The organism is Streptomyces sp. NPDC058534, from assembly GCF_042717365.1.
Lineage (GTDB): Bacteria > Actinomycetota > Actinomycetes > Streptomycetales > Streptomycetaceae > Streptomyces.
In genome coordinates this window covers 52,875-106,876 of sequence record NZ_JBHXNW010000023.1, presented here as the reverse complement: position 1 = coordinate 106,876, position 54,002 = coordinate 52,875, and the positions used below count along the sequence as shown (strand labels likewise).

The 54,002-nt window shown below is 72.2% G+C and carries 51 protein-coding genes and 3 pseudogenes; 34 read left to right on the top strand and 20 right to left on the bottom strand.

Annotated features, from left to right (window positions below; translation table 11 throughout):
• Positions 1–456: 456 nt before the first annotated feature.
• From ACFWR9_RS16970 to ACFWR9_RS16960, 3 genes are all read right to left on the bottom strand, one after another.
• Positions 457–1,920 (bottom strand): catalase, encoded by a 1,464-nt coding sequence (locus tag ACFWR9_RS16970; protein WP_383842167.1) that lies wholly within the window; start codon positions 1,918–1,920, stop codon positions 457–459.
• A gap of 187 nt (positions 1,921–2,107) precedes the next feature.
• Positions 2,108–2,998 carry a 2-hydroxy-3-oxopropionate reductase gene (locus ACFWR9_RS16965; RefSeq protein WP_383842164.1) on the bottom strand — a complete coding sequence of 297 codons (891 nt, stop codon included), beginning with the start codon at positions 2,996–2,998 and terminating at the stop codon, positions 2,108–2,110.
• A gap of 48 nt (positions 2,999–3,046) precedes the next feature.
• Positions 3,047–3,904, bottom strand: coding sequence for a TIM barrel protein (locus tag ACFWR9_RS16960; protein WP_383842161.1), 858 nt, complete (start codon positions 3,902–3,904; stop codon positions 3,047–3,049).
• A 140-nt stretch (positions 3,905–4,044) separates the two neighbouring features.
• Between ACFWR9_RS16960 and ACFWR9_RS16955 the strand changes: the two genes are divergently transcribed.
• From ACFWR9_RS16955 to ACFWR9_RS16920, 8 genes are all read left to right on the top strand, one after another.
• Positions 4,045–4,311 carry a thiamine-binding protein gene (locus ACFWR9_RS16955; protein WP_383842158.1) on the top strand — a complete coding sequence of 89 codons (267 nt, stop codon included), beginning with the start codon at positions 4,045–4,047 and terminating at the stop codon, positions 4,309–4,311.
• Entirely contained in the window at positions 4,308–4,676 is a 369-nt protein-coding gene (locus ACFWR9_RS16950) for a helix-turn-helix domain-containing protein (RefSeq protein ID WP_383842155.1), read from the top strand. The genes ACFWR9_RS16955 and ACFWR9_RS16950 overlap by 4 nt, the downstream gene beginning before the upstream one ends.
• A gap of 149 nt (positions 4,677–4,825) precedes the next feature.
• The gene (gene uraD / locus ACFWR9_RS16945) at positions 4,826–5,341 is read left to right on the top strand and encodes a 2-oxo-4-hydroxy-4-carboxy-5-ureidoimidazoline decarboxylase (protein WP_383842152.1); all 516 of its coding nucleotides are present in this window, start codon (positions 4,826–4,828) and stop codon (positions 5,339–5,341) included.
• On the top strand, positions 5,338–5,739 hold the full coding sequence (uraH, locus tag ACFWR9_RS16940; protein ID WP_383842149.1) for a hydroxyisourate hydrolase: 402 nt from the start codon (positions 5,338–5,340) through the stop codon (positions 5,737–5,739). Before uraD ends, uraH begins: the two co-directional genes overlap by 4 nt.
• An 8-nt stretch (positions 5,740–5,747) precedes the next feature.
• Positions 5,748–6,683, top strand: a complete 936-nt coding sequence (gene pucL, locus ACFWR9_RS16935) for a factor-independent urate hydroxylase (RefSeq protein ID WP_383842146.1) — start codon at positions 5,748–5,750, stop codon at positions 6,681–6,683.
• Positions 6,684–6,747: 64 nt separating this feature from the next.
• On the top strand, positions 6,748–8,160 hold the full coding sequence (locus tag ACFWR9_RS16930) for a nucleobase:cation symporter-2 family protein (RefSeq protein ID WP_383842143.1): 1,413 nt from the start codon (positions 6,748–6,750) through the stop codon (positions 8,158–8,160).
• Between the two features lie 72 nt (positions 8,161–8,232).
• On the top strand, positions 8,233–9,621 hold the full coding sequence (locus ACFWR9_RS16925; protein WP_383842140.1) for an 8-oxoguanine deaminase: 1,389 nt from the start codon (positions 8,233–8,235) through the stop codon (positions 9,619–9,621).
• 243 nt (positions 9,622–9,864) lie between these two features.
• Positions 9,865–11,253 (top strand): nucleobase:cation symporter-2 family protein, encoded by a 1,389-nt coding sequence (locus ACFWR9_RS16920; RefSeq protein WP_383842137.1) that lies wholly within the window; start codon positions 9,865–9,867, stop codon positions 11,251–11,253.
• A gap of 58 nt (positions 11,254–11,311) precedes the next feature.
• Here ACFWR9_RS16920 and ACFWR9_RS16915 read toward each other — a convergent pair whose 3' ends face one another.
• Entirely contained in the window at positions 11,312–12,751 is a 1,440-nt protein-coding gene (locus ACFWR9_RS16915) for an MFS transporter (protein WP_383842132.1), read from the bottom strand.
• Between the two features lie 98 nt (positions 12,752–12,849).
• Here ACFWR9_RS16915 and ACFWR9_RS16910 point away from each other — a divergent pair, with 98 nt between their 5' ends.
• Positions 12,850–13,251: a winged helix-turn-helix transcriptional regulator gene (locus ACFWR9_RS16910; protein ID WP_383842129.1), complete on the top strand. Its 402-nt coding sequence runs from the start codon at positions 12,850–12,852 to the stop codon at positions 13,249–13,251.
• A gap of 15 nt (positions 13,252–13,266) precedes the next feature.
• Here the strand turns inward: ACFWR9_RS16910 and ACFWR9_RS16905 are convergent, their stop codons facing one another.
• The 3 genes from ACFWR9_RS16905 to ACFWR9_RS16895 form a co-directional block, all read right to left on the bottom strand.
• Positions 13,267–13,689, bottom strand: coding sequence for an acyl-CoA thioesterase (locus ACFWR9_RS16905; RefSeq protein WP_383842127.1), 423 nt, complete (start codon positions 13,687–13,689; stop codon positions 13,267–13,269).
• Positions 13,690–13,786: 97 nt separating this feature from the next.
• The gene (locus tag ACFWR9_RS16900) at positions 13,787–14,446 is read right to left on the bottom strand and encodes a hypothetical protein (RefSeq protein WP_383842124.1); all 660 of its coding nucleotides are present in this window, start codon (positions 14,444–14,446) and stop codon (positions 13,787–13,789) included.
• Positions 14,447–14,497: 51 nt separating this feature from the next.
• On the bottom strand, positions 14,498–15,097 hold the full coding sequence (locus tag ACFWR9_RS16895) for a histidine phosphatase family protein (RefSeq protein ID WP_383842121.1): 600 nt from the start codon (positions 15,095–15,097) through the stop codon (positions 14,498–14,500).
• 133 nt (positions 15,098–15,230) lie between these two features.
• On the opposite strand from ACFWR9_RS16895, the gene ACFWR9_RS16890 reads away from it, so the two are divergent.
• The 3 genes and pseudogenes from ACFWR9_RS16890 to ACFWR9_RS16880 all read left to right on the top strand — a co-directional run.
• Positions 15,231–15,596 carry a matrixin family metalloprotease gene (locus ACFWR9_RS16890; RefSeq protein ID WP_383842118.1) on the top strand — a complete coding sequence of 122 codons (366 nt, stop codon included), beginning with the start codon at positions 15,231–15,233 and terminating at the stop codon, positions 15,594–15,596.
• 11 nt (positions 15,597–15,607) lie between these two features.
• Complete coding sequence (locus ACFWR9_RS16885; protein ID WP_383842115.1) at positions 15,608–15,997, top strand: DUF6281 family protein; 390 nt, start codon at positions 15,608–15,610, stop codon at positions 15,995–15,997.
• A gap of 371 nt (positions 15,998–16,368) precedes the next feature.
• A pseudogene (locus ACFWR9_RS16880) lies at positions 16,369–16,479 on the top strand (ATP-binding protein); the annotation flags it as partial.
• Here ACFWR9_RS16880 and ACFWR9_RS16875 read toward each other — a convergent pair.
• Positions 16,460–17,668, bottom strand: coding sequence for a pyridoxal phosphate-dependent aminotransferase (locus ACFWR9_RS16875; RefSeq protein ID WP_383842112.1), 1,209 nt, complete (start codon positions 17,666–17,668; stop codon positions 16,460–16,462). The pseudogene ACFWR9_RS16880 and the gene ACFWR9_RS16875 overlap by 20 nt on opposite strands.
• Before the next feature lie 87 nt (positions 17,669–17,755).
• On the opposite strand from ACFWR9_RS16875, the gene ACFWR9_RS16870 reads away from it, so the two are divergent.
• Positions 17,756–18,400: a winged helix-turn-helix transcriptional regulator gene (locus tag ACFWR9_RS16870; RefSeq protein ID WP_383842109.1), complete on the top strand. Its 645-nt coding sequence runs from the start codon at positions 17,756–17,758 to the stop codon at positions 18,398–18,400.
• A gap of 100 nt (positions 18,401–18,500) precedes the next feature.
• Here the strand turns inward: ACFWR9_RS16870 and ACFWR9_RS16865 are convergent, their stop codons facing one another.
• Both ACFWR9_RS16865 and ACFWR9_RS16860 read right to left on the bottom strand, forming a co-directional pair.
• Positions 18,501–18,665, bottom strand: a complete 165-nt coding sequence (locus tag ACFWR9_RS16865; protein WP_383842106.1) for a hypothetical protein — start codon at positions 18,663–18,665, stop codon at positions 18,501–18,503.
• 36 nt (positions 18,666–18,701) lie between these two features.
• A complete protein-coding gene (locus ACFWR9_RS16860) occupies positions 18,702–20,228 on the bottom strand; it encodes an IucA/IucC family protein (RefSeq protein ID WP_383842104.1) in 1,527 nt (508 codons plus the stop codon).
• 102 nt (positions 20,229–20,330) lie between these two features.
• Here ACFWR9_RS16860 and ACFWR9_RS16855 point away from each other — a divergent pair, with 102 nt between their 5' ends.
• Both ACFWR9_RS16855 and ACFWR9_RS16850 read left to right on the top strand, forming a co-directional pair.
• On the top strand, positions 20,331–21,878 hold the full coding sequence (locus ACFWR9_RS16855; protein WP_383842101.1) for an IucA/IucC family protein: 1,548 nt from the start codon (positions 20,331–20,333) through the stop codon (positions 21,876–21,878).
• 62 nt (positions 21,879–21,940) lie between these two features.
• Complete coding sequence (locus tag ACFWR9_RS16850) at positions 21,941–22,555, top strand: TOPRIM nucleotidyl transferase/hydrolase domain-containing protein (RefSeq protein WP_383842098.1); 615 nt, start codon at positions 21,941–21,943, stop codon at positions 22,553–22,555.
• A gap of 31 nt (positions 22,556–22,586) precedes the next feature.
• On the opposite strand, the gene ACFWR9_RS16845 is transcribed toward ACFWR9_RS16850, so the two are convergent.
• On the bottom strand, positions 22,587–23,012 hold the full coding sequence (locus ACFWR9_RS16845; protein WP_383842095.1) for a DUF6003 family protein: 426 nt from the start codon (positions 23,010–23,012) through the stop codon (positions 22,587–22,589).
• Between the two features lie 153 nt (positions 23,013–23,165).
• Between ACFWR9_RS16845 and ACFWR9_RS16840 the strand changes: the two genes are divergently transcribed.
• On the top strand, positions 23,166–24,080 hold the full coding sequence (locus ACFWR9_RS16840) for a HipA family kinase (protein ID WP_383842092.1): 915 nt from the start codon (positions 23,166–23,168) through the stop codon (positions 24,078–24,080).
• Positions 24,081–24,143: 63 nt separating this feature from the next.
• Here ACFWR9_RS16840 and aceB read toward each other — a convergent pair whose 3' ends face one another.
• Together aceB and ACFWR9_RS16830 are read right to left on the bottom strand one after the other, a co-directional pair.
• Positions 24,144–25,766, bottom strand: a complete 1,623-nt coding sequence (aceB, locus tag ACFWR9_RS16835; protein WP_383842089.1) for a malate synthase A — start codon at positions 25,764–25,766, stop codon at positions 24,144–24,146.
• A gap of 183 nt (positions 25,767–25,949) precedes the next feature.
• Positions 25,950–26,549: an NTP transferase domain-containing protein gene (locus ACFWR9_RS16830; RefSeq protein ID WP_383842086.1), complete on the bottom strand. Its 600-nt coding sequence runs from the start codon at positions 26,547–26,549 to the stop codon at positions 25,950–25,952.
• A 142-nt stretch (positions 26,550–26,691) separates the two neighbouring features.
• On the opposite strand from ACFWR9_RS16830, the gene ACFWR9_RS16825 reads away from it, so the two are divergent.
• On the top strand, positions 26,692–27,009 hold the full coding sequence (locus tag ACFWR9_RS16825; RefSeq protein ID WP_383842083.1) for a DUF5955 family protein: 318 nt from the start codon (positions 26,692–26,694) through the stop codon (positions 27,007–27,009).
• A gap of 18 nt (positions 27,010–27,027) precedes the next feature.
• On the opposite strand, the gene allR is transcribed toward ACFWR9_RS16825, so the two are convergent.
• A complete protein-coding gene (gene allR, locus ACFWR9_RS16820; RefSeq protein ID WP_383842080.1) occupies positions 27,028–27,831 on the bottom strand; it encodes an allantoin degradation transcriptional regulator AllR in 804 nt (267 codons plus the stop codon).
• Positions 27,832–28,069: 238 nt separating this feature from the next.
• Between allR and allB the strand changes: the two genes are divergently transcribed.
• Both allB and alc read left to right on the top strand, forming a co-directional pair.
• The gene (allB, locus tag ACFWR9_RS16815; RefSeq protein ID WP_383842077.1) at positions 28,070–29,407 is read left to right on the top strand and encodes an allantoinase AllB; all 1,338 of its coding nucleotides are present in this window, start codon (positions 28,070–28,072) and stop codon (positions 29,405–29,407) included.
• 62 nt (positions 29,408–29,469) lie between these two features.
• Positions 29,470–30,600 (top strand): allantoicase, encoded by a 1,131-nt coding sequence (alc, locus tag ACFWR9_RS16810; RefSeq protein WP_383842074.1) that lies wholly within the window; start codon positions 29,470–29,472, stop codon positions 30,598–30,600.
• 142 nt (positions 30,601–30,742) lie between these two features.
• Here alc and ACFWR9_RS16805 read toward each other — a convergent pair whose 3' ends face one another.
• Entirely contained in the window at positions 30,743–31,531 is a 789-nt protein-coding gene (locus ACFWR9_RS16805; protein WP_383842071.1) for an SDR family oxidoreductase, read from the bottom strand.
• A 177-nt stretch (positions 31,532–31,708) separates the two neighbouring features.
• Between ACFWR9_RS16805 and ACFWR9_RS16800 the strand changes: the two genes are divergently transcribed.
• Positions 31,709–32,104 (top strand): ribonuclease domain-containing protein, encoded by a 396-nt coding sequence (locus ACFWR9_RS16800; protein WP_383842068.1) that lies wholly within the window; start codon positions 31,709–31,711, stop codon positions 32,102–32,104.
• A gap of 114 nt (positions 32,105–32,218) precedes the next feature.
• Positions 32,219–32,632 (top strand): annotated as a pseudogene (locus tag ACFWR9_RS16795) (DNA-binding response regulator); the annotation flags it as partial.
• 34 nt (positions 32,633–32,666) lie between these two features.
• On the opposite strand, the gene ACFWR9_RS16790 reads toward ACFWR9_RS16795, so the two are convergent.
• Positions 32,667–33,689 (bottom strand): Gfo/Idh/MocA family oxidoreductase, encoded by a 1,023-nt coding sequence (locus tag ACFWR9_RS16790; RefSeq protein WP_383842065.1) that lies wholly within the window; start codon positions 33,687–33,689, stop codon positions 32,667–32,669.
• A gap of 129 nt (positions 33,690–33,818) precedes the next feature.
• Between ACFWR9_RS16790 and ACFWR9_RS16785 the strand changes: the two genes are divergently transcribed.
• From ACFWR9_RS16785 to ACFWR9_RS16750, 8 genes are all read left to right on the top strand, one after another.
• Positions 33,819–34,556 carry a myo-inositol degradation transcriptional regulator gene (locus tag ACFWR9_RS16785; protein ID WP_383842180.1) on the top strand — a complete coding sequence of 246 codons (738 nt, stop codon included), beginning with the start codon at positions 33,819–33,821 and terminating at the stop codon, positions 34,554–34,556.
• A gap of 192 nt (positions 34,557–34,748) precedes the next feature.
• Positions 34,749–35,753 carry a sugar ABC transporter substrate-binding protein gene (locus tag ACFWR9_RS16780; protein WP_383842062.1) on the top strand — a complete coding sequence of 335 codons (1,005 nt, stop codon included), beginning with the start codon at positions 34,749–34,751 and terminating at the stop codon, positions 35,751–35,753.
• Positions 35,750–36,793 (top strand): ABC transporter permease, encoded by a 1,044-nt coding sequence (locus tag ACFWR9_RS16775; RefSeq protein ID WP_383842059.1) that lies wholly within the window; start codon positions 35,750–35,752, stop codon positions 36,791–36,793. Before ACFWR9_RS16780 ends, ACFWR9_RS16775 begins: the two co-directional genes overlap by 4 nt.
• Complete coding sequence (locus ACFWR9_RS16770) at positions 36,790–37,581, top strand: ATP-binding cassette domain-containing protein (RefSeq protein ID WP_383842056.1); 792 nt, start codon at positions 36,790–36,792, stop codon at positions 37,579–37,581. Before ACFWR9_RS16775 ends, ACFWR9_RS16770 begins: the two co-directional genes overlap by 4 nt.
• A gap of 140 nt (positions 37,582–37,721) precedes the next feature.
• Positions 37,722–38,870, top strand: coding sequence for an ROK family glucokinase (locus ACFWR9_RS16765; protein ID WP_383842053.1), 1,149 nt, complete (start codon positions 37,722–37,724; stop codon positions 38,868–38,870).
• A complete protein-coding gene (locus ACFWR9_RS16760; RefSeq protein WP_383842050.1) occupies positions 38,867–39,448 on the top strand; it encodes a sugar kinase in 582 nt (193 codons plus the stop codon). The genes ACFWR9_RS16765 and ACFWR9_RS16760 overlap by 4 nt, the downstream gene beginning before the upstream one ends.
• Positions 39,449–39,559: 111 nt before the next feature.
• A complete protein-coding gene (locus tag ACFWR9_RS16755) occupies positions 39,560–42,580 on the top strand; it encodes an SNF2-related protein (RefSeq protein ID WP_383842048.1) in 3,021 nt (1,006 codons plus the stop codon).
• Positions 42,577–44,808 carry an SWIM zinc finger family protein gene (locus ACFWR9_RS16750; RefSeq protein ID WP_383842045.1) on the top strand — a complete coding sequence of 744 codons (2,232 nt, stop codon included), beginning with the start codon at positions 42,577–42,579 and terminating at the stop codon, positions 44,806–44,808. The genes ACFWR9_RS16755 and ACFWR9_RS16750 overlap by 4 nt, the downstream gene beginning before the upstream one ends.
• Positions 44,809–44,824: 16 nt before the next feature.
• Here the strand turns inward: ACFWR9_RS16750 and ACFWR9_RS16745 are convergent, their stop codons facing one another.
• Both ACFWR9_RS16745 and ACFWR9_RS16740 read right to left on the bottom strand, forming a co-directional pair.
• A complete protein-coding gene (locus tag ACFWR9_RS16745; protein WP_383842042.1) occupies positions 44,825–45,508 on the bottom strand; it encodes a response regulator in 684 nt (227 codons plus the stop codon).
• Positions 45,509–46,687, bottom strand: a complete 1,179-nt coding sequence (locus ACFWR9_RS16740) for a sensor histidine kinase (RefSeq protein WP_383842177.1) — start codon at positions 46,685–46,687, stop codon at positions 45,509–45,511.
• Between the two features lie 217 nt (positions 46,688–46,904).
• Between ACFWR9_RS16740 and ACFWR9_RS16735 the strand changes: the two genes are divergently transcribed.
• Positions 46,905–47,561: a hypothetical protein gene (locus ACFWR9_RS16735; RefSeq protein WP_383842039.1), complete on the top strand. Its 657-nt coding sequence runs from the start codon at positions 46,905–46,907 to the stop codon at positions 47,559–47,561.
• 21 nt (positions 47,562–47,582) lie between these two features.
• Here the strand turns inward: ACFWR9_RS16735 and ACFWR9_RS16730 are convergent, their stop codons facing one another.
• Positions 47,583–49,409: a glycoside hydrolase family 3 protein gene (locus ACFWR9_RS16730; RefSeq protein WP_383842036.1), complete on the bottom strand. Its 1,827-nt coding sequence runs from the start codon at positions 49,407–49,409 to the stop codon at positions 47,583–47,585.
• A 318-nt stretch (positions 49,410–49,727) separates the two neighbouring features.
• Between ACFWR9_RS16730 and pcaC the strand changes: the two genes are divergently transcribed.
• From pcaC to ACFWR9_RS16710, 4 genes are read left to right on the top strand one after another with little or no spacing between them, the layout of a single operon-like run.
• Complete coding sequence (gene pcaC, locus ACFWR9_RS16725; RefSeq protein ID WP_383842033.1) at positions 49,728–51,032, top strand: 4-carboxymuconolactone decarboxylase; 1,305 nt, start codon at positions 49,728–49,730, stop codon at positions 51,030–51,032.
• Positions 51,033–51,049: 17 nt separating this feature from the next.
• On the top strand, positions 51,050–51,685 hold the full coding sequence (locus tag ACFWR9_RS16720; RefSeq protein WP_383842031.1) for an MBL fold metallo-hydrolase: 636 nt from the start codon (positions 51,050–51,052) through the stop codon (positions 51,683–51,685).
• A gap of 53 nt (positions 51,686–51,738) precedes the next feature.
• Positions 51,739–52,518, top strand: coding sequence for an exodeoxyribonuclease III (locus ACFWR9_RS16715; RefSeq protein WP_383842028.1), 780 nt, complete (start codon positions 51,739–51,741; stop codon positions 52,516–52,518).
• 59 nt (positions 52,519–52,577) lie between these two features.
• On the top strand, positions 52,578–52,985 hold the full coding sequence (locus ACFWR9_RS16710; protein WP_383842025.1) for a DUF6278 family protein: 408 nt from the start codon (positions 52,578–52,580) through the stop codon (positions 52,983–52,985).
• Between the two features lie 215 nt (positions 52,986–53,200).
• Here the strand turns inward: ACFWR9_RS16710 and ACFWR9_RS16705 are convergent.
• Positions 53,201–53,545, bottom strand: a pseudogene (locus ACFWR9_RS16705) (hypothetical protein); the annotation flags it as partial.
• Positions 53,546–54,002: the final 457 nt, after the last annotated feature.

Genomic DNA, 54,002 nt, shown 5'->3' with positions numbered 1-54,002 from the left:
GGGGGGGGGGCGGGGGTGGTGGCCCCAGACAGCCGGGGGGGGGGGGGGGGCGGCCCCCCCCCCCGGCCCCCCCCCCCCCCCCCCCCGGGCGGGGCCCCCCCCCCCCCCCCCGCTCTCCAGCCGGTGAAGGTTCTTCACGTGGTGTCCGTCCGGCGGCGCGAGGCTGGGCGCGACAGGTCGTTCGCGCCGCCGGACGGAGTCTTGGGGCCTCTCGGGAAAAAGAGGCGGGTGTGGCTGGGACCGCGGCGGTGCGATGGGCCCGGAGCGCGCCTCCCCTCAGGTCGTAGGAGGGACGTCCGTGCCCTTCACCACCGCACTGGCTCGCCTGCCGCCGCGGTCCTCGCCCTGCCCGCGCCGGTACCGGGCACTCACCCCTCATCCGGGCTGCTCGGTGCCTGCGCGGGCCGCGCACACGGCCCCGGCCTCCCCGCCGGGTTCCGTGCGCGAGCCGGTGGGTCAGTCCTCGCGCAGGGCGCGGACCGCCTCCTCCACGCGCTTGCCGTACTCGGTGTCGGCCGCGTGGAAGTGCGCGAGGTTCTTCTCGACCACGTCGTTGCGGGAGACCTGGGACAGGCCGCCGGCGATGTTCGCGATCAGCCGCTTCTTCTCGTCCTCGGTCATCAGCCGGTACAGCTCACCGGCCTGGAAGAAGGGGTCGTCCTTGGTGTGCAGCGGCGCCTCGTGGGTGCCGGCGTGACCGGAGACCGGGAGCGGCGCGGCCAGCGGACGGCCGGTCTCGACCGGGCCGTCGTAGGAGTTCGGCTCGTAGTTCCTGGCCTCGCGGCCCTGGGAGTTGGCGGCCATGAGGCCGTCCCGGCCGTAGTTGTCCGCGCCGCCCGGCACGGCCTTCGGGGCGTTCACCGCGAGCTGGGTGTGGTTGACGCCCAGGCGGTAGCGGTGCGCGTCGGCGTAGGCGAACAGGCGGCCCTGGAGCATCTTGTCGGGGGAGGGGCCGATGCCCGGAACGAAGTTGTTCGGGGAGAACGCGGCCTGCTCGACCTCGGCGAAGACGTTGTCCGGGTTGCGGTCCAGGACCAGGCGGCCCACCCGGCGCAGCGGGTAGTCGCCGTACGGCCACACCTTGGTCACGTCGAACGGGTTGAAGCGGTAGTTCGCCGCCTCGGCCACCGGCATCAGCTGCACGTGCAGCGTCCAGGACGGGTACACGCCCCGCTCGATCGCCTGCACCAGGTCCGTCTGGTGCGAGGTCGGGTCCTGGCCCGCGATCTCGGCCGCCTGCTCGGCGGTCAGGGTGCGGATGCCCTGGTCGGTCTTGAAGTGGTACTTGACGAAGAAGGACTCGCCCTTGGCGTTCGTCCACTGGTAGGTGTGCGAGCCGAAGCCGTCCATGTGGCGGTACGACGCCGGGATGCCGCGGTCGCCCATCAGCCAGGTCACCTGGTGCGTGGCCTCGGGGGAGTGCGCCCAGAAGTCGAAGACGTTGTCCGGCTCCTGACGCCCCGTGAACGGGTCGCGCTTCTGCGAGTGGATGAAGTCGGGGAACTTGATCGGGTCCTTGATGAAGAACACCGGGGTGTTGTTGCCGACGAGGTCGTAGTTGCCCTCCTCGGTGTAGAACTTCAGCGCGAAGCCGCGCGGGTCGCGGACCGCGTCCGCGCCGCCGAGCGAGTCGGCCACGGTGGAGAAGCGCAGGAAGACCTCGGTGCGCTTGCCGACGGTGCTCAGGAAGTCGGCGTGCGTGAAGCCGGTGACGTCGTCGGTCACCTCGAAGTGGCCGTAGGCGCCGGAGCCGCGGGCGTGCACCACGCGCTCCGGGATGCGCTCGCGGTTGAAGCGGGCGAGCTTCTCGATGAGGTGCTGGTCCTGGATCAGGAGGGGGCCGCCGATGCCGGCGGAAGCGGAGTTCTGGTTGTCGGCGACCGGGGCGCCGGACTCGGTGGTGAGCACGCGCTGCGACATCGTGGACCTTCCGTGGTCTTCCGTGCGAGATTCAGCGGAAACTTGTTTCCGCTTCGTGGAGCTTAAATTTGGAGCATCATCACGTCAACAGTTTGTTGAAGTGGGTTCCGGGCGGCGCCGCCGCTCGGGCGCGACAGGACAGGTGTCAGCGACGGCGCCACCCGGAGGTCTCAGGGGGTGCCTACTGTCAGACCTGGGCGCCGGACAGGCGCTCCACGGCCCGCAGCAGGGCCGAGTGGTCCAGGCCGCCGTCACCCTGGGCGCGCAGCGACGCGACCAGCTGGGCCACCACGGCGCCGACCGGCAGCGCGGCGCCGACGTTGCGGGCGGCGTCGGTGACGATGCCCATGTCCTTGTGGTGCAGGTCGATGCGGAAGCCGGGCTTGAAGTCGCGGCCCAGGAAGTTGTCCTTCTTCCGCGTCAGCACGGTCGAGCCGGCCAGGCCGCCGTTGAGGACGTCGAGGGCGGCCTTCAGATCCACGCCCGACTTCTCCAGGAAGACCACGGCCTCGGCGCACGCCTGGATGTTCACGGCGACGATGAGCTGGTTGGCGGCCTTCACGGTCTGGCCCGAGCCGTGCGGACCGCACAGCACGATGGTCTTGCCGAGCGCGTCCAGGAGCGGCTTGGCCTCGTCGAAGTCGGCCTGCTCACCGCCGACCATGATGGACAGCACGGCCTCGATGGCGCCGGCCTCGCCGCCGGACACGGGGGCGTCCAGGACGCGGACGCCCTTGTCCTTGGCGGCCTTCGCGAGGTCGACGGAGGTCTGCGGGGTGATCGAGGACATGTCGACCAGCAGCGCGCCGGACTTCGCGTTCTCCAGGATGCCGTCGGGGCCGTAGGCGATGGCCTCGACCTGCGGCGACGCGGGCACCATGGTGACGATGACGTCGGCGTCGCGCACGGCCTCGGCGATCGAGCCGGCGACGGTGCCGCCGGCGGCGGACAGGCGGTCCAGCTTCTCCTGCTCCAGGGTGAAGCCGGTGACCTGGTATCCGGCCTTGATCAGGTTCTCGGACATGGGGGAGCCCATGATGCCGAGACCGACCCAGGCGACCTTGGGGAGCGTGCTCATGATGGGTACCTCTCTGAAAATCTGTGAAGAATTCCTGCGGGGTGGCGCTCAGCGGGCCGCGCGGGCCTCGGCCGGCAGCCAGGAGAAGGACTGGGCGCTGGGGTTGTCGCCCGGCTTGTACTCCAGGCCCACCCAGCCGTCGTAACCGGCCTTCCGCAGCTGGTCGAGCAGTTCCTCCAGCGGGAGGGAGCCGGTGCCGGGGGCGCCGCGGCCGGGGTTGTCGGCGATCTGGACGTGGCCGGTCTTCGCGGCGTACGCGTCGATCACCTGCGACAGGTCCTCGCCGTTCATGGACAGGTGGTAGAGGTCCATGAGGAACTTGGCGTTGCCCAGTCCGGTGGCCTCGTTGACCTGGTCCACGACCGCGATCGCGGCCGGCGCCGACACCAGCGGGTACAGCGGCGACTCGGGCTTGTTCAGCGCCTCGACCAGCAGGATCGCGCCGATCCGGTCGGCCGCGCGGGCGGCGAGGACCAGGTTCTCCAGCGCGAGCCGGTCCTGCTCGGCGGGGTCCACGCCCTCGATGCGGTTGCCGTAGAGGGCGTTGAGCGCCGTGCAGCCCAGCGACTGCGCGAAGTCGGCGGCCACGTCGATGTTGGCGCGGAACCGGTCCGACTCCTCGCCCGGCACCGACAGGGCGCCGCGGTCGGGGCCCGGCAGCTGTCCGGCGTAGAAGTTCAGTCCGGTGAGCTGGACGCCCGCGTCCTCGATCGCCGACTTGAGGGCGTCGAGCTCGGACTGCTCGGGGGTGGGCGAGTCGATCCAGGGCCACCACAGCTCGACCGCGGTGAAGCCGGCCGCGGCGGCGGCCGCGGGGCGCTCCAGGAGCGGGAGTTCCGTGAAGAGGATCGACAGGTTGACGTTGAAGCGCTGATCTGCGGCGGTGCTCAACTTAAAACCTGGCATCGGGTGCCGCGCTCCCTTCCGGTTGGATCGTGTTCCGTATTACGGAAGTTTGTTTCTGCCTAATGGAAGATTGCCGGTGGAGCGCAGCCCTTGTCAAGAGGGGGCGGCGCAATGCGGTCACCCCGCGTTAGGTTGACCGCGTGCGATTGAGAGTGGAGTTCACGACCGAACCCTTCGACCTGGACGAGGCCCCCGCCCATGCGGTGGTGGCCCGCGAGGTCGTCGAGGCCGCCGAGCTGGACGCGGTCGACGTCGGCCCGTTCGGCAACACCGCCGAGGGCAGTGCCGACCAGGTGCTCACCGCCGTGGACGCGCTGCTGCGCCGGTCCCTGGAGGCCGGGGCCACCCGCGTCTCGCTCCAGGTCAACGTGGTCGACGGGCGCGGGGACACGGAGGGGGAGCGGTGACCGGTCCGGGCGAGGAGCCCTTCATCGCGGCCGTGAAACCCCTGGTCGACGCCATCGGCGGCGAGATACTCCCGCCGGACGAGGCCGGCCAGGACGACATCGTGCTCTCCTGGGAGGGTGCCGACGTCGTCGCCGTACGTCTGCCGCAGCTCGCCGACTCCCTGGACCACATCCTGGCCGCCCTGGAGCGCCGGCAGGGCATGCCCCTGGCCGATCTGGACCGCAGGGCCAAGCAGGAGGTGGTGCGGATGCTGGAGGCACGGGGCGCCTTCTCGGTGCGCCACGGTGTCGAGACCGTCGCCGGCGCCCTCGGCGTCAGCCGCTTCACCGTCTACAACTACCTCAACCGCGAGAAGGGCGCCTGACCAGGCACGACCCGCTGAACAGCAAGCCGCCGTCCGGTAACCGGGCGGCGGCTTTCGTCACCCCGAATTTTCAACAAAGTGTTGACGGCTTGTTTCCGAGGGCGTTAGCTATCGGCACGCCCGTTCAGCACAAGGCCACGGAGGCTCCCGTGACGTCCACATCCGCGTCGGGCCTGGCCCGATTCAACACCCTCGAGGAGTCCGCGGCACGCGCCGAACTCCACGAGGCGTGCGCCTCCACGGCATGGGCCCGGCAACTGCTCGCCGCCCGTCCCTTCGACACCCCCGAGGACCTGTACGCCGCCAGTGACGCCGCCATGGCCGACCTGACGGCGGACGACCTCGCGGAGGCGATGGCCGGGCACCCGCCGATCGGCCGCCCCAAGCCCGGCGACCCGACCTCCTCCCGCGAGCAGGCGGGTATGGCCGGCGCCGCCGAGGAACTCAAGGCGGAGATGCTCGAACTCAACCTGGCCTACCAGGACAAGTTCGGCCACGTCTTCCTCATCTGCGCCACCGGCCGGACCGGCGAGCAGATGCGGGACGCGGTCAAGGAGCGGACCGGCAACTCGCCCGAGCAGGAGCGGGAGATCGTCCGCACCGAACTGGGGAAGATCAACCGCATCCGCCTGACCCGACTCGTCGAACAGGACGCCCGACCATGAGCACCAGCACCACCGCCTCCGTGTCCACGCACATCCTGGACACCAGCGTCGGCCGCCCCGCCGAGGGCGTCGCCGTCCACCTCTCCGCCCGCGCCGGCGGCGAAGCGGACTGGCAGAAGCTCGGCGGCTCGGCGACCGACGCGGACGGGCGCTGCAAGGACCTGCCGGCCCTGCCGGAGGGCACCACCCACGTACGCCTCGTCTTCGACACCGAGACGTACTTCGCCAAGAAACAAGCCGCGGCCCAGCAGGACGCCCCCGCGCTCCGGGACAGCGAGAACGGCCGGCCCGTGTTCTTCCCCGAGGTCACCATCACCTTCGCGGTGGTGCCCGGCGAGCACTACCACGTTCCGCTGCTGCTCAACCCGTTCGGCTACTCCGTTTACCGAGGGAGCTGACCGAAGCAATGACCCGTTTCGTCCTGGGACAGAACCAGTACGGCAAGGCTGAGAACCGCGTTGTCAAGATCACGCGTGACGGCGACACGCACCACATCAAGGACCTCAACGTCTCCGTGGCCCTGTCCGGCGACATGGAGGAGGTCCACCGCAGCGGTTCCAACGCGAACGTCCTGCCGACCGACACCACCAAGAACACGGTGTTCGCCTTCGCCAAGGAGCACGGGATCGAGAGCGCCGAGGACCTCGGCGTCAAGCTCGCCCGCCACTTCGTGGACAACAACGAGCCCATCGAGCGGGCCCGCATCCGCGTCGAGGAGTACGGCTGGGAGCGGATCGAGACCTCGAAGGGCGGCGCCCGCTTCGTCGGCTCCGAGGAGATCGCCCACTCCTTCGTCCGCACGGGCCAGGAGACCCGCGTCGCGGAGATCACGTACGACGGCCACGGCATCCAGGTGCTCTCCGGGTTCAAGGACCTGACCGTCCTGAACTCGACGAACTCCGAGTTCTTCGGCTACCTGAAGGACAAGTACACGACCCTCAAGGAGGACTACGACCGGATCCTCGCCACCACCGTCTCCACCTGGTGGCGGCACAACTGGGACGGCGTCGACTCGCACGCCCCGGACTGGGACCGCTCGTACCACGGCGTGCGCAAGCACGCGCTCCAGGCCTTCGCCGAGACCTACTCGTACTCGCTCCAGCAGACCCTCTTCGAGATGGGCGTGCGGGTGCTGAACACCCGCGACGAGGTCGACGAGATCCGCTTCTCGATGCCCAACAAGCACCACTTCCGCTCCGACCTGTCGCCCTTCGGGATCGACAACGAGGCCAAGGACGGCGCCGTCTACTACGCCGCCGACCGCCCCTACGGCCTGATCGAGGCCACCATCCTGCGCGACGGCGCCGAGCAACTCATCCCGGTCGACATGACCAACCTCTGACGCGGGACGCGCGCCACCGGCCCGGCCACCGAGGCCGGCGGCGCGCCACACCGGAGGGAACACCATGGCACTGCCTGCACCGGAGCCGGCGAAAGGCTCCTGTTCCACCCCGCCGGTGCACACCGAGGACGCCGTCACCTCCGTGCACCCGGTGGACGAGAAGCTCCACCCGTCGCGGCTCGTCCCCGCCGCGCTCCAGCACATCGCCGCCATGTACGCGGGCGTCGTCACCCCTCCGCTCATCATCGGCCAGGCCGTCGGACTCGACCTGGAGGGCCGCACCCGGCTGATCGCCGCGAGCCTGCTGATCGCGGGCATCGCCACCCTGCTCCAGACCCTCGGCGTCAAGGGTTTCGTCGGCAACCGGCTGCCCTTCGTCAACGCCGCCTCCTCGGCCGGCATCGCCCCCATCCTCGCCATCGCCGAGACCAACGGCGGCGGCGGACAGCTCCCCGCCATCTACGGCGCGGTGATGGTCGCCGGCGTGTTCTGCCTCGCCGTCGGCCCGTTCTTCGGCCGGCTGCTCCGCTTCTTCCCGCCGCTGGTCACCGGCGTGGTCATCACCCTCATCGGCGTCACGCTGATGCCGGTGCCCGTCGCCTGGGCGCAGGGCGGCGACAAGGCGGCCGCCGACTTCGGCTCGATGCGCAACCTCGCGCTCGCCGCCTTCACCCTCGGCGTCATCCTCGTCGTCCAGCGCTTCGGCAGGGGCTTCCTCAAGCAGGTCGCCCTGCTCTTCGGCCTGCTCATCGGCACCCTCGTCGCCCTGCCCCTGGGCATGGCCGACCTCGGCGCCCTGAAGTCCGCGCCGGTCGCCGCGCTGCCCACACCGTTCGCCTTCGGCGCCCCCGAGTTCCAGCCCGCGGCCATCCTGTCGCTGTGCATCGTGATGCTGGTCCTGATGACCGAGTCGTCCGCCGGCATGCTGGCCCTCGGTGAGATCTGCGACCGCCGCGCCGACTCCAAGGTCATCACCCGCGGCCTGCGCACCGACGGCCTCGCCACCCTGATCGGGCCCGTCTTCGGCGGCTTCCCCACCTCCGCCTTCGCGCAGAACGTCGGCGTCGTCTCGCTCACCCGGGTGCGCAGCCGCTACGTCGTCGCCGTCGCCGGCGCCACCCTGCTGGTCCTCGGCGCCTTCCCGGTCCTCGGCGCGGTCGTCTCCCTGGTCCCGATGCCGGTCCTCGGCGGCGCGGGCATCGTCCTCTTCGGCTCCATCGCCGTCAGCGGCATCCGTACGCTGTCCGAGGCCGGCCTGGACGACAGCTCCAACATCATCCTGGTGGCCGTGGCGCTCGGTGCGGGCATCATCCCGCTGGCCGCGCCGGCCTTCTACGCCGAGTTCCCCGCCTGGGCGCAGACCGTCCTCGGCTCCGGCATCAGCGCCGGCGCGCTCGTCGCGGTCTCGCTCAACCTCTTCTTCCACCATCTCGGCACCCGGAGCCGCCAGCCGGTTCCGGCACTCAAATCCTCCTAGGGTCCTGCCGTGCCCTCCCCGTGGGTACTCGACTCCCCGCCCACGGGCCCCACTGAAAGACAAGGAAGCAGCATGGCAGCATCATCGGCAGCCGAGCGCACGGTCATCGAGAACTGCGCGATCGCGACCGTCGACGCGGGCGACACCGAGTACGCCTCGGGCCATGTCGTCATCGCCGGCAACCGGATCGAATCGGTCGGCGCGGGCCGGGCACCGGAGGGTCTGGAGAACGTCGTACGCCGGATCGACGGGACCGGACACCTGGTCACGCCCGGTCTGGTCAACACCCACCACCACTTCTACCAGTGGATCACCCGGGGCCTGGCCACCGACCACAACCTGTTCAACTGGCTCGTCGCCCTGTACCCGACCTGGGCCCGCATCGACGAGCCCATGGCGTACGCGGCGGCCCAGGGATCCCTCGCCATGATGGCCCGCGGCGGCGTCACCACCGCCATGGACCACCACTACGTCTACCCGCGGGGCTCCGGCGACCTGTCCGGCGCGATCATCCGCGCCGCCCACGAGACGGGCGTCCGCTTCACCCTCGCCCGCGGTTCCATGGACCGCGGCGAGTCGGACGGCGGGCTGCCGCCGGACTTCGCGGTGGAGAGCCTGGACGGCGCGCTCGCCGCCACCGAGGCCACCGTCAAGGAGCACCACGACTCCTCCTTCGACGCGATGACCCAGGTCGCCGTCGCCCCCTGCTCCCCCTTCTCCGTCTCCACCGACCTGATGCGCCAGGGCGCCGAGCTGGCCCGCCGGCTGGGCGTGCGGCTGCACACCCACGGTTCGGAGACCGTGGAGGAGGAGAAGTTCTGCCACGAGCTGTTCGGCATGGGCCCGACCGACTACTTCGAGTCCACCGGCTGGCTCGGCGAGGACGTGTGGATGGCGCACTGCGTCCACATGAACGACTCCGACATCGCCGCCTTCGCCCGCACGAAGACCGGCGTCGCGCACTGTCCGTCCTCCAACGCCCGCCTGGCCGCGGGCATCGCGCGGGTCCCCGACATGCTCGCCGCCGGCGTCCCGGTCGGCCTCGGCGTCGACGGCACCGCCTCCAACGAGTCCGGCGAACTCCACACCGAACTGCGCAACGCCCTCCTCATCAACCGCCTCGGCGCCCACCGCGAGGCCGCGCTCAACGCCCGCAAGGCGCTGCGCCTGGGGACGTACGGCGGTGCGCAGGTCCTCGGCCGGGCCGCCGAGACCGGCTCCCTGGAGGCGGGCAAGCTCGCCGACCTGGTGCTGTGGCGGATGGACACCCTTGCCCACTCCGCGATCGCCGACCCGGTGACCGCGCTGGTCTTCGGCGCCGCGGCCCCGGTCACGGCGTCGTTCGTGAACGGCCGCCGGATCGTCGAGGACGGCCGGCTGCTCACCGTCGACGAGGACGCCATCGCGCGCTCCACGCGCGACGAGGCGCAGCGGCTGGCGCGGATCGCCGCGCAGGCCTGAACACCGCACCACCGAACACCACTTGATCTCCGGCCGGGAGGGACGGCTTCCGGCCGGTAGCCGTGGACCCGAGCGGGGCCCACGGCGGCCGACTCCGGGGCGTGCGCGCCCATGCGCGCGCCCCCGGAGCGGTCACCGTTTCCCCAGACGGTCCGTCACGGTCCCGCACGACCGTTACCACCAGCACCACCTCCATGACACCCGCGTCAGAGCCGACGTGTAACCGACCGGAGGGACGCCGCCGTGGCCGACCACCCTGTTGACGAGAAACTCCCGCCCCTGAAGATGGCGACGACCGGCCTGCAACACGTGGCCGCGATGTACGCCGGAGTAGTCGCACCACCCCTGATAGTCGGCGCGGCCATCGGGCTGTCCGCCACCGAACTCACCTTCCTCACCGGCGCCTGCCTGTTCACCGCGGGCCTCGCCACCTTCCTGCAGACCCTGGGCATCTGGAAGATCGGAGCCCGGCTGCCGTTCGTCAACGGCGTCACCTTCGCGGGTGTCGCCCCCATGACCGCCGTCGTCGCCTCCACCGACGACAAGTCCGACGCCCTGCCGATCATCTTCGGCGCGGTCATCGTCGCCGGACTCCTCGGCTTCGTCGCCGCGCCCTTCTTCAGCAAGGCGATCCGCTTCTTCCCGCCGGTCGTCACCGGCACCGTCATCACCCTCATAGGCATATCCCTGCTGCCCGTGGCCTTCGGCTGGGCGCAGGGAGCCAGCCCCGACGCGGACGACTTCGGCTCGGCCACCAACCTCGGCCTGGCCGCGATCACCCTCGTCATCGTCCTCCTGCTGCGCCGCTTCACCCGCGGCTTCGTCAAACAGGTCGCCGTACTGCTCGGCCTGGTCGCGGGCACGCTCATCGCGATCCCGTTCGGCGTCACGGACTTCGGCCCGGTCGCGGACGCGGACGTCATCGGGTTCCCGACGCCGTTCCACTTCGGTGCCCCGCAGTTCCAGATCGCCGCGATCATCTCCATGTGCGTGGTGATGGTGGTCTCGATGACCGAGTCCACCGCCGACATGCTCGCCCTCGGCGAGATCGTGGACCGCCCGGCCGACGAGAAGACCATCGCGGCCGGCCTGCGCGCCGACACCCTCGGCTCGGCGATCAGCCCGGTCTTCAACGGCTTCATGTGCAGCGCCTTCGCGCAGAACATCGGCCTGGTCGCGATGACGAAGATCCGCAGCCGCTACGTCGTCGCCGTGGGCGGCGGGTTCCTCGTGCTGATGGGCCTGTGCCCGATGGCCGCCTCGCTGATCGCCGTCGTCCCCCGGCCCGTGCTCGGCGGGGCCGGCGTGGTGCTCTTCGGCTCCGTCGCGGCCAGCGGCATCCAGACCCTGGTCCGGGCGAGCCTCGACAAGGACAACAACGTCCTGATCGTGGCGGTCTCGCTGGCCGTCGGCATCATCCCGATCGCGGCCCCGGAGTTCTACCACTCGTTCCCGGAGAACGCGAAGATCATCCTGGACTCGGGCATCTCGACGGGCTGTCTGGCCGCCGTCGTACTCAACCTGCTCTTCAACCACATCGGCGGCCGGAAGCGGGAGGCGGAGGACGTGACCCACCCGATGGAGGCGGGAGAGGAGATCACGGAGGCATCCCGGGCCACGGCCACGCCCTGACCCCGGCCACCTGACGCGCCGGGCCGGCGTCTCTCCCCGAGGGACGCCGGCCCCGCCGTCAACGGGCACGCCGGCCCGTGCCCTCCCGCAGCACCGCCGCCGCCAGCACCAGCGCCCCCACCGAGACCGCCACCGCCACCCGGAACGCCAGCTGGTACCCCTCGGCCGTGGCCGCCACCGTTCCGACACCCCGGCCGAGCAGCGCATCGGTCCGCGCGGCCGCCAGCGTCGACAGCACCGCGAGCCCCAGCGAACCGCCCACCACCTGCGTGGTGTTGAACAGCCCGGACGCCAGCCCCGCGTCCTCCTCCCGCGCCCAGGTCATCGCCAGCCCCGTCAGCGCGGGCATCGCCGCGGCGAACCCGACGGCGAGCAGCAGCATCGGCGGCAGTACGTCGGTGAGGTACGCGCCGTCGACCGGAGCCCTGCTCAGCAGCGCCAGCCCGGCCACGATCAGGGCCAGCCCGGCGAGCAGCACGCGGTACGCCCCGAACCGGCCGACCGCACGGGCCGACCACCCCAGCATCAGCACCCCGATCGCCACCGGCGCGGGGAGGAACGCGGTACCGGTCGCCAACTCGCCGTACCCCAGCACCCTTTGCAGATACAGGGCGCCGATGAACTGGAAGCCGTACATCGTCGCGACCATCAGCACCTGCACGGCGTTCGCGCCGGTCAGCAGCCTGGAGCGGAACAGCCGCAGCCGGAGCAGCGGGCGGGCGGCCAGGGCCTGCCGGACGCCGAAGGCGGCGAACAGCGCGAGGGCGAGCCCGGCCAGGAGGACCGTGGCGGACGTGCCGTGCGCACCGGCGCCGGTGATCGTGTACACCGTCAGCATCAACGCGCCGGTGACCAGCGCCGCACCCGGGTAGTCGGCACCCCGGCCCGAGTCGGCCGCGTCGTCCGGGGCGAGGACCCGTACCGCCGCCAGCCAGGCGACGACGCCGATCGGCAGGTTGATCAGAAAGATCCAGTGCCAGTTCAGCGCCTCGGTCAGGGCCCCGCCGAGAAAGGTGCCGAGCGCGCCGCCCGCCGCGCCGACCGCGCTGAACACGGCGATCGCCCGGGCGCGTTCCGAGGGTTCGGGGAAGAGCGCGACCACCATGCCGAGCACCACGGCCATGGTCATCGCACCGCCGACGCCTTGGAGGGCACGCGCGGCGATGAGCATCCCCTGGCCGGTGGCCACCCCGCACAGCACGGACGCCACGGTGAACAGCGCCAGCCCCATGGTGAACATCCGTCTGCGGCCCACCAGGTCGCCGAGCCGGCCCGCCAGCAGCAGGAGACCCCCGAACGGGATGAGGTAGGCGTTGACCACCCAGGCCAGCCCCGGGCCGCTGAAGCCGAGGTCGGCCTGGATGGCGGGCATGGCGACGGTGACGATGTTGCCGTCCAGAATGGTCATCAGGGCGCCCGCGCACAGGACGACGAGCGACCACCAGCGCGAGTGCGTGCTGCTTCGTGGTGGCGCCGGGGACTCGATCGTGGTCGTCATGGCGACGTGGCCTCCGCTCTCCGCATGCCTCTTGGTGCACGACTTGTAACGGAGGCCATCGTGGGTAACCCTGGAGGCCGGCGTAAGGAGGAAGTTCGATGTCCCAGAGGAACACCGGTGTTACCTCCCAGGTCGTGAACGCGCACGCGTGCCCGGTCCGCGAGGTTCTTGACAGGGTCGCGGGAAAATGGAGCGTCCAGATCCTGGTGGCGGCGGCACACGGCCCGATCCGCTTCACGGAACTGGAGCGCGGCATCGAGGGCATCAGCCGCCGCATGCTGACCCTGACCCTGCGCAACCTGGAGCGCGACGGCCTCGTCACCCGCATCGTCCACCCCACGGTGCCGCCGAAGGTGGAGTACGAGCTGACGCCCGTGGCGCGCGAACTGCACGAGTCGCTGCTGCAGCTCACGGACTGGGCCGAGCGCAACCGGCTGTACATCGCCGAGGCCCGCGCGTCCTACGACACCGAGCGCCGCCCGGACCTGCTGGACGCCTGACGCCGCGCCGGATCCCTAGAGCCCGAACAGCGTGGGGTCCGCGGCCAGTTCCTTGAACCGCTCTCGCGGATCGGCCACCAGTCTGCGCGCCCGCAGGTCCATGAGACCGCCTACGCCCTCCACTTCGGCGGCCACGGTGCCGTCCGGCTTGCGGATGACCTGGTGGATGCGGAAGGTCTTGCCCTCGCCCCACTCGAACGCGCAGGTCACCTCGACCTCGTCCCCGGCGAGCAGTTCACGCTGGAAGCGGATGGTCGTCTCCAGGGCGACCGGACCCACACCGCGGGCGACCAGATCGGTCTGCCGGATGCCGGCCGCGCTGAGTAGCGACCAGCGGGCGTGCTCGGCGTAGTTCAGATACACGGCCTGGTTGAGATGGCCCTGCGTGTCGGTCTCGTATCCGCGGACCGTCACGGGTACGGAAAACGGCTCACTCACCGCTGCTGCCTCTCCTCTTGTACTTGTACGTACTGACTCGTGGACGTACTGGCTCGTGGACGTACTGACCGGTCGATCCTGGCACGGCGCGGGAGCGTCATACCTTCCGCGGGGAGGCCAGCAGGTAACGGGCCCGGGTGCGCGGCTCGGTGTGCTCCCCGACCTGCCACCCCGCCCGCTCCAGCGTCTGCGCGCAGGCCCGCCGCGCGGTGCCGTCCGGCTCGTGGACGGCGACGGCCTCCGGCTGCGGGGTCGCGCGCACCCGGTACCCGTCCTCCCCCTCCGGTCCCGCCGGACGGTGCCCGGCCGCCTCCAGCGCGAGGGCGGCGGCCCGCACGAGGTGGGTCCGCTCCCACGCGCAGGGCAGTTCCGAACTCCCGTCGGGGCGCGTCATCCGGCGCAGTTCGAGCAGTCCCTGCCAGGCGCCGCGCACCTCCCGCAGCCGGGCGGGTCCCGTACTCTCCGGCACGTCCTCCTCCCCGCCCACCCGCGCGGCGAACACGCCCCCACCGGCAGCGCCGTCGTCGGCGGCCGGAGCGGGCTCCGGTCTTCCCGGCGGGTCCGGCTCGGCGTCCGCGTCCCGTATCCGGTGCCCGGCCGGGGTCAGGAAGTGGTCGTGCGGCGGCCGCGGGTGCCGGAAGGCGAGCCCCCGCTTCACCAGCGCCGCCAGCTGCGTCTCCGACCCCCGCAGGCGCCCGGTGGCGGGATCGGCGGCGTCGATGACACGCCGCTGCGCGGCGGTGGGCGACAGTGCCACGGCGTCCTCCCTTCCCCTCACCGGTGACGCCTTCGGTGACGCTCTCGAAGACTACGACGGGGGTCTGACATTCCACGCGGCGATCACCGGCCGCGCGTGCTCCGTGCCCAGCCGGCACAGCGTGCCGGTGCCCAGCTGGAACAGCGCCCCGTGGGAGGGCGGCAGCCCCAGGTGCCGTGCGGTCAGCACCCGCAGGAAATGCCCGTGCGCGACCAGCACCACGCACCCCTCGGTGTTGGCGAACGCAGCCTCCACCCGGGCCAGCACCCGGTCCGCCCGCTCCCCGACCTGCTCCGGGGACTCACCGGGATGCTCCGGCGGCCCGGGCGCGACCCCGTCGCTGAACAGGAACCAGTCCGGCCGCGACCGGTGGATCTCGACCGTCGTGACCCCCTCGTACCCGCCGTAGTCCCACTCGTGCAGATCCGGGTCGACCCGCACCTCGTGCAGTCCGATCAGCTCCGCCGTCTCCCGGGCCCGCTGGAAGGGGCTGACGAAGGCGGCCCCGATCCGGTGCGAGCGGATCAGCGGCACCAGACTCCGCGCCTGCTCCCGCCCGTGCTCGGTCAGCGGCACGTCCGTCAGCCCGGTGTGCCGGCCCGACCGCGACCACTCGGTCTCACCGTGCCGGACCAGAAAAAGATCACCCATGCCACCCAGGCTACGGTCCGCCTCCCGGTTCGCCCCGGAACTCCGGCTGACAGCCGCACCATCCAGGCCGTCGTTGTGGGAGTGTGCCAGGGCTGGGAAGGGCCATTCCCCGGAACGTGCGCCCATCCGCGGCTTGCGCTACGGCGCCACCGATCGGGACGAGCGGAGCACCTGGGACGCAGGCGACCTCAAGGGCACCCACGTCGCCGTGGCCTGTTCATGGACCTGGGCGTATCCCGGCATAAAAAACGACCTTCGCGAGGCCGACGTCCGTTTCAACACCCGCGATCACGATTTCACGAACAAGCCGACCAGCAAATGCTCGAACCTTTACGACATCCGCTCCGTCGGTACTCATGAGGCCGGACACGTCTTTGGGCTGGGGCACGTTGGTTCGGGACACGAGAACCTCACCATGTACACCCACTCGTTCACTTGCACGACGAAGGCCAGGACGCTCGGGAAGGGTGACGTCCTCGCCCTTCGCGGCATCTACTGAGGAGGCCGCTCATGAGCTGGGCCAAGCGATCTGCGAGCGCACTGCTGATGGCAGTGGTGGCGGCGCCAGCTGCCGCCTGCACGTCGGAGGACAACAGCGCGGATGACACAGCGTCGTGCGTCTATCAGGTGACCTACGACGGGCGCACCTACCGGGATGTCGCCAACGTGGAGTTCACGGTCGGAGCCAAACTCGGTGCAGCGACCAAACCGCCCTGCGACGACACCGGCCAGGACGAGGGCGAGGAGCCCGCCACGACGGAGACCGCCTACGCCGTGGACGGCATCTCACCGAAGGCCGCCATCGCCGTCGGGGACACACCCGACAACGTACACTTCGTCGCCGTCTACTCTGGCAACGAACTGCCGTCCGAAGTGAAGAAGCTGATCGCCGGCCCATGAGGACCAAAGCGGGACGTGAGGTCTGCGAGCTCGCGAAGCTCGTTGGGGTATTTACGAGGTGCTGCCATGGTGCTGGTGGTTCTCCTTGGCCAGGACGGTAACCCTGGCATCAGGGACTCCATGAATCGGGTCTTCGAACTTGGTGGGGGAATGAAGTTCCCCCCGCGAACTGGACAGCGGGTGTTTACGCTGCCGGGACGAGGTTCTGCCTGAGCAAGGATCTCGTTTCGAGCGGGGTCACGTAACCGTAGTCGGGGTGCCGACGGAGCAGTTCGAGCATGCGAGGCGAGGCGAGAGTTCATCCAGAGCAGCGGTCCTTCTACGAGATCTGACCAGGCGTGACTTTCCATACTGTCCTGGTCCATGTTGAGGTCGAGGCGCTGGCCACCCACTGGGGAACGATGTGCGGCGACCCGTACACCAAGACCGTATGGTGCGAGGTTGCCCTCGCCGAGGCGGCCGCTACTGCCGGTACCCGCTGAGGAACCGGCCGATCCGCCCGATGGCCGCCTCCAGGTCCTCCGCGTGGGGCAGCGTAAGGATGCGGAAGTGGTCGGGGCGCGGCCAGTTGAAGCCCGTGCCCTGGACGACCTGGATCTTCTCGCGCAGGAGCAGGTCGAGCACGAAGCGCTCGTCGTCGTGGATCGCGTGCACCTTCGGATCGATGCGCGGGAACGCGTACAGCGCGCCCTTGGGCTTCACGCAGGAGACGCCCGGGATCTCGTTCAGTTTCTCCCAGGCCACGTCCCGCTGTTCGTGCAGCCGCCCGCCCGGGGCCGTCAGCTCGCGGATCGACTGGCGGCCGCCGAGCGCGGCCTGGATGGCGTACTGCGCGGGCGCGTTGGCGCACAGGCGCATGGAGGCCAGCATGGTCAGGCCCTCCAGGTAGTCCTTCGCGTGCTGCCGGGGGCCCGTGACGACCAGCCAGCCGGAGCGGAAGCCCGCCACCCGGTACGTCTTGGAGAGCCCGCAGAAGGTGAGGACGACCAGGTCGGGGGCGAGGGCGGCGGCCGAGTGGTGCACGGCGTCGTCGTAGAGGATCTGGTCGTAGATCTCGTCGGCGAAGACCATCAGGCCGTGCCGCCGGGCGAGGTCGAGGATGCCCTCGACGATCTCCTTGGGATAGACCGCGCCGGTGGGGTTGTTGGGGTTGATGATGACGACCGCCTTGGTGCGGTCGGTGATCTTCGACTCCATGTCGGCCAGGTCCGGGTACCACTCCGCCTGCTCGTCGCAGAGGTAGTGCACCGCCTTGCCGCCCGCCAGGGTGGTCACCGCCGTCCAGAGGGGGAAGTCCGGGGCGGGGATCAGGACTTCGTCGCCGTCCTCCAGCAGCGCCTGTACGGCCATGGAGACCAGCTCCGAGACGCCGTTGCCGAGGAAGACGTCGTCCACGTCCACCTCCAGGCCCAGGGTCTGGTAGCGCTGGGCCACGGCACGGCGGGCGGAGAGGACGCCGCGCGAGTCCGTGTATCCGTGCGCCCGCGGCAGCATGCGGATCATGTCCTGGAGGATCTCCTCGGGCGCCTCGAAGCCGAAGAGGGCCGGGTTGCCGGTGTTGAGGCGCAGCACGCTGTGCCCCGCCTCCTCCAACGCGTCGGCGTGCTCGATGACCGGGCCGCGGATCTCGTAGCAGACCTCGCTGAGCTTGTTCGACTGCCGGAACTCCATGCGCCGCTTCCCCTCCGGTATCTGGTGTTGCTTGGTTTTACCAAGTAGGACCTTGGAAAGTCCAACGACTTGTCTACACTGCGTCGCATGTCACCTCGCCGAAGCTACGACCAGTACTGTTCCGCCGCCCGCGCGCTCGACGCCGTCGGCGACCGCTGGACCCTGCTGATCGTCCGGGAGCTGCTCGCCGGGCCGCGGCGCTACACCGACCTGCACGCCGACCTGCCCGGCGTCAGCACCGACGTGCTCGCCTCACGGCTGAAGGACATGGAGCGCGAGGGGCTGACGACCCGGCGCAGGCTGCCGCCGCCCGGAGCGGCGTACGTCTACGAACTCACCGCGCGGGGGAGCGAGTTGCTGCCGGTGCTGGAGGCGCTCGGTGCGTGGGGCGCGGGCGAGCTGGGGGAGCGGCGGCCCACGGACGCCCTGCGGGCGCACTGGTTCGCCCTGCCCCTGCTGCGCGCTCTCAGGGAGGCCGGGGCGGCGGAGGGGCTGGTCGAGGTCCGGCTGGAGGAGGGCGACTTCCACCTGCACGCCGGTGTGCGGGGCGACGACGGCCCCGTGTACGGCGACGGGCCGGCGCCCGGCGAACCCGACGCCCGGCTGGTGCTGGACGCCGGGACGTGCGCGGCGCTGAGCCGCGGGGAGACCGGGCTGCGGGACGCGGTGCGGGAGGGCCGGGTCGAGGTCACCGGCGACGGCACGGCGGCCAAGGCGCTGCGGGCGGTGTGACACGGCAGGAGCCCCCCCGGGCGCGGGGCGGACCGTGCTGCGCGAGGGGTGGGACGGCAGGAAACCCGCCCCTGCGCGGGGCGGGTTTCCTGAGAGGGCGTCAGGCCGTCGGCGGCACCCGGGGCGGACGGCCCGACCCGCGGGTCAGCGTGTAGCCGCCGATGTCCGCGAGCGCGGCCGGCACGGCGCCGGTGCCGGTCCACACCCAGCGGGCCGACCACCAGCCCGACGACCAGCCCTCCTCCGGCTCGCTCGCGCAGAGCACGGCGGCCCAAAACGAGACCGCGACGACGCCCCGACTTCACCCCGCGTGCAGCGGATTGGGCAGCTCCGTCCACAGATCCCCCGCGTTCCCCGGCGAAGTGCGCATCAGCGTCAGCGACTTCACCGGCAGCGGCTCCTCGCACAGGGCCAGGACGTCGGGGGTGCGCGGCAGTTCGCGTACGGCCTCCTCCAGCGCCTTGCCCAGCACCGCACCGGAACCCGCTGTCGCCGCCAGCGCGCCGCCCACCAGCGAACCGAACAACTTGCGCCGCAGCGCCACCGGATCGTCGGTGAGCATCCGCGCGGGCAGGTGCGGGACGCCGATGCCGTGCCGGGTCAGGCGGGCCGGGCCGACGCGGATGTCGGCCAGGTCGCGGTAGACCAGGCGCACCGGCTCGCCCGACGGGGAGAGCACCACGAGGAGGTTCTGCCCGTGTGCCTCCAGGGCCACGCCCAGCTCCAGCAGGCGCAGCCCCACGCCGAGCGCGAGACGTGCGAACGCCGCCTGCCACACGGGCGACCCGGGCAGCCCGGTGCCCGCCAGCGCGGCCACCGGGACCACGTGCTCGCCGGGGGCCGCGTACGCCCGGGGCGACTCGCGCAGTACGGCGGCCAGGTCGGGGGAGCCGGCGGCCACCGCGCCCAGGGTGCCGGTGACGTGCAGCAGCCCGTCCAGGCGCTCCGCCAGGGCCTGCCCGAAGCGGGACACGTCCGCCGACGCGCCGACCGAGGCGACCGAGATGTCCCGCACCGAGGACGTCAGGCGGGCGCTCAGCGCGGTCTTGACGTGTGGTCCACCGGGCACGGCCAGCGTCCGCAGGGACATCAGCGGGTGCGCGGCGATCCCTTCCTCGCAGGACCGCTTGAGCACGTGCGCCGCCTGCCACGGATGCACCGGGACCAGCACCGCCGGCCCGTCCCGCAGCTCCCGCGGCCACGACCCCGTCACCAGGCACCCGGCCGCCGGGACCGGCACCAGGCCCAGCTCCACCACCGACCCGTGCTCGGGCCCGTACGCGAGCTGCTCCGCCACCGAGAAGCCCGGCCGCGAGCGGCAGCCGGGGTGGTAGGGGTGCCCGTCGACCACGCGACGTTCCCAGCCCCAGTCGGTGTCCGGCCACTCGTCCGGGTGATTCTCCGGCGCCGGCCCGCCCACCGCGAGCGGCTGCCCGGCGCGCGACAGCGCCAACGAGGCGACGCTGTGCCCGAGTTCGGCGGCGAACGCGGCGGAGTGCGGTACGGCGAGGTCGGTCATCAGCCGCTCCGGATCGTCGTACGCGGCCTCGTCGAGGTGTACGACCGGGGCGTACGCGTCCGTGCGGTACGGGTCGGCCGCCGGACCGGCCAGCCGCCGCCCGTCCCCGAGGCGCAGCACGAGTCCGTCCCCGGCGGCCTCCCGGCCCGCGATCCAGGGCAGCGGCTCATGGGCGAACGCACGCCACAGCCGGGACAGCACGGCCGCGCGGGCACCGGGACGCTCGGCGGCGAACCGGTCGGCCAGAGCGGGGCGGACGGCCGCCAGCTCGTCGGCGACCTCGGCCTCTGTGCTGCTGGGACGGTGCACGGGCGGGCTCCTCGGGTACGGGTACGACGGCAGGCGGGGGGACGACTACAGACATACTGATCGTCTCCGTCCTCTCCGCCATGGACAGACCGTAGGGAACGAGTGGAACGCGTGGATCTCCTGCCCCCGCCCACCGGCGCCGACGCCGCCAGGGACGCCGCCTCCCCGGGAGGCATCGCCGAACGCGCCGACGCCTGCGCGGCCGTACCGCTGCTGAACTGCCTGCTGCGCGAGGTGGCCCGGCCGCTGCCCGACGCCGGCGGGCGGCCGGTGTACCGGCTGCCCGGCGGCAGACTGCTGCGGGTCCGCGCGGGCCGGCGCCCCGCCGAACCGGAGCTGCGCGCGGCGGGCCGCTGGCACCCCGTCGGCCACGCCGAGCTGGTGAGACTCGTCGCGGAGGAGCTGCGCCGGCACACCGGCCTGGCCAACCACGAACTGCCCACCGAGATGACCGACAGCCGGGACGCGGTGGCCGCGCTGCTGACGGCACGCGCGCGTGCCACCCCGCCGGAGGACCCCTACCTCCGCTCCGAGCAGTCCCTCCTCACCGGCCACACCCACCACCCCGCCCCCAAGGCGCGCGGCGGCGGCCCGCACACCGGCTGGCTGCCGTACGCGCCCGAGGCGCACGCCCGGTTTCCGCTGGTGCTGCTCGGCGTGCGCGAGGACACGGTCGTCGACGAGGGCGACACCGCCGCCCTGGACGCCCTCGGCCAGGCCCCGCCCGGCTACCGGCTGCTGCCGGCCCACCCCTGGCAGCTGGACCTGGCGGCGACCGCCCTCGCCCCCGCCTTCGCCGACGGCCGGCTCGTCCGGCTGGGCACCACCGGCTTCTTCACCTGGCCGACGGCGGCGATCCGCACGGTGTACGCGCCCGAGTACCTGCCGGGGCAGGACATCTTCCTGAAGTTCAGCCTCGACGTGCGCATCACCAACGACATCCGGCGCCTGTGGCGGCACGACCTGCTCAGGCTGCGCCGCACCGACACAGCGGTCACCGAGGCGTTCGCCGCCGCCGGGCCCCCGGCGGCCTGGCTGGGCGACCGCGGCCACCGCACCGCGGACTTCGCCTTCGAGGAACTGGCCGTCGTCGTCCGCGACGGACTGCGCGACCGCGTCCTGCCCGGCGCGACCCCGCTGCTCGCCGCCGCGCTCGTGGAGGGCTTCCCCGGCAGCCCGCTGGCCCGCGCCACGGACCCGGCGGCCTGGTGGCGGGCGTACCTCGACGCCGTCGTCCCGCCCGTCCTGACCGCCTTCGCCGACGACGGCGTCGTCCTGGAGGCACACCTCCAGAACACCCTGGTCGCCGTGGGCGCCGACGGCACCCCGGTCCAGGCGCTGTTCCGGGACGCGGAGGGCGTCAAGCTGCTGCCGGACACCTCCCGCGCGGACGGCTGGGAACGACTGGTGTACTGCCTGGTCGTCAACCACCTCTGGGAGATCGCCGCCGCCCTGGCCGAACACCACCCCGGCCTCGACCCCTGGCCCCCAGTCCGCCACGCCCTCTCCCGCCACACGCTCCCCGAAATCCCCGCCCTGCTCACCGCCCCCACCCTCCCCGCCAAGACCAACCTCCTCCTGCGCTGGACGGGCGCCGACGGCGCGGACGCCCGCTACCTCCCGCTGCCCAACCCCCTGCGGCAGGCGTGAGAGGACCTGGGCCACCGCGATAATCCGTGCGATCGCGGGCCCCGGAGGTGCACACTCGCTGCATGGCGGACATCGAGGCGTTCCGGGACGAGGTCACCCGCTGGGCGGCCGGCGGGACCGGCGACACGGCGGGTGAGCTGGCCCAGCGGCTCGGGCTGCGCACGGCGGTGCTGCTGGAGGGGCCCAGCGACCTCGCCGCCGTCGAGGCGCTGGCCGCGCGGCAGGGCCGGGACCTGGTCGCCGAAGGGGTGGCCGTGGTGGCGATGGGCGGGGCGATGAGCGTCGGCCGCTACGCCGGTCTGCTCGGCCCGCCCGGTCTCGGCCTGGATCTGAAGGGCCTGTGCGACGTGGGCGAGGTCCGGTTCTACGAACGGGGCTGGCAGCGGGCCGGATCACCGCGAGACTTCTTCGTCTGCGAGGCGGATCTGGAGGACGAACTGCTCCGCGCGGTCGGCCCGGCCCGGGCCGAGGAGATCATCCGGTCCGAGGGCGAGCTGCGCCCCTGGCAGACCTTCCTGGGCCAGCCCGCACAGCACGGCCGTTCCCGGCACCAGCAGCTGCGGCGCTTCCTCTCCACGAAGAAGGGCCGCAAGATCCGCTACGGCCGCCTCCTGGTCGAGGCCCTCGACCCCGCCCGGACACCGGCTCCACTCGACGGACTCTTCGCGAGCCTGTGACCGGGCAGGTCCTCGCCGGGCGGGCGCCGCGTCAGAACTGGGTCAGCCGACCCACGTCCACGGGATCGAGCCCGGTGAGCTGGGCGATGCGGGGCGCGGGGATCCCGGCCGCGTGAGCACGGTGCACGAGCGTCTCCCAGTCCTGGGTGACCTCGCGGAAACCGAGGAGTTCCCTTTCCAGGTCGGTGATGGACGCCGGGGTGCACTCCTGTTCCACCCGTACGGTCTCGTCCGTGGTCAGCGGCACGGGCAGGCGCTCGGCGTCCTCCGGGATGAGGACGTCCTTGGCCGCCGGAAGAATCCTGACCTGCTCGGAACCCGGCGCCGTACCGTGCGCGGAGAGCCAGCCGCGGACGGCCGGCGTCTCCAGACACTCCAGCGGACCGACCGCGGCCAGCGGCGCCGCGAGACGCGGATGACGCTCCGGCAGCAGGAACAGATACGCGTCATCGGCCATCGCTCAACTTCGCCTTTCCCGACACGGTTGTGAGCCACTGATATTAGTGCCGCCCGGGGAGACCGGGCGCCGTGAGCCGGGACGTGCCCCTAGTACCCTGACCTCCGGTCGTCGAGCATTCCGGAGGCCGATGAGATGGGTGGGCAGGGAAAAGTGCTGAGAGAGGTCGCCGCGACTCGTTATGTCGCGCCCCTGCACGAGGGCGGCTCGGTGCCGGGGCTCGTCGAGGCCGACGACCTGGGCACTTATGTTCTGAAGTTCACCGGCTCCGCGCAGGGCCGCAAGGCGCTGGTCGCCGAGGTGATCGTCGGTGAACTGGCCCGGGAGCTGGGGCTCCGGGTGCCCGAACTGGTCCTCGCGCACTTCGACCCGGCGATCGCCGAAGACCAGCCGCACCAGGAGGTGCGCGACCTGCTCGACGCCAGCGCCGGACTCAACCTCGGCATGGACTACCTGTCGGGCGGCGCCGACCTCACGCCCGAGCTGTCCAGGACGTTCCCCGTGGACGCGCGGGAGGCCGGACGCGTCGTCTGGCTGGACGCCCTCACCGTCAACGTCGACCGAACGGTGCACAGCTCCAACCTGATGGTCTGGCCCACCCTCGGCATCGCACCCCCGAGCCTGTGGCTGATCGACCACGGCGCCGCGCTCGTCTTCCACCACCGCTGGGACACCTCCGCCCCGGAGAAGGCGTACGACTTCCGCCACCACGCCCTCGGCCACCACACGCCCGACGTCCGGGCCGCCGACGCCGAACTCGCCCCGAAGGTGACCGAGGAACTGCTGCGCGACGTGGTGGGCCGGGTGCCGGACACCTGGCTGACCCCCGAGGCGGGCTTCGGCACACCGGACGAGGTGCGCGCCGCCTACGTCGGCTACCTGCACGCGCGCGCACGGGCGTCCGGGCAGTGGCTGCCCACCGACTTCCCGGACCGCGACCAACTGGCCGCCGAGAACGCCGCCCGCGCCGCCCGGACCGAGCGGGGGCGCCCGGACTGGCTCAAGCGCGTCCCCGACCTGCACGGCAAGCCGTCCGCCGAACGGGACTGGTCCGCCCACCTGGACTGAGACGCGACCGCGCCCCCGGTGCTGTGCGGTACCGGGGGCGCGGGTCTCTCAAGATGCCGGGCGTCAGCCCTTGAGCTGCTCGTACGCCGGAAGCGTCAGGAAGTCGGCGTAGTCCTCGTCGAGCGACACCGTCAGGAGCAGGTCGTGGGCCTGCTGCCAGTTGCCGGCCGCGAAGGTCTCGTCGCCGATCTCCGCGCGGATGTTCGCCAGTTCCTCGGCGGCGACCTTGCGGGCCAGCTCGGCGGTGACCTGCTCGCCGTTGTCGAGGACGACCTCCGCGTTGATCCACTGCCAGATCTGCGAGCGGGAGATCTCGGCGGTGGCCGCGTCCTCCATCAGGTTGAAGATGGCGACCGCGCCGAGACCGCGCAGCCAGGCCTCGATGTAACGGATGCCGACCTGCACGGCGTTGACCAGGCCCGCGTACGTCGGCTTGGCCTCCAGGGAGTCGATCGCGATCAGGTCTGCCGCCTTGACGTCGACGTCCTCGCGCAGCCGGTCCTTCTGGTTGGGCCGGTCGCCGAGGACCTTGTCGAAGGACTCCATGGCGATCGGGACCAGGTCGGGGTGGGCCACCCAGGAGCCGTCGAAGCCGTCGCCGGCCTCGCGGTCCTTGTCGGCGCGGACCTTCTCGAAGGCCACCTTGTTGACCTCGGCGTCCCGGCGGGACGGGATGAACGCCGCCATGCCGCCGATCGCGTGCGCGCCGCGCTTGTGGCAGGTGCGGACGAGGAGTTCGGTGTACGCCCGCATGAACGGGGCGGTCATCGTCACCGCGTTGCGGTCCGGCAGGACGAACCGGGCGCCGCCGTCGCGGAAGTTCTTGACGATGGAGAACAGGTAGTCCCAGCGGCCGGCGTTCAACCCCGAGGCGTGGTCGCGCAGTTCGTAGAGGATCTCCTCCATCTCGTACGCGGCCGTGATCGTCTCGATCAGGACGGTGGCGCGGACGGTGCCCTGCGGGATGCCGACGTAGTCCTGCGCGAAGACGAAGACCTCGTTCCAGAGGCGGGCCTCCAGGTGGGACTCCGTCTTCGGGAGGTAGAAGTACGGGCCCTTGCCGAGGTCCAGCAGGCGCTGGGCGTTGTGGAAGAAGTACAGGCCGAAGTCGACCAGCGCGCCCGGCACCGGACGGCCGTCGACCTTGAGGTGGCGCTCGTCGAGGTGCCAGCCGCGCGGGCGCATGACGACGGTCGCCAGCTCCGCGTCCGGGCGCAGGGCGTACGACTTGCCGGTGCGCTCGTCGGTGAAGTCGATGGCGCGGTGGTAGGCGGCGGTGAGGTTGAGCTGGCCACCGACGACGTTCTCCCAGGTCGGCGCGGAGGCGTCCTCGAAGTCCGCGAGCCAGACCTTCGCGCCCGAGTTGAGCGCGTTGATGGTCATCTTGCGGTCGGTCGGGCCGGTGATCTCGACCCGGCGGTCCTGCAGCGCGGCCGGGGCCGGGGCCACCTTCCAGGAGTCGTCCGCGCGGATGGCGGCGGTCTCCGGGAGGAAGTCGAGCGTGGAGGTGCGGGCGATCCCGGCGCGGCGCTCCGCTCGGCGGGCGAGGAGCTCGTCACGCCGGGGCGTGAACCGCCGGTGCAGCTCGGCCACGAAGGCGAGCGCCGCATCGGTGAGGACCTCCTCCTGCCGGGGCAGGGGCTCGGCGTCGACGATGGCCAGCGGGGACGGCGCTGGTGCGGACATGAGCTGTCACTTCCTTCAGCGGTGGCACCGGGTGCCAGAGGGCGCGTATGGGGCATTACGCACTCGCTGTGCGGTCGAGTGCTTCTGGTCAGTGGATAGTAGTTTCCTCATCGTGGAACTTCAAGATTTGTTGACGTCGAGATTCTCTGAGTCGAGGGAAGGTGGCGCTCAGTGCCACGCCCTTCACTCAAGGTGGACCAGGTCGGCCTCGGTGTCGATGTCGTACGGCTGCGCCACGTCTCCGCACTCCACGAGCGCGATCTCGGCCGCGTGTTCCCTCAGATAGGCGCGTGCCCCCCGGTCCCCGGTGGCAGTCGCCGCCACCCCCGCCCAGTGGGCGGCGCCGAGCAGAACCGGGTGTCCGCGCACCCCCGCGTACGCCGCCGACACGAGCGAGGTCTCGTCCCGGTATCCGGCGCGCACCCGGGCCATCGCCTCCGCCCCGATGCCGGGCTGGTCCACCAGGGAGACCAGTGCCGCCCGCGCCCCCGTCCCGGTGAGCGAGTCGAGCCCGGTCCGCAGCGAGGACCCCATGCCCTGTTCCCAGTCGGGGTTGTCCACGAGTACGCACTCGTCGAGTGCCGCCCGGGCGCGTACGTCCTCGGCGCGCGCCCCGAGGACGACGTGCACGCGGGCGCAGCCGGCCGCGCGCAGCACGGCGACCGCGTGTTCGACGAGTGGGTGTCCACGGTGTTCGAGCAGGGCCTTGGGGCGTCCGCCGAGCCGCCGGCCGCCCCCGGCGGCCAGCAGCAGCCCCGCTACCTGGTCTTCGTTGTCCGTCATGGGTCCTGCATACCTGACGGCCCGCCAAACGTCCGGGCGTGCACGGGGTTGCCGAAGGCTGAATTTCGGTTCGCGTGGTGGCGCGTGCCGTACGGGGTGGCGTTTACTGGCCCGCGCACGACGGGGTGCGAGGGGGAGGGCTGTGTTGCGGAGCTTGGGGCAGAGGCAAGTGACCGTCGGCGACGAGGATGTGAGGGTGGCGGAACTGCGGGCCGCGGTGTCCCGGTTGCGCCGCCAACTCGCCCTGCTGCCCGCCGACTTCCCGGACCGGGCGATCGCCGAGGACGAGTTGGCCGACCTTGCCGCGATGGCGGGGCACGGGGTCCCCGAGGCGCCGCGGCTGCGCCGCTCCCTGCTGCTGATAGCGGGCGCGATCGGCTCCGTCAGCGCCCTGTCGCCGGGGCTGACGGAGCTCCGGCACGCCGTGGAAACCTTCGGGGACCCGCCGCCGCGCGGCTAGTTCCGGTCGGACTCGGCTTCAGGCGGCCGGGTTGCCGTTCGAGGCCAGCAGTGCCTCCGACAGTTCCGCCGCCACCTGCTGGAGCAGCGGCACGATCCGGTCGGTCGCGGCCTCGGTGACGCGGCCCGCCGGGCCGGAGATCGAGATGGCCGCCGCGGTGGGGGAGTCGGGCACGGAGACGGCCAGGCAGCGGACGCCGATCTCCTGCTCGTTGTCGTCGATCGCGTATCCCTGGTGGCGCACGTCCGCCAGCGCCGCGATGAACCCGTCCGGCGTGGTGATCGTCTTGTCGGTCGCGGCCGGCATGCCCGTGCGGCCCAGCAGGGCGCGCACCTCCTCCGCCGGGAAGTCCGCGAGCAGCGCCTTGCCGACGCCGGTGGAGTGCGGCAGGACGCGTCGGCCGACCTCGGTGAACATGCGCATCGAGTGCTTGGACGGCACCTGGGCGACGTACACGATCTCGTCGCCGTCGAGCAGTGCCATGTTCGCCGTCTCGCCGGTCTCCTCGACCAGGCGGGCCAGGTGCGGGCGGGCCCAGGTGCCGAGCAGCCGGGAGGCGGACTCGCCGAGGCGGATCAGGCGCGGGCCGAGCGCGTACCGGCGGTTGGGCTGCTGACGGACGTATCCGCAGGCCACGAGGGTGCGCATCAGGCGGTGGATGGTCGGCAGCGGCAGGCCGCTGCTGGCCGACAGCTCGCTCAGGCCGACCTCGCCGCCCGCGTCCGCCATCCGTTCGAGCAGGTCGAAGGCGCGCTCCAGGGACTGGACGCCACCTGTGGCGGACCTGGCGGAGTCGGTGGTGCTGGCGCTGGACGTCGGCACGGCACGTTCCTTTCGGGGCTGGCGGGAGGAAAGAAGCGTACCCGGCGGCCGGTTGACTACCGGCTTGTACGTAGCTACGTTCTGCTTGCTGGAATTCTAATTCCGCTTTGTGGAAACGTCCAGGGCGAGGTTGCTGGGCATGCCCCCACAAAGGGTGCCTCTTGACGGGGTCCGGCGGGGAGTGAAGACTCCTTCAACAGAACGTTGAAACACATGCTCAGGGAAGAGAGGGGTTCGGGTGTCGCAGGCTGAACTCGTACTGCGCTCGACGCGCGTCGTCACTCCCGAGGGGACGTGCGCGGCGTCGGTCGCGGTGGCCGGAGGGAGGATCACGGCCGTCCTCCCGTACGACGCCCCCGTGCCGGAGGGCGCCCGGCTGGAGGACGTCGGCGACCACGTCGTCCTGCCCGGCCTGATCGACACCCACGTGCACGTGAACGACCCGGGGCGCACCGAGTGGGAGGGCTTCTGGACCGCCACCCGCGCGGCCGCGGCCGGCGGCATCACCACCCTCGTGGACATGCCGCTGAACTCCATCCCGCCGACCACGACGGTCGGCCACCTGCGCACCAAGCGCGAGGTCGCCGCCGCCAAGGCCCACATCGACGTCGGCTTCTGGGGCGGCGCCCTGCCCGACAACGTCAAGGACCTGCGCCCGCTGCACGAGGCAGGGGTCTTCGGCTTCAAGGCGTTCCTGTCGCCGTCCGGGGTCGACGAGTTCCCGCACCTCGACCAGGAGCAGCTCGCCCGGTCGCTGGCGGAGATCGCCGCCTTCGACGGCCTGCTCATCGTGCACGCCGAGGACCCGCACCACCTGGCCGCGGCCCCGCAGCAGGGCGGTCCGAAGTACAGCCACTTCCTCGCCAGCCGCCCGCGCGACGCCGAGGACACCGCGATCGCGGCCCTCCTCGCGCAGGCCAAGCGGTTCAACGCCCGCGTGCACATCCTCCACCTCTCCTCCAGCGACGCCCTGCCGCTGATCGCCGAGGCCCGCGCCGACGGCGTGCAGGTGACGGTCGAGACCTGCCCGCACTACCTCACCCTCACCGCCGAGGAAGTGCCGGACGGCGCCAGCGAGTTCAAGTGCTGCCCGCCGATCCGCGAGGCCGCCAACCAGGACCTGCTGTGGCAGGCCCTCGCGGACGGCACGATCGACTGCGTGGTCACCGACCACTCGCCGTCCACCGCCGACCTCAAGACCGATGACTTCGCCACCGCCTGGGGCGGCATCGCCGGCCTCCAGCTCAGCCTGCCGGCGATGTGGACCAAGGCCCGCGAGCGCGGTCTCGGCCTGGAGGACGTCGTCCGCTGGATGTCGGCGCACACGGCACGCCAGGTGGGTCTCGACGGGCGCAAGGGCGCCATCGCGGCCGGCCACGACGCCGACTTCGCCGTCCTCGCCCCCGACGAGACGTTCACCGTCGACCCGGCCGCCCTCCAGCACCGCAACCGCGTCACCGCGTACGCGGGCAAGACCCTGTACGGCGTCGTGAAGTCCACCTGGCTGCGCGGAGAGCGCATCCTGGCGGACGGCGCGTTCACCGACCCGAAGGGACAGCTCCTCACCCGGACCTGAGACGTCCGGACCCCCTGAACCCAGATCATCCCGAACGATCCCGAGAGGAACACCTGATCACCGTGACGGCCCAGCAGAACTCCCAGTTGGCCAGCTTCACCGGCGACGCGAACCCCTACGGAGGCGGTGACCCGTACGCGGACTACCGCACGGCCGACCTCCCGTTCACCCATCTCGCGAACCTCGCCGACCGGCGACTGGGCGCCGGCGTCGTCGCCGCCAACGACGAGTTCTTCGCCCAGCGCGAGAACCTGCTGGTGCCGGAGCCCGCCGAGTTCGACCCCGAGCACTTCGGGCACAAGGGCAAGGTCATGGACGGCTGGGAGACCCGCCGGCGCCGCGGCGCGTCCGCCGAGCACCCCTGGCCCACGGAGGGCGACCACGACTGGGCGCTGATCCGCCTCGGCGCCCCCGGCGTGATCCGCGGCATCGTCGTCGACACCGCCCACTTCCGCGGCAACTACCCGCAGGCGGTCTCCGTCGAGGGCGCCACGGTCGAGGGCTCCCCGTCGGCGGAGGAACTGCTCGCCGGGGACGTCAAGTGGACGACCCTCGTCCCGCGCACTCCCGTCGGCGGCCACGCCGCCAACGGCTTCGCGGTCTCGGCCGAGCAGCGCTTCACCCACCTGCGCCTGGGGCAGCACCCCGACGGCGGCATCGCCCGTCTGCGCGTGTACGGCGAGGTGCTTCCGGACCCGGCCTGGCTCACCGCCCTCGGCACCTTCGACGTGGTCGCCCTGGAGAACGGCGGGCAGGCCGAGGACGCCTCCAACCTCTTCTACTCGCCGGCCACCAACACCATCCAGCCGGGCCGCTCCCGCAAGATGGACGACGGCTGGGAGACCCGCCGCCGCCGCGACCAGGGCAACGACTGGATCCGCTACCGGCTGGTGGACCGTTCCCAGATCCGCGCCATCGAGATCGACACGGCGTACCTGAAGGGCAACTCGGCCGGCTGGGCCTCGGTGTCCGTGCGGGACGGCGAGAGCGGGGAATGGCGCGAGGTCCTGCCCCGCACCCGCCTCCAGCCCGACACCAACCACCGCTTCGTCCTGCCGGAGCCGGCCGTCGGTACGCACGCGCGCGTGGACATCTTCCCCGACGGCGGCATCTCCCGCCTGCGCCTGTTCGGCTCCCTCACCGAGGACGGCGCGGCCCACCTGGCCGCCCGCCACCAGGAACTGGCCGGCTGACCCCGCCCGTCACACCCACGCGCGGGGCGCCCGGCCGGACAGCACCGGCGCGCCCCGCGCGTGCGTTCTGCCGCGTTCCCGCGTTTTCCCGCGTCCGTACGCGCGGGCGCCGCCTACGCGGCGCCCGTCCGCCGGGCAGTCGCTACGCCGCGTGGCCCCCGTCCACGGCGAACTCCGCGCCCGTGACGTACGTGGCCCCGGCCAGGTGCGCAACCGTCGACGCCACCTCGTCCGCCGTGCCGAAGCGGCCCAGGGCCGTCATGGCCGCCTGCCCCTGCGCGAAGGGCCCGTCCGCCGGGTTCATGTCGGTGTCGACCGGCCCCGGGTGGACGATGTTCGCCGTGATCCCGCGCGGCCCCAACTCCCTGGCCAGCGCCTTGGTCAGGCCGATCAGCGCCGACTTGCTCATCGCGTACAGGGTGCCGCCGGGGCCGGGCACCCGCTGGGTCATGCAGCTGCCGATGGTGATGATCCGCCCGCCCTCGGTCATGCGGGACGCGGCCGCCTGGGAGGTCAGGAAGACACCCCGGACGTTCACCGCGAGCAGCCGGTCCACGTCGGCGACCGTCATGTTCTCCAGCGGGCCGAGCAGGCCCAGGCCCACGTTGTTGACCAGCACGTCCGGGCCGCCCCCGAGCGCGAGCGCCGCCCGCTCCACCGCCCCTGCCGCCTCGTCCGGATCGGCGGAGTCCGCCCGCAGGGCCACCGCCCGGCGTCCCAGCGCCTCCACGGCGCGTACGACGTCCGCGGCGGCGTCCTTGCCGTTCACATAGGTCAGGGCCACGTCGGCGCCCTCCCGCGCCAGGCGCAGCGCGGTGGCCGCACCGATCCCGCGGCTGCCGCCGGTGACGAGGGCCGTCCGGCCGAGCAGGGGTGCGGAGGGGTGGGTGAGTGAATCCGTGTTCGTGTGCGTATTCGTTTTCGTGTTCATGGGTCCATTCCAGCGAGCGGCACGCGCGCACGCTGGCGGCGATCGGACGTCGAACCGGGACGGCCCGATCGCGGCTCGTACGGGTTGTGAACTCGCCGAAAACACATATGACGTCCAGGGAAGCTCCAACCGTCTTGTCACTGACATGCCACTGTCTACGCGCGCCATCATGAATCCATGCGATTCCCCCCACACGCCGCCCGGCTCGGTGCGGCAACCGCAGTCCTGTCCGCCCTGCTCCTGGGCGGCACCGTCTCCGCGACCACGGCGGGCGCCGCCCCGGCGTCGGTCGGCGACATCTGCTACAGCGCCCTGCCCTCCCAGGCGCACGACACCCTCGACCTGATCGAGCAGGGCGGTCCCTACCCGTTCGAGCAGGACGGGACCGTCTTCCAGAACCGGGAGGGCATCCTGCCCGGTCAGTCCACCGGCTACTACCACGAGTACACGGTGATCACGCCGGGCTCCGACACGCGCGGCGCCCGGCGCATCGTCACCGGTGAGGAGAACCAGGAGGACTACTACACGGCCGACCACTACGCGTCGTTCGACCTCGTCGACCACGGCTGCTGAGACCGGCGACGACGGTCGGTGGCCGCCCGTCGGCTCTGCACCAAGCCCCAATTCCAGTCGGTGAACTCGTGCACCAGCCCCACCACGCCCTGGATCACGGCCAGCAGTCCCAGGAAACAGGTGCTGCGGGCGCTGCGCGCGGGCGCCGCCGGGTTCGTCCTCAAGGACACGCCGCCCGCGGAGATCCTCGACGCCGTGCGCAGGGTCGCGGCCGGTGACCCCGTCCTGTCGCCAGCCGTGACCCGCCGGCTGATGGACCAGGCGGCCGGTGGCGCCGGCGACACGCGCCGCACCCGCGCGCGTGCGCGCGCCGACACCCTCGACGACCGCGAGCGCGAGGTCGCCGTCGCGGTCGGCCGGGGCCTGGCCAACGCCGCCATCGCGGCGGAGCTGTTCATGAGCGTGGCCACCGTCAAGGCCCACGTCTCCCGCATCCTGGCCAAGCTGGACCTCGACAACCGCGTCCAGATCGCACTCCTGGCACACGACGCGGGGCTGCTGGAGGGGTACCAGGAGGACGGCCGCTAGAGGCGCGGGAGCGGCCGGACGGGGATGCTTCCGGTCAGCCCGCCAGGGACGCCGCGCCCCCGGCGACCTCGGCCAGTCGTACGGGTCTGCGTTCGCGGCGGGAGACGTCGCAGGCCTCGGCGATCCGCAGGGCCTGGAGTGCCTCGCGGCCGTCGCACGGGTTGGCCCGCTCGCCCCGCACGACCTCCACGAACGTGGCCAGCTCCGCCTCGTAGGCGGGCCCGAACCGTTCCACGAAGCCGGTCCACGGCTTGTCGGCGGCCGGGGGACCGGTCGGCTCGGTGGACGCGATCGGCGTACGGTCGTCCAGACCGACGACGATCTGGTCCAGCTCCCCGGCCAGCTCCATGCGCACGTCGTACCCCGCCCCGTTCAGCCGCGTCGCCGTCACCGTGGCCAGCGTGCCGTCGTCCAGCGTGAGCAGCGCGGCACCGGTGTCCACGTCGTCCGCCGCGCGGAACATCGGCGGACCGGCGTCCGACCCCGCGGCGTAGACGTCCGTGACCTCCCGCCCGGTCACCCAGCGAAGGACGTCGAAGTCGTGGATGAGCGTGTCCCGGTAGAGCCCGCCGGACTGCGGCAGGTACTCGGCAGGCGGCGGGGCCTGGTCGCTCGTCACCGCCCGGACGGTGTGCAGCCGGCCGAGCCGCCCCGCCCGTACCGCCTCCCGGGCCCCCTTGTACCCGGCGTCGAAGCGACGCTGGAACCCCATCTGGAGCACCGTCCCGGCCGCCTCCACCTCGGCGATCGCCTGTAACGTGCCGGTCAGGTCCAGCGCGATGGGCTTCTCGCAGAACACCGGCAGCCCCGAGCGTGCTGCCCGACCGATCAGTTCGGCGTGGGCCGGCGTCGCCGTGGTGATCACCACGGCGTCCACGCCCCACCGGAAGATCTCGTCCACTCCGGGTGCCGCCGTCTCCCCCAGCCGGTGGGCCAGATCCTGGGCCCGCGTGAGATCGGCGTCCGTGAGGATCAGGGATCCCACGTCGCGGTGGCGGCTGAGCGTGTTGGCGTGAACAGTGCCGATACGGCCCGTCCCGATGACCCCGATGCGCATGGAATCAAAGTGGGCTCACAGCCCGCACCCTGTCAATGCGTATGTCCGGACAATCGAACTACACAACTTCCCGTCAACACCGTGCGGAGCTACGCTCGGCCCGTGCCGAAACCAGAAGTGGACCCCACCGTGTCGCTGGACCTCAGCGTGGATCGCAGCAGCCCCGTGCCGCTGTACTTCCAGCTGTCGCAGCAGCTGGAGGCGGCGATCGAGCACGGCGCGCTGACCCCGGGCAGCCTGCTGGGCAACGAGATCGAGCTGGCCGCGCGGCTCGGTCTGTCCCGGCCCACCGTGCGCCAGGCCATCCAGTCGCTCGTCGACAAGGGCCTGCTGGTGCGCCGCCGGGGCGTCGGCACCCAGGTCGTGCACAGCAAGGTCAGGCGCCCGCTGGAACTCAGCAGTCTCTACGACGACCTGGAGGCCGCGGGCCAGCGTCCCGCCACGAAGGTCCTGGTCAACACGGTCGTCCCGGCGACCGCGGAGACCGCCGCCGCACTCGGCGTGACCGAGGGCAGCGACGTGCACCGCGTCGAGCGGCTGCGGCTGACCCACGGGGAGCCGATGGCGTACCTGTGCAACTACCTGCCCTCCGGTCTCCTCGACCTCGACACCGGCCGGCTGGAGGCCACCGGCCTGTACCGGCTGATGCGCGCCGCCGGGATCACCCTGCACAGCGCCCGTCAGTCCATCGGTGCCCGCGCCGCCACCGCCGACGAGGCCGAACGGCTCGGCGAGGACGAGGGAGCGCCCCTGCTCACGATGGAACGCACCACGTTCGACGACACGGGACGCGCGGTCGAGTTCGGCACGCACACCTACCGCCCCTCCCGGTACTCCTTCGAGTTCCAGCTCCTCGTACGGCCCTGACCCGCTCCGTCCGGCCGCCGCTCGCCGCGCGGGTTCGTCGCAATGTCCGGACAATGTGACCGTCGTCCGATCCCCGGAGGCACGCGCTCCGCTTGTGTGTCGGACAATGTGGCGTTTGGGGTTTCCAGACCCCGGCCGGAGCCTCGGGCGCCCGGCACGCACAGCACGGCACAGCAAGAAGGGCACGGCCTCGTGGCACGGTTTCGGACCTGGGTAGGCATCGCGCTGGCAGGAGCACTGTCGGTGTCCCTGGCCGGGTGCAGCAGCACTGGCGGCAAGCGCGCCGAGGACGCCCGCAAGGCCGCGTCGGCCCAGGGGCAGGCGGCGGTGAACACGCCCCGCTGGACCTTCGCGATGATCACTCACTCGGGCGACGGCGACACCTTCTGGGACATCGTCCAGAGCGGCGCCGAGCAGGCCGCGGTGAAGGACAACATCAACTTTCTGTACTCCCACGACGACGAGGCCCAGCAGCAGGCGCAGCTGGTGAACGCCGCCATCGACAAGAAGGTCGACGGGATCATCGTCACGCTGGCCAAGCCCGACGCGATGAGGTCCGCCCTCGACCGCGCCCGCAAGGCGGGCATCCCGGTGATCACCGTGAACTCCGGGTCCGAGGAGTCGAAGGCGTTCGGCGCCCTCACCCACGTCGGCCAGGACGAGACGATCGCCGGCGAGGCGGTCGGCGAGGAACTGAACCAGCGAGGCCGCGAGCAGGCCCTCTGCGTGCTCCACGAGCAGGGCAACGTCGGCCACGAGCAGCGCTGCGACGGCGTGGAGAAGACCTTCGACGGCAAGGTCCAGCGGCTCTACGTCAACGGCACCAGCATGCCGGACGTGCAGTCCGCCATCGAGGCCAAGCTCCAGACCGACAAGGCCGTCGACGCGGTGGTCACCCTCGGTGCCCCCTACGCCGACACCGCGGTGAAGGCCAAGCAGGGCGCGGGCAGCAAGGCCGAGATCGACACCTTCGACCTCAACGCCAAGGTCGCCGCCGGACTCGCGGACGGCACCCTCGGCTTCGCGGTCGACCAGCAGCCCTACCTCCAGGGCTACGAGGCCGTCGACCTGCTGTGGCTGTACAAGTACAACGCCGACGTCCTCGGCGGCGGCCGGCCGGTGCTCACCGGGCCGCAGATCATCACCAAGGACGACGCCGCCGCGCTCGCCGAGTACACCAAGCGGGGCACCCGATGAGCGCCGGCACGGATGTGGCCACCGCTGACGAAAGGATTCTGCAGACCTCACCGCTGCGGAAACTCCTGGGCCGCCCCGAACTGGGCTCCGTCGTCGGCGCCATCGCCGTCTTCGTGTTCTTCGCGTTCTTCGCCGACAGCTTCCTGCACGCCGCCAGCCTCAGCACGGTGCTCTACGCCGCCTCCACGATCGGCATCATGGCCGTCCCGGTGGCGCTGCTGATGATCGGCGGCGAATTCGACCTGTCGGCCGGCGTCATGGTCACCTCGTCGGCCCTGGTGTCGTCGATGTTCAGCTACCGGATGACCGCCAACGTCTGGGTCGGCGTCGGCGTGTCCCTGCTGGTCACGCTGGCGATCGGCGCCTTCAACGGCTTCATGCTGACCCGCACCAAGCTGCCCAGCTTCATCATCACGCTGGGCACCTTCCTGATGCTGACCGGCCTGAACCTGGGCTTCACCAAGCTGATCGACGGCACCGTCTCCACCAAGTCGATCGCCGACATGGAGGGCTTCCCCTCCGCCCACGACGTCTTCGCCTCCACGATCACCATCGGCGGCGTCGGCTTCAAGGTGACCATCCTGTGGTGGCTCGCTCTGGTCGCCGTCGCCAGCTGGGTCCTGCTGCGCACCCGCGCCGGCAACTGGATCTTCGCGGTCGGCGGCAACAAGGACGCCGCCCGCGCGGTGGGCGTCCCGGTCACCAAGACCAAGATCGGCCTCTACATGGGCGTCGGCTTCGGCGCCTGGATCTCGGGCCAGCACCTGCTCTTCTCCTACGACGTCGTCCAGTCCGGCGAGGGCGTCGGCAACGAGCTGATCTACATCATCGCGGCCGTCATCGGCGGCTGCCTGATCACCGGCGGCTACGGCAGCGCCGTCGGCTCGGCGGTCGGCGCGTTCATCTTCGGCATGACCAGCAAGGGCATCGTCTTCGCCGAGTGGAACCCCGACTGGTTCAAGTTCTTCCTCGGAGCGATGCTGCTCCTCGCGACCCTGCTCAACGCCTGGGTCCGCAAGCGCGCGGAGGCCACCAAATGACGCAGACCCCAGCACGTGAGGCGCTCGTCGAGCTGTCCGGCGTCAGCAAGAACTACGGCAACGTACGCGCCCTCGAAGGCGTGTCCCTCCAGGTGCACGCCGGCGACATCACCTGCGTGCTGGGCGACAACGGCGCGGGCAAGTCGACCCTCATCAAGATCATCTCCGGTCTGCACCAGCACGACGGCGGCACCGTCGCCCTCGACGGCGAGGAGACCCGCCTCTCCTCCCCGCGCGAGGCCCTGGACCGCGGCATCGCCACCGTCTACCAGGACCTCGCCGTCGTCCCGCTGATGCCGGTCTGGCGCAACTTCTTCCTCGGCTCCGAGCCCCGCAAGGGCGTTGCCCCGTTCAAGCGCATGGACGTCGACCACATGCGCCGCACCACTCACGCGGAGCTCCTGCGCATGGGCATCGACCTGCGCGACGTCGACCAGCCCATCGGCACCCTCTCCGGCGGCGAACGCCAGTGCGTGGCGATCGCACGCGCGGTGTACTTCGGCGCGAAGGTCCTGGTGCTCGACGAACCGACGGCGGCACTGGGCGTGAAGCAGTCGGGTGTGGTCCTCAAATATGTGGCGGCGGCACGCGACCAGGGCCTGGGCGTCGTCCTCATCACCCACAACCCGCACCACGCGTACCTGGTGGGTGACAGGTTCATCCTCCTGAAGCGCGGCACGATGGTGGGCAACCACGAGCGCGAGGACGTCACGCTGGACGAGCTGACGAGGCAGATGGCCGGCGGAACAGAGCTGGATGATCTACGCCATGAACTGGAACGCCGATAAGGGGCGCGGGGCTGTGTCATGTGCGGCTCCGCCGCGTGAGCGCGACCAGCCACAACGCACCCGCACCCGGCAACGAACCGTCCGCCCCACCCCCTGTCCCATTCGGCACCCAGCGTGAGCGTGCGGCACAATCGCACCCGATGAGCACCTACCGCGACTTCACCGCCCCCATCGGATCCCGCCGCGCCCCGGTCCTGCGCACCGTGGGCACGAGGGAACGCCGCTCGCACCTGACGGCACCCCGCGTGCCCACGGTCGGCATCGACATCGGCGGCACGAAAGTCATGGCGGGTGTCGTCGACGCCGACGGCAACATCCTGGAGCGCCTGCGCACGGAGACCCCGGACAAGTCCAAGAGCCCCAAAGTGGTCGAGGACACCATTGTCGAGCTGGTCCTGGACCTCTCCGACCGGCACGACGTGCACGCCGTCGGCATCGGTGCGGCCGGCTGGGTCGACGCCGACCGCAGCCGCGTGCTGTTCGCCCCCCACCTGTCCTGGCGCAACGAGCCGCTGCGCGACCGCATCGCCGGCCGCCTCGCGGTCCCCGTCCTGGTGGACAACGACGCCAACACCGCCGCCTGGGCCGAGTGGCGCTTCGGTGCCGGCCGCGGCGAGGACCACCTGGTCATGATCACGCTCGGCACCGGCATCGGCGGCGCGATCCTGGAGGACGGCCAGGTCAAGCGGGGCAAGTACGGGGTCGCCGGTGAGTTCGGGCACATGCAGGTGGTGCCCGGCGGCCACCGCTGCCCGTGCGGCAACCGCGGCTGCTGGGAGCAGTACAGCTCCGGCAACGCCCTGGTCAGGGAGGCCCGCGAGCTGGCCGCGGCCGACTCGCCGGTGGCGTACGGGATCATCGAGCACGTCAAGGGCAGCATCGGCGACATCACCGGCCCGATGATCACCGAGCTGGCCCGCGACGGCGACGCCATGTGCGTCGAACTGCTCCAGGACATCGGGCAGTGGCTCGGCGTCGGCATCGCCAACCTCGCTGCCGCCCTCGACCCGTCCTGCTTCGTGATCGGCGGCGGGGTCAGCGCCGCGGACGACCTGCTCATCGTTCCCGCGCGCGATGCCTTCAAACGCCAGCTCACCGGCCGCGGCTACCGCCCCGAGGCCCGCATCGTCCGCGCCCAGCTGGGCCCCGAGGCCGGCATGGTGGGCGCCGCCGACCTGGCCCGTCTGGTGGCCCGCCGGTTCCGCCGCGCCAAGCGGCGCCGCGTGGAGCGCTACGAGCGCTACGAGCGGTACGCCGAGGCCCGACGCACCTCCGGGGAGTCGCTGTGACCGAGACCCTGCCCCACCGGACCGGAACCCCGGAGGAACACGGGCCGCAGGCCGAGGACCGCCGGCACATGATCCGGCGCCGTGCGCTGACGCTGCTCACCATCGTGCTGCTCATCGGCATCCCCGCCGGCTACCTCGTGATCTCCGCCAACCAGAGCCGCGACAGCGGCCGGGAGAAGGAGGCGAAGTACGCCGCGACCGGCATGACCCGGGGCTGGCCGTCCAAGCTACAGCGCCGCATCTACGAGCTGCCGGTCCCGGTGCCCTCCGAAAAGATCGCGTACTACGAGACGAACAACTGGAAGACCAGCCGACTCTACGTCCAGTTCCAGACCACCAATGCCGGTCTGGACGCCTTCCTGGCCGGCCTGGGCATCGACCGGGACGCGCTGGAGAAGGACAAGATCGCCATCAGCGACCGGGCCCAGCGGGTCACCGGTTGGAACTTCCGCGCGTCCAGCACCTGGTGGGGCGTGGTCAACGAGCAGCGGAACCCGGCACCGACCCAGGACGTCGTCGTGGACCTGGACGACCCGGACTATCCGATGGTGTACGTCGTCTCGCGCACCGTTCCCTGACCCCGCACGCACACCGCACGCGCCCGGCGGCCGGCCGGGACCGATTGTCAGACCCCGCCCGTAGAGTCGAAGACAGCTGATCGGGCACACGGGCGGGAGGTGACAGGACGTATGGGCGACATGGCCGTGGCGGACACAAGCGTCTCCGGGCGGGCGGGGGAGCGGCGGGAGACGAGCGGGCGGCAGGGCCCCGCACCGTCCGTCCCGCTCCGGCTGGCGGCCGTCTTCCTGCCCGCACCCCTTCCGCGCGACGCGCGGATCGCCTTCTGGGACCCGGGGCAGCGCCAGGACGGCGACACCTTCTCCGCGTACGCCTCGACACCGGACGAGGGCTCGGCAGCCGGGCCCCCGAGCGACGGCACCGCGCCCGAGCCGCACGCCGCCGACGGCACCCGCCCGGCCGGGCTCACGGAACTCACGGTCGTCCGGCGGCACGGCGCCGGGGTGCGGCGCGGGACGACGCCCGCGTTGTCGTTGCCGCTGGGCGAGGCCCTGCCGCTGCTGGTGCGGGCCCGGCACGACCCGGCCGCCCACCCGGCGACCGCGTGCTGGGGAGCGGCGGCCCTGCACGCCCTGCGGCTCACCGCGCGCGGCAGGCTGCTGCCCGGCCTCACCGCGACCGGGCACGACGCCTGGCGCGCCGGACCGCTGGACCCCGATGACATCGCGCACCTGCGGGCCGTGGCCGCCGCCCTGCCCCCGGAGGGCCACGCGGTGCCGCTGGACGGCCCGGGCCCGATCCGGCTGCCGGAGCCGGAGGCACTGGTCCGCGCCTTCCTGGACGCCGTCGCCGACACCCTGCCCCGCACCCCGGCCGCACCCCACGCCTCGGGCCGCCCCTTCGCCGCTCGCGCGGCCCAGCGCCTGCCCGGCGCCCACGACTGGGCCGCCGAGGTCGCCGCCGGAATGGACGCGGGCGTGCGGATCTCGCTCCGCCTGGACCTGTCCGCGTACGACCTCTTCGACGGGAACGTCGCCGCCGGCGAGGGGGGAGGCAGCGGCGGCGGGGTGCGCAGCGCGGGGGCCGCGATCGTCCAGGTGCACAGCCTCGCCGACCCCACCCTCGTCGCCGACGCCGCGGATCTGTGGTCGGGGGAGGCCGACGCGGCGTTCGGCCCCCGCGCGCGTGTGGACGCCGCCCTCGGGGTGCGACGCGCGGCGCGGGTCTGGCCGCCTCTCGACCGCCTCACCGACCAGGACGTGCCCGACGTCCTGGGGCTGTCCGAGGAGGAGGTCACCGACCTGCTGGGCGTGGCGGCGGGGCGGCTCGCCGCCGCCGGGGTCGCCGTGCACTGGCCCCGCGACCTCGCGCAGGACCTCACCGCGACCGCGGTGGTCAGGACCGCGCCGGGCTCGGCGACGGACGGCACGGGATTCTTCGAGAGCGAGGACCTCCTCCAGTTCCGCTGGCAGCTGGCCATCGGCGGCGACCCGCTCACCGAGGCCGAGATGGACACCCTCGCGGAGGCCCACCGCCCGGTCGTCCGGCTCCGTGACCGGTGGGTGCTGGTCGACCCGGCGCTCGTCCACCGGGCCCGCAAGCGCGACCTGGGCCTGCTCGACCCGGTCGACGCCCTCTCCGTCGCCCTCACCGGCAGCGCGGAGGCCGACGGCGAGACCGTCGACGTGGTGCCGGTCGGCGCGCTGGCCGCCCTGCGCGACCGGCTCACCGCAGGCGTACACCCCGCCGAACCGCCGCCCGGCCTGCACGCCACCCTCCGCGACTACCAGCTGCGCGGACTCGCCTGGCTCGACCTCATGACCTCCCTCGGCCTCGGCGGCTGCCTCGCCGACGACATGGGCCTCGGCAAGACGGTCACCGTCATCGCCCTGCACCTGAAACGGGCCCGGACCGAGCCGACCCTGGTGGTCTGCCCGGCCTCACTGCTGGGCAACTGGCAGCGGGAGATCACCCGCTTCGCGCCCGGCGTCCCCGTCCGCCGCTTCCACGGCGCCGACCGCACCCTGGACGACCTGGCCGGCGGTTTCGTGCTCACCACGTACGGCACGATGCGGTCCGTCGCCCCGGCCCTCGCCGAGCGGCCCTGGGGCATGGTCGTCGCCGACGAGGCACAGCACGTCAAGAACCCGTACTCGGCGACGGCGAAGGCCCTGCGCACCATCCCGTCCCCCGCGCGGGTGGCCCTGACCGGCACACCGGTGGAGAACAACCTCTCCGAGCTGTGGGCACTGCTCGACTGGACCACCCCCGGACTCCTCGGCCCCCTGAAGTCCTTCCGCGCCCGCCACGCGCGCGCGGTGGAGAACGGCGAGGACGACCAGGCGGTGGCGCGCCTCGCCCGCCTGATCCGCCCCTTCCTGCTCCGCCGCAAGAAGTCCGACCCGGGCATCGTCCCCGAGCTGCCGCCGAAGACGGAGACGGACCACCCCGTCCCCCTCACCCGCGAACAGGCCGCGCTGTACGAGGCGGTGGTGCGCGAGTCGATGCTCGCCATCGAGGAGGCCGAGGGCATCGGCCGTCGCGGTCTCGTCCTCAAGCTCCTGACCTCGCTCAAGCAGATCTGCGACCATCCCGCGCTCTTCCTGAAGGAGGAGCACCCGCCGGGCGCCACGGGTGTGGGCGATGCCGACCGCATGGCCGCCCGCTCGGGGAAACTCGCCCTGCTGGACGAGCTGTTGGACACGCTGCTCGCGGAGGACGGATCGGCGCTCGTCTTCACGCAGTACGTCGGCATGGCCCGCCTCATCACCTCCCACCTGGCCGCCCGCGCGGTCCCCGTCGACCTCCTCCACGGCGGCACGCCGGTGCCCGAGCGCGAACGCATGGTGGACCGCTTCCAGAGCGGCGCGACGCCGGTCCTCGTCCTGTCCCTCAAGGCCGCCGGCACCGGCCTGAACCTCACCCGCGCGGGCCACGTCGTGCACTTCGACCGCTGGTGGAACCCGGCCGTCGAGGAGCAGGCCACCGACCGCGCCTACCGCATCGGCCAGACCCAGCCGGTCCAGGTGCACCGCCTCATCACCGAGGGCACGGTCGAGGACCGCATCGCCGAGATGCTCCAGTCCAAGCGCGCCCTGGCCGACGCGATCCTCGGCTCCGGCGAGTCGGCCCTCACCGAGCTGACGGCCCGTGAACTGTCCGACCTGGTGTCCCTGCGGAGGCCGTCATGACCCCCCGCCCCGCCGACGAGGCCCGCCGCGCCCTGCGCGAGGCCCGACTGCGCGGCGAGACGACAACGGACACCCCGACGGACACCGGCTCCGAGACCGGCACCGCTGCCGTCACCGAGCCGGAGCCCGGCACCTCGGTCCGCGAGCCCGCGCGGCAGCATGACCGGGACCAGGCCCGGGACCGAGACCGGGACCGCCCTCCGCGCCCCGGTGACATCGCGCGCGCGGCGCTGCGCGGCACCCGGACCGCACGGCACGCGGAGGCGGACGACGACACCCGGGCGCCCGAGGGGACCACCCGCGAAACCCCGTCCGACCGCACGGACGACCCCGGGGACCCGCCCCGCCCCGCCGCCCCGACCCGTCCTGACGGCTCGTCACCCACCACCGCCCCCAACACCCCGGAAGCAGGCGACAGCCGCCCGGCGGACGTGGCACGGGAGGCCCTGCGTGCGGCGCGGCGACAGGCGCGCGCGGACACCGCGAGCAAGGAAGCGTCGGGCACCCCGCGACGCCCGGCCCCGCCCCGGCACCCCCGGCCCACCGCGGGCGATCCGTGCACCGCCGACGCCCGTTCCCGCGCCCGTGCCGTACGGGACTTCGCCGCGGACGCCTTCCGACTGCCACCGGAGACGGACCCGGAGGAGGACGACGCCCCGCCCTCGGCAGCACCCGAAGGACCGGGAACGCCGGGCGGGCCGGCCGACGAACCGCCCCGCACGCCCGCCGTCGAGGCACGGACACCGGACCCCGCCGAGGGCTCGCCGTCCGACCAGGAATCCCAACCCTCGGCCGCGTCGTCGTACGAGCCACGGCCGTTCCGGCACCTGACGCCACCGCGCCACGACCCGCCACCGCGCCACGACCCGCCACCGCACAGCGACGCGGTGTCCTCGCGGCGGGAGCGGGCCTCCGCCACGTCCGCCCCGTCCACCCCGTTCGCGACCCCCCGCACCACCCCCCGCTCGATGGCCGCCCCGGACCGCGACGGCGACCTCCGCCGCACCTTCCCCGCGCTCCCGCCCCACGCGACGGACGAGGGCCTCGCCGTGACCTGGTGGGGGAACGCGTGGGTGGCCGCGCTGGAGGAAGGCGCCCTGGACGCGGCCCGGCTGGCCCGCGGACGTGGCTATGCCGAGCGGGGGCACGTCGACGCCATCACCGTGACGCCCGGCCTGGTCCTCGCCTACGTACAGGGCAGCCGGCCGCGGCCGTACCGGGTGCAGGTGCGGTTGCGCACGCTGGGCGACGACGACTGGCGGCGGTTCCTGGACGCCGCCGTCGAGCGGCCCGGACACATCGCCGCGCTCCTCGACGGGGAGCTGCCCCACTCCCTGGCCGACTGCGGGGTGCCGCTGCTCCCCGGCCCCGGCGACCTCGCGCCCCGGTGCAGTTGCCCCGACTCGGGGCACCCCTGCAAACACGCCGCCGCGCTCTGCTACCAGACGGCGCGGCTGCTCGACGCCGACCCCTTCGTCCTGCTCCTGCTCCGCGGCCGGGGGGAACGCGCGCTGCTCGACGCCCTGTCCCGGCTGAACGCGGCCCGTGCCGCGCGTGCCGCCCAGGACCGCGGACCGGCGCCGCTGCCCGGCGTCCGGGCCAGTGCGGCACTGGACACGCGGCCTCTCCCGCCCCTCCCGGCCGCCCTCCCTCCACCCCCGCATCCCGAGCAGCCCCCGGCCTACCCGGCGGCACCGGGCGGACCCGACCCCTTCGCGCTGGACCAGCTGGCCACCGACGCCGCCGCTCGCGCCCACGCCCTGCTCAGCACCGGCCGTGACCCGGTGGGCGGGCTGACGCTGTGGCAGGACGCCGCCCGCCTCGCGGCGGCCCGCCCCGGCTCCGGTCTCACCGCCGGCACCCGGGCGCTCTACGCCTCCCTGGCCGGCGCGGCCGGCCGGGACCAGATCGACCTGGCCCGCGCCGTGGCGGCCTGGCGACAGGGCGGGCCGGACGGCCTGGACGTCCTGGAGGAAGCCTGGGACCCGCCGGCCGGCCGCTTCGACCGCGCCCGCCCCCTGCTGCTCGCCGCCGACCTCCCCGCGTTCCGGCCCTGGCGCAACCGCCTCACCCACCCTGTCGGCCACGTCCAGCTCCGGCTCGGCCGGTCGGGACTCTGGTACGCGTACGAGTCCGAGCCCGGCCGGGAGGACTGGTGGCCGCGCGGCACCCCCGACCTCGACCCGGTGGGCGCCCTCACCGGCCTGGGCGGATCCGACGACCCCTGACCGGCCGACAGAGGGGTCACCCCTCGGCGTCACGCACCAGAAGGGCGATCTGCACCCGGTTCTCGACCGCCAGCTTGGCGAACAGACTGCCCGTGTGCGCCTTGACCGTCGCCACGCTGATGTGCAGCCGCCGGGCGATCTCCGGGTTGCCCAGCCCGTCCGCGATGGCCCGGGCAGTGTCGAGTTCCCGTTCGGTCAGCGTGGCCAGCTGCTTCCGCGCGGCGTCGCGAGAGGAGTCGCGGACGTGCGAGGACTGCGGACCGGTGGCCGCGGCGATCACCCGGGCCGTGGCAGCCGGAGACAGCACGGGATTGCCGTCCGCGACCGCCCGCACCGCGTCGAGAAGCTGCGGCGGCTGGGTGCCCTTGAGGACGAACCCGAGCGCTCCGGTGCGCAGGGCGCCGAGCACGAGGTCGTCGGAGTCGAACGTGGTCAGGATCAGCACCCGCGGCGGCGCCGGCCGGGTGAGCAGCTCCCGGGTCGCGCTGAGCCCGTCACGGCCGGGCATCCGCACGTCCATCAGCACGACGTCCGGCCGCTGTTCGTCCACCACGGCGATCGCGGTGTCGCCGTCGGCCGCCTCCGCGACGACGGTCAGGTCCGGTTCGCCGTCGATGACGAGCCGCAGCGCCATACGCACCAGTTGTTCGTCGTCGACGATGACGACCCGCACCGGCTCCCGCTCGCTGTCGCTGTCCACTCATGCTCTCTTTTCGTGCGTGGGGTTCGGCCAGGGTAGCTGTGCGGTGAGGAGGTATCCGTCGTCCGGTGTGCGGTGATGGCGCAGCTCTCCGCCGGCGAGGTCGACCCGTTCGCCGAGGCCGAGCAGGCCGAACCCCGACGACGGCGGCTTCGCGGCCCGCGCGGTCGACGGGGAGTTGCGCACGCCCACCCGGAGGCTGTTGCCCGGCGCCCCCTCCAGCTCGATGCGGATGCGCGCGTCCGGGGCGTGTTTGGCGGCGTTGGTCAGCCCCTCCTGGACGACCCGGTAGCAGGTGCGACCGACGAGGTCGGGCGGCGTCCCCGTCACGGTGCCGGCGAGCGTGACGTCCAGTCCGGACGCGCGGGCGTCGGCCACCAGGTCGGGGATGCCCTCCAGCGAGGGCTGCGGCGGTTCCGGGAGACCGGGGTCGGCCCGGAGCACGCCGAGGACGTCCCGTAGCTCCTCCAGGGCGAGATGGGACCCCTCGGCGATGCCACGGACCAGCACGCGGTTCTCCTCGGCCTTGAGATCTCGGCGGTGGTCCAGCACTCCGGCCTGCATGGCGACCAGGGAGATCCGGTGCGCGAGGACGTCGTGCATCTCGCGGGCGATCCGGTTGCGTTCCAGGGCCCGCGTCTGCGCCGCCCGCGCGGACTGTTCCCGCTCCGCGCTCTCCGCCCGCTCCCGCAGGGACCGCACCTCGACGCGCCGCGCCCCCACAGCCATGCCCATCGCCACCGCGATGCCCGCGGTCAGGGCCGGCGACACGAGTTGGAACCAGAACGAGCCGGGCGGGCTCTCGACCGGGTAGAGCTGGACGGCGAACTGGGACGCGGCCACGTAGGCCGGCACCACGACCCCGATCTCCACCGGACGACGACGGGTGGAGATCGAGCCCAGCGCCACGAGCGCGGCGCCGGTGGCGAACGCCGACGTGGTCGAGGCGACCGACACCGCCAGCGCGACGGCGAGCGGGAACCGCCGCCGCCAGACGAGCGCCGTCAGACAGCCGAGGGCCACCAGCGGATCACCGATGAGGAACCACGAGCCCGCTTCGCCCGCCGGCCCCTTCGACACCGCCACACCGGTGGAGACCCAGGCCACCAGGCCCAGGGCCGCGGCCGCCGTCAGCCGCCAGGTCTGCTGCCACCACCCGAGCCGTGGCGCGACGTCCATGTTCACCTGGCCATTATCGCGAAGCCGTGCGTCCGGTGACTCAGCCCGAGGACTGAGGCGCCCTGGACCAAAGTCGAATCCCTGCCTCGCCCGTGGTCCAAGACGTTCCGGACCACCGGGCCGATGTGCGGCCCGCGCCAGACGAACAGACTCCTACATGCTGCGCCGGGACAACCGAAGAGCAGCGCGAGCCGAGCGAGCAGAAGGAGTGGCAGGCATGTTCGAGGACGTGCGCCGTCGGCGGGCCGTGCGGCGGGTCGAGCCCGGGGACGGGCGGGCGCTGAAGCGTTTCCGTTGGTGGCAGTTGCCGTTCCGCGCCCTGTTCTACCTCCGGCTGCCGAACGACGACGACGGCCGGAGCGTCTACGCCGTCGAGGTCAGGCACTGGAAGAGCGACGACTCCGGCAGGGTCAGGGCCCAGCTGTACCTCGACGGCAGGCAGCACGCCGAGTCGCGGCTCCCCGCCGCCTTCCCTGTCCCGGGCGGCGTCGTGGAGGTGAGGAGGAGCGAGTTCGGGCTCAAGCGCTGCCACTACGTCACCGACGCCGGGGCCGAGTACCAACTCGTCCCCGACCGCGACTCGGCGGAAGGGCGCCGCGCCCACTTCGACCGCAAGCACCCCGCGCTGAGCCGCGGCATCGGCTTCCTCTCTACGGCCGTCCTCCTGGCCGGCCTGTTCCTCGTCCTCACACAGCTCGCCGAACAGCTCACCCGCCCGGAGGAAATCGCCCGGCACGTCGGCGGGACCTTCACCGCGCCCGTCGACCTGTCGGCCTGGGGCAACACCATGGTCGGACTCATCACGGTGACGGCCAGCACGGAACGGGCCCTGCGGCTCCGCTTCAGCCGCCTCCTCGACGGCGCGGCGGGCTGACCCGTTGTGCAGACGCGGACGTCAGTCGTCGTACGACAAGCCGTGCCCGGTGCGGAAGAGGACCTTGGCCGGGTCGTCGGCCCGCTGGACGGGCACGGGCAGCCTGCCGCGCGGTCCGACCCGGCCGGCGATCACCCGGGCCGCGGCGCGCAGTTCGACCTCGGTCCAGCAGTAGGAGGCCAGTGCGGCCGGGACGTCGCCGAGGTGGGCGATGTCGTAGGGGTTGCGCACCGCGAGGTGGACGACGGGGACGCCCGTCGCGAGCAGGCGGGACACCAGGGTGCGCTGGGCGCTGGTGGCACCGACGTTGTCGGTGGTGACCACCACCGCGTCCCGTCCCCGCGCGGCGGCCACGGCCTCGTCGATCTTCGCGGCGTCGGGCGCCCGGCCGGTGGCGAGGTGGGTGGTGCGGTAGCCCAGTTCGTCGAACGCCTTGGCCAGCTCGGGCACCGTCGTGCGGGCGTCGTCGGTCGGGAAGGCCGGGCTGGCGCCGACCACGAGCAGCTTCCGCTGCCTGCTGCGCAGCGGGAGCGCGTGGTCCTCGTTGACCAGCAGGGTGGTGGTTCGCTCGGCGATCCGCGCGGCGGCGAGCCGGTGCACGCGGGCGCCGACGACCCGGTCGACCTGCCGCTGGGAGACGTACGGGCTGCCGCTGAGCAGGCCGGCCCTGTCCTTGACCCGCAGGATGCGCAGGACCGATTCGTCGAGGCGGTCCTCGGTGATCTCTCCGCCGCGGACGGCGGCCAGGACGCCGTTGTAGGCGACGTCGATGTCCGGCGGGAAGAGCAGTTGGTCGACGCCGGCCTTGAGGGCGAGGACGGGCACGCGGTCGTCGCCGTACTTGGTGCGCACGCCCTGCATGTTGAGGGCGTCGGTGACGATCACGCCGTCGAAGCCGAGTTCGTCGCGCAGCACGCCCTGGAGGATGGTGGGCGACAGGGTGGCGGGTTCGTTGCTGGGGTCGAGCGCGGGGACCTGGAGGTGCGCGGTCATGATCGAGTCGACACCGGCGGCGATCGCGGCCCGGAAGGGCGGCGCGTCGATACGCTCCCACTCCTCTCGGGTGTGGGTGATCACCGGCAGACCGGTGTGGCTGTCCTCCCCGGTGTCCCCGTGGCCCGGGAAGTGCTTGGCGCAGGCCACGACGCCGGCCTGCTGGTAACCCGTCACCTGGGCGCCCACCATGCGACCGACCTCGCGGGCGTCGGCGCCGAAGGAGCGGACGTTGATGATGGGGTTGGCCGGATTGACGTTGACGTCGGCGACCGGGGCGAAGTTCTGATGGATGCCCAGGGCGGCGAGTTCGGTGCCCGATATCCAGCCGGCGGTGCGCGCGTCGGAGAGCGAGCGGCCCGCGCCGAGCGCCATCGCACCCGGTAGCTGCGTGGCGCCGCTGCCGATGCGGACGTTGGCGCCGTGCTCCTGGTCGATGGAGACCAGGGAGGGGATGGGCGTGGGCAGCGCCAGCGAGGCCCGCTGCACACCGTTGGTCAGGTCCGCGATCTGGCGGGGGTCCTGGATGTTGTTCGCCCAGCCGGAGAAGTAGATGACACCGCCGACGTGGTACTTGGCGATGAGCTCGGCCACGGTGCGGACGCCGAGTTCCCTGAGGTTGCGGTCCTGGTCGAACTGACTGGGGGACGTGGCCGAGGCCCCGTAGAAGTACGGCACGAACAGCTGGCCGATCTTCGCCTCGATGCTCATCCTGGAGATGATCTTCTTGAGGCGGCGGTCACGCTGGTGCGCGACCGCGGGGGTGGCCGTCACACCCAAGACGGCCGTTGCTCCCGCGGCGACCACGGTCGCGGAGGCGAGAACGGTTCGTCTGGAAAGACTCCGGTCCTGCATGCGGACTGCTCCTTCCACCCTTGCCCATAAAGGGACTTGACGGAAACTTGAAGGACTCCGAGCAGCGGGAAACGTAGCCCGCGGGTCACGGGCGGGGCAATAGGTCTAGACAAAATAGGCCCAGACGAAGCGAGCCCCCTCTCGATGCGACTGCCATGGGCGAGAACGGTCCTCGCAGGGTCCGTCTGTACGATGCTCGGGCGTCGTGAAGTGGTACGTGAAGCCGGACGTGGCGGACCTGCTTCCAGCAGCGGAGGCATGGGGAGGTCTCGCGGAGGGGGGCGTGTGACAGATCGTGACAGATGAAGGTGTGAACCCGTGAGCGAGACCAAGACCGACACGCTGCAGTACCGCTTTGACGGGCCAGAAGACGCCCCAGTCCTGATCCTGGGTCCCTCACTGGGTACCACATGGCACATGTGGGACCGCCAGGTGCCCGAGCTGTCGCAGCAGTGGCGGGTCTTCCGGTTCGACCTGCCGGGGCACGGCGGCGCCCCCGCCCGTCCGGCGGGGTCCGTCGCCGAACTCACCCAGCGGCTGCTGGCCACCCTCGACGGACTCGGCGTGCAGCGCTTCGGTTACGCGGGCTGCGCGTTCGGCGGCGCGGTCGGCATGGAGCTGGCCCTGCGCCATCCCGAACGCCTGGCCTCCCTCGCGCTGATCGCCGCCTCGCCCCGTTTCGGCACCGCCGACGAGTTCCGCCAGCGTGGCGTGATCGTCCGCACCAACGGGCTCGACCCCATCGCCCGCAGCTCGCCGGAGCGCTGGTTCACCGGCGGGTACGCCGCCGCCCAGCCCGCGATCACCGAGTGGGCCGTGCAGATGGTGCGGACCACCGACCCCGGCTGCTACATCGCCGCGTGCGAGGCGCTCGCCGCGTTCGACGTGCGCGGCGAACTCGGCCGGGTCGGCGTCCCCACCCTGGTCCTCGTCGGCTCCGACGACCAGGTCACCGGCCCCGCCGAGGCCCGCACCCTGGTCGCCGGCATCCCCGACGCCCGCCTCGCCGTCGTGCCCGGCGCCTCCCACCTGGTCCCGGTCGAGCAGCCCGCGGCCGTCACCGACCTGCTGGTGCGGCACTTCACCACCGCCTGGCAGACCCCGCACGACACCGCCTCCACCGGCCAGATCCCCGTCCCGGCCCCCGTCGCCCCGGCGCAGCCGGCCCTGGCCCCGCCGCCGCAGGCCGCGCCGATCGCCGAGATCGCGCCGGCCGCCGTACCCCGGCAGGGCCACGGGCGGCCCGACCCGTACGACGCGGGGCTCAAGGTCCGCCGCGAAGTGCTCGGCGACGCGCACGTCGACCAGGCCCTCGCGCAGGCCGACGCGTTCTCGGGGGACTTCCAGGAGTTCCTCACCCGCTACGCCTGGGGCGAGATCTGGGACCGGCCGGGCCTGGACCGGCGCTCCCGCAGCTGCGTCACGCTCACCGCCCTCGTCGCCGGCGGCCACACGGACCAGCTCGCGCCGCACCTCAGGGCCGCCCTGCGCAACGGCCTCACCCCGGGCGAGATCAAGGAAGTACTGCTCCAGGCGGCCGTCTACTGCGGCGTACCGGCCGCGAACAGCGCCTTCCGGGTCGCGCAGCAGGTCATCCGCGAGGAGACGACACCCCAGGAGTGAGGCGGCAGGATGGAGTCATGAAGCTCACCAAGAAGTCGCACGCCTGCGTCCGCCTCGAAAAGGACGGGCGGACGCTCGTCCTGGACCCCGGCGGACTCAGCGAGGAGGACGCCGCCCTCGGCGCGGACGCCGTTCTCGTCACCCACGAGCACCCCGACCACTTCGACGAGCGGCGGCTGCGCGCCGCGATGGAGGACAACCCGGCCGCCGAGATCTGGACGCTGAAGTCCGTCGCGGAGAAGATCTCGGCGGCGTTCCCGGGCCGCGTGCACACCGTCGGCCACGGCGACACGTTCACCGCCGCCGGATTCGACGTCCAGGTCCACGGCGAGCTGCACGCCGTCATCCACCCGGACATCCCGCGCATCACCAACGTCGGCTTCCTCCTGGACGGCGGCAGGGTCTTCCACCCCGGCGACGCGCTGACCGTCCCCGACCAGGCGGTCGAGACGCTGATGCTCCCCGTGATGGCCCCCTGGAACAAGATCGCCGAGGTCATCGAGTACGTCCGTGAGGTGAAGCCGCAGCGCGCCTACGACATCCACGACGCGCTCCTCACCGACCTCGCCCGCCCGATCTACGACCGGCAGATCGGCGAGCTGGGCGGCGCCGAGCACCTGCGGCTGACCCCGGGCGACTCCGCGCGGATCTGAGGCCCCCACGGGCCGGGACCGGGTTGTCAGTGCCGCCGGGTAGGTTGTGGGACATGCGCATCGCGACCTGGAACGTGAACTCGATCACCGCCCGCCTGCCGAGGCTCCTCGCCTGGCTGGAGAGCAGCGGCACCGACGTGCTGTGCCTCCAGGAGGCCAAGGTCGCCGAGGCGCAGTTCCCCTTCGACGAGCTGCGCGAGGCGGGCTACGAGGCCGCCGTACACGCCACCGGCCGGTGGAACGGGGTGGCGGTGCTCTCCCGCGCAGGCCTCACCGACGTGGTCAAGGGCCTGCCCGGCGACCCGGGCTACGAGGGCGTCCAGGAGCCCCGCGCGATCTCCGCCACCTGCGGCCCGGTCCGCGTCTGGTCGGTCTACGTGCCCAACGGCCGCGAGGTCGACCACCCGCACTACGCCTACAAGCTCCAGTGGTTCGAGGCGCTGCGCGCGGCCGTCGAGGGCGACGCCACCGGCGACCGGCCGTTCGCGGTGATGGGTGACTACAACGTCGCGCCGTCCGACGACGACGTCTACGACCGCGCCGCCTACGAGGGCGCCACCCACGTCACCCCCGCCGAGCGCGCCGCCCTCGCCTCCCTGCGCGGGGCCGGCCTGTCCGACGTGGTCCCGCGCCCGCTGAAGTACGACCACCCGTTCACGTACTGGGACTACCGCCAGCTCTGCTTCCCCAAGAACCGCGGCATGCGCATCGACCTGGTCTACGGGAACGAGCCCTTCGCCAAGGCCGTCACCGACTCCTACGTCGACCGCGAGGAGCGCAAGGGCAAGGGCGCCTCGGACCACGCGCCGGTCGTGGTCGACCTCGGCGTGTGAGCGCACCGGGCCTGCGCGCCCTGTGGTGCGCGGGGCGGTACGAATGACAGTGTGGAGGTATGAACTTCCCCTTCCTGGGCAAGCGGCGCGAAGATCCCCGGGCGCATGACGCCGAGGGCATCGGCGAGCTGCTCGCCGACTGTGATCTGCTGCGTTCGCAGGCGTTGCGGGAGGGGGTCCGACTCGACGACTCCGCGGTCTCGTTGGAGCAGTTGGACCAGGTTCTCCCGCGCTGGCGCAGCGACGAGGAGATCCAGACCTGGCTCGGCAACGACGCCGGTCTGTACCTCGGCACGGTGATCGTGCGGACCGTCCCCGGAGCCGTCTGGGCCATCCGGTCCGACGGCCAGCCCGTCGTCCGGCTCGCCTCCGGCCGGGAGTTCGACGTGGTGGCGTCCGGCCACGCGTGGGCGGCGGACGGGGTGCCAGAACTCTCGCAGCTGTACGGCGAAGTCGCCGAAGCGTGAATCCTCGACCCGATAATCGCCTTAAACGGGGCTAATGCCCGAATGGTGCGTGTCGTTGGCATGTGTGCCATTTGTCTCGATACGTTGCAGTGGTCAGGGCACAAGAACGCACAGGGGGAATCGCAGGGTGCAGCCGGAGATCACTGCTCGCGCGGCACAGCGGACACCACGAAAGGGCGTCCGCGGGCGAGGAGAAGGTCAGCTGCACACACCCCCTGAGCCCGGTGGGAGTTGCGGGACGTCGGTGCCGGTGTCGGCAGGGGGCTGGCCGCCGCCCGGGTGACGTCCCCCACGAGTTCGACGACGTCCGGGCCGTACGCCTGAGAGTTGACCACCTTCAGCAGCACGAAGGAGCTGGTGCCGGGCGAGGTAGCGGGTGGCGGCCTGGTTGGTGATCGCCCGCTGTCCGCAGAACAGGAAGGCGGGCCGGGACTCGCGCCGGTCCCCGGCGGTGAGGCGAAGGCGCCGCGCTCCGGACCGGGCTCCGGGTCGACGTTGACCCGCACCCCGGGCAGCATGGCCGCCATGTGGGCGACCATGCGCCGGTTCGGACGCGTTCCAGGAGTCCCACCTTGAACTCAGCTTCATGACAGGCGCTTGACCTGCGAAGACGCAAGGTCATCCGTGAGGCGGGAGCCAGTGGTGGGCTGAGCGGATGGGGCGAGGCGCGCGGCGATCTGACAGGGCACCGCCGACAGCACCTCCGGCCTGCCCACGCGATCGAACCGTCCCTCGCTTGCGGCGCCACTGGATGCGGAATCGAGCGCGGACCAGGCGATGTTCGCCAGGAGTGGGGAGAGGATGCCGCCCCTCGGGGTGGGGCGCAGCACGCCTCGATGTCCGCGTCCAGGACCCGTCGGCCCCGTCCGCTGGCGGCGGTGTGTACAGGTGGCGGCGATGCTCGCAGCGGTTCCCGCTCGGCGGCAGTGCCCCTTCCCACTCACCGGGAAGGGGCGAGGGCTACCCGCAGGGCGGCGGCTACGGCGACCCGTCGTCCTACGCCGAGCAGGGCCACGG

What these genes read in the sequence shown, in the direction of transcription:
- ACFWR9_RS16910 (WP_383842129.1), top strand. Translation starts at nt 12,850, where the DNA reads ATGTCCCAGAGGAACACCGGTGTTACCTCCCAGGTCGTGAACGCGCAC.
- ACFWR9_RS16885 (WP_383842115.1), top strand. Translation starts at nt 15,608, where the DNA reads ATGAGCTGGGCCAAGCGATCTGCGAGCGCACTGCTGATGGCAGTGGTG.
- ACFWR9_RS16765 (WP_383842053.1), top strand. Translation starts at nt 37,722, where the DNA reads ATGAGCACCTACCGCGACTTCACCGCCCCCATCGGATCCCGCCGCGCC.
- ACFWR9_RS16715 (WP_383842028.1), top strand. Translation starts at nt 51,739, where the DNA reads ATGCGCATCGCGACCTGGAACGTGAACTCGATCACCGCCCGCCTGCCG.
- ACFWR9_RS16915 (WP_383842132.1), bottom strand. Translation starts at nt 12,751, where the DNA reads ATGACGACCACGATCGAGTCCCCGGCGCCACCACGAAGCAGCACGCAC.
- ACFWR9_RS16710 (WP_383842025.1), top strand. Translation starts at nt 52,578, where the DNA reads ATGAACTTCCCCTTCCTGGGCAAGCGGCGCGAAGATCCCCGGGCGCAT.
- ACFWR9_RS16770 (WP_383842056.1), top strand. Translation starts at nt 36,790, where the DNA reads ATGACGCAGACCCCAGCACGTGAGGCGCTCGTCGAGCTGTCCGGCGTC.
- ACFWR9_RS16720 (WP_383842031.1), top strand. Translation starts at nt 51,050, where the DNA reads ATGAAGCTCACCAAGAAGTCGCACGCCTGCGTCCGCCTCGAAAAGGAC.
- ACFWR9_RS16755 (WP_383842048.1), top strand. Translation starts at nt 39,560, where the DNA reads ATGGGCGACATGGCCGTGGCGGACACAAGCGTCTCCGGGCGGGCGGGG.
- ACFWR9_RS16845 (WP_383842095.1), bottom strand. Translation starts at nt 23,012, where the DNA reads ATGGCCGATGACGCGTATCTGTTCCTGCTGCCGGAGCGTCATCCGCGT.
- ACFWR9_RS16965 (WP_383842164.1), bottom strand. Translation starts at nt 2,998, where the DNA reads ATGAGCACGCTCCCCAAGGTCGCCTGGGTCGGTCTCGGCATCATGGGC.
- ACFWR9_RS16930 (WP_383842143.1), top strand. Translation starts at nt 6,748, where the DNA reads ATGGCACTGCCTGCACCGGAGCCGGCGAAAGGCTCCTGTTCCACCCCG.
- ACFWR9_RS16750 (WP_383842045.1), top strand. Translation starts at nt 42,577, where the DNA reads ATGACCCCCCGCCCCGCCGACGAGGCCCGCCGCGCCCTGCGCGAGGCC.
- ACFWR9_RS16730 (WP_383842036.1), bottom strand. Translation starts at nt 49,409, where the DNA reads ATGCAGGACCGGAGTCTTTCCAGACGAACCGTTCTCGCCTCCGCGACC.
- ACFWR9_RS16830 (WP_383842086.1), bottom strand. Translation starts at nt 26,549, where the DNA reads ATGACGGACAACGAAGACCAGGTAGCGGGGCTGCTGCTGGCCGCCGGG.
- ACFWR9_RS16870 (WP_383842109.1), top strand. Translation starts at nt 17,756, where the DNA reads ATGTCACCTCGCCGAAGCTACGACCAGTACTGTTCCGCCGCCCGCGCG.
- ACFWR9_RS16735 (WP_383842039.1), top strand. Translation starts at nt 46,905, where the DNA reads ATGTTCGAGGACGTGCGCCGTCGGCGGGCCGTGCGGCGGGTCGAGCCC.
- uraH (WP_383842149.1), top strand. Translation starts at nt 5,338, where the DNA reads ATGAGCACCAGCACCACCGCCTCCGTGTCCACGCACATCCTGGACACC.
- ACFWR9_RS16875 (WP_383842112.1), bottom strand. Translation starts at nt 17,668, where the DNA reads ATGGAGTTCCGGCAGTCGAACAAGCTCAGCGAGGTCTGCTACGAGATC.
- pucL (WP_383842146.1), top strand. Translation starts at nt 5,748, where the DNA reads ATGACCCGTTTCGTCCTGGGACAGAACCAGTACGGCAAGGCTGAGAAC.
- ACFWR9_RS16850 (WP_383842098.1), top strand. Translation starts at nt 21,941, where the DNA reads ATGGCGGACATCGAGGCGTTCCGGGACGAGGTCACCCGCTGGGCGGCC.
- ACFWR9_RS16790 (WP_383842065.1), bottom strand. Translation starts at nt 33,689, where the DNA reads ATGCGCATCGGGGTCATCGGGACGGGCCGTATCGGCACTGTTCACGCC.
- ACFWR9_RS16970 (WP_383842167.1), bottom strand. Translation starts at nt 1,920, where the DNA reads ATGTCGCAGCGCGTGCTCACCACCGAGTCCGGCGCCCCGGTCGCCGAC.
- ACFWR9_RS16775 (WP_383842059.1), top strand. Translation starts at nt 35,750, where the DNA reads ATGAGCGCCGGCACGGATGTGGCCACCGCTGACGAAAGGATTCTGCAG.
- ACFWR9_RS16800 (WP_383842068.1), top strand. Translation starts at nt 31,709, where the DNA reads ATGCGATTCCCCCCACACGCCGCCCGGCTCGGTGCGGCAACCGCAGTC.
- ACFWR9_RS16805 (WP_383842071.1), bottom strand. Translation starts at nt 31,531, where the DNA reads ATGAACACGAAAACGAATACGCACACGAACACGGATTCACTCACCCAC.
- ACFWR9_RS16895 (WP_383842121.1), bottom strand. Translation starts at nt 15,097, where the DNA reads ATGGGTGATCTTTTTCTGGTCCGGCACGGTGAGACCGAGTGGTCGCGG.
- ACFWR9_RS16960 (WP_383842161.1), bottom strand. Translation starts at nt 3,904, where the DNA reads ATGCCAGGTTTTAAGTTGAGCACCGCCGCAGATCAGCGCTTCAACGTC.
- ACFWR9_RS16925 (WP_383842140.1), top strand. Translation starts at nt 8,233, where the DNA reads ATGGCAGCATCATCGGCAGCCGAGCGCACGGTCATCGAGAACTGCGCG.
- aceB (WP_383842089.1), bottom strand. Translation starts at nt 25,766, where the DNA reads ATGTCCGCACCAGCGCCGTCCCCGCTGGCCATCGTCGACGCCGAGCCC.
- ACFWR9_RS16740 (WP_383842177.1), bottom strand. Translation starts at nt 46,687, where the DNA reads ATGGACGTCGCGCCACGGCTCGGGTGGTGGCAGCAGACCTGGCGGCTG.